This window comes from Pseudomonas sp. MF6755 (assembly GCF_016405635.1).
Lineage (GTDB): Bacteria > Pseudomonadota > Gammaproteobacteria > Pseudomonadales > Pseudomonadaceae > Aquipseudomonas > Aquipseudomonas haemolytica.
Genome location: NZ_JAEKDA010000005.1, coordinates 228135 through 284175, shown reverse-complemented (window position 1 = coordinate 284175; position 56041 = coordinate 228135). Strand labels below are relative to the sequence as shown.

53 protein-coding genes (2 of these 53 only partly in view) are annotated in these 56041 nt (G+C 61.3%); 31 read left to right on the top strand and 22 right to left on the bottom strand.

The genetic code is table 11. From position 1 onward, the window contains the following. Together ilvA and JFT66_RS08480 are read left to right on the top strand one after the other, a co-directional pair. Positions 1-158: the 3' end of a threonine ammonia-lyase, biosynthetic gene (gene ilvA, locus JFT66_RS08485; RefSeq protein ID WP_034116286.1), read on the top strand. It extends 1357 nt beyond the left edge of the window; only the last 158 of its 1515 coding nucleotides appear in the window; its start codon lies off the left edge, out of view; the stop codon is at positions 156-158. Between the two features lie 41 nt (positions 159-199). Then, positions 200-613: a DUF2269 family protein gene (locus JFT66_RS08480; protein ID WP_153837422.1), complete on the top strand. Its 414-nt coding sequence runs from the start codon at positions 200-202 to the stop codon at positions 611-613. 113 nt (positions 614-726) lie between these two features. Here the strand turns inward: JFT66_RS08480 and JFT66_RS08475 are convergent, their stop codons facing one another. Next, positions 727-1383, bottom strand: coding sequence for an HAD family hydrolase (locus JFT66_RS08475; protein WP_034116284.1), 657 nt, complete (start codon positions 1381-1383; stop codon positions 727-729). Between the two features lie 143 nt (positions 1384-1526). Here JFT66_RS08475 and JFT66_RS08470 point away from each other — a divergent pair, with 143 nt between their 5' ends. Both JFT66_RS08470 and ptsP read left to right on the top strand, forming a co-directional pair. Then, complete coding sequence (locus JFT66_RS08470; protein WP_003176750.1) at positions 1527-2006, top strand: RNA pyrophosphohydrolase; 480 nt, start codon at positions 1527-1529, stop codon at positions 2004-2006. Between the two features lie 22 nt (positions 2007-2028). Continuing rightward, complete coding sequence (gene ptsP, locus JFT66_RS08465; protein ID WP_034116283.1) at positions 2029-4308, top strand: phosphoenolpyruvate--protein phosphotransferase; 2280 nt, start codon at positions 2029-2031, stop codon at positions 4306-4308. Between the two features lie 140 nt (positions 4309-4448). Here the strand turns inward: ptsP and JFT66_RS08460 are convergent, their stop codons facing one another. Next, entirely contained in the window at positions 4449-5195 is a 747-nt protein-coding gene (locus tag JFT66_RS08460; RefSeq protein ID WP_153837425.1) for an NRDE family protein, read from the bottom strand. Between the two features lie 217 nt (positions 5196-5412). Between JFT66_RS08460 and lgt the strand changes: the two genes are divergently transcribed. Together lgt and JFT66_RS08450 are read left to right on the top strand one after the other, a co-directional pair. After that, complete coding sequence (lgt, locus tag JFT66_RS08455; protein ID WP_034116281.1) at positions 5413-6225, top strand: prolipoprotein diacylglyceryl transferase; 813 nt, start codon at positions 5413-5415, stop codon at positions 6223-6225. A 58-nt stretch (positions 6226-6283) separates the two neighbouring features. Beyond that, complete coding sequence (locus JFT66_RS08450) at positions 6284-7117, top strand: thymidylate synthase (protein WP_034116689.1); 834 nt, start codon at positions 6284-6286, stop codon at positions 7115-7117. A gap of 63 nt (positions 7118-7180) precedes the next feature. Here JFT66_RS08450 and cadR read toward each other — a convergent pair whose 3' ends face one another. Then, entirely contained in the window at positions 7181-7621 is a 441-nt protein-coding gene (gene cadR, locus JFT66_RS08445; protein ID WP_034116280.1) for a Cd(II)/Pb(II)-responsive transcriptional regulator, read from the bottom strand. An 85-nt stretch (positions 7622-7706) separates the two neighbouring features. On the opposite strand from cadR, the gene JFT66_RS08440 reads away from it, so the two are divergent. The 7 genes from JFT66_RS08440 to JFT66_RS08410 all read left to right on the top strand — a co-directional run bounded on the left by JFT66_RS08440 (position 7707) and on the right by JFT66_RS08410 (position 16795). Beyond that, positions 7707-10031: a heavy metal translocating P-type ATPase gene (locus JFT66_RS08440; RefSeq protein WP_198859100.1), complete on the top strand. Its 2325-nt coding sequence runs from the start codon at positions 7707-7709 to the stop codon at positions 10029-10031. Positions 10032-10047: 16 nt separating this feature from the next. Next, entirely contained in the window at positions 10048-10911 is an 864-nt protein-coding gene (locus tag JFT66_RS08435; RefSeq protein WP_198859099.1) for a LysR family transcriptional regulator, read from the top strand. A 247-nt stretch (positions 10912-11158) separates the two neighbouring features. Then, positions 11159-12223 carry a putative 2-aminoethylphosphonate ABC transporter ATP-binding protein gene (locus tag JFT66_RS08430; RefSeq protein WP_153837428.1) on the top strand — a complete coding sequence of 355 codons (1065 nt, stop codon included), beginning with the start codon at positions 11159-11161 and terminating at the stop codon, positions 12221-12223. A 1-nt stretch (position 12224) separates the two neighbouring features. Then, positions 12225-13937, top strand: a complete 1713-nt coding sequence (locus tag JFT66_RS08425; RefSeq protein WP_198859098.1) for a putative 2-aminoethylphosphonate ABC transporter permease subunit — start codon at positions 12225-12227, stop codon at positions 13935-13937. Between the two features lie 21 nt (positions 13938-13958). Beyond that, the gene (locus JFT66_RS08420; RefSeq protein WP_034116275.1) at positions 13959-14981 is read left to right on the top strand and encodes a putative 2-aminoethylphosphonate ABC transporter substrate-binding protein; all 1023 of its coding nucleotides are present in this window, start codon (positions 13959-13961) and stop codon (positions 14979-14981) included. A gap of 126 nt (positions 14982-15107) precedes the next feature. Further along, positions 15108-16241, top strand: coding sequence for a TIGR03364 family FAD-dependent oxidoreductase (locus tag JFT66_RS08415; RefSeq protein ID WP_034116274.1), 1134 nt, complete (start codon positions 15108-15110; stop codon positions 16239-16241). Next, positions 16241-16795, top strand: a complete 555-nt coding sequence (locus JFT66_RS08410) for a phosphonate degradation HD-domain oxygenase (protein ID WP_198859097.1) — start codon at positions 16241-16243, stop codon at positions 16793-16795. Before JFT66_RS08415 ends, JFT66_RS08410 begins: the two co-directional genes overlap by 1 nt. On the opposite strand, the gene JFT66_RS08405 is transcribed toward JFT66_RS08410, so the two are convergent. Both JFT66_RS08405 and JFT66_RS08400 read right to left on the bottom strand, forming a co-directional pair. Continuing rightward, positions 16792-18159, bottom strand: a complete 1368-nt coding sequence (locus JFT66_RS08405; protein WP_034116272.1) for a DUF3482 domain-containing protein — start codon at positions 18157-18159, stop codon at positions 16792-16794. The genes JFT66_RS08410 and JFT66_RS08405 overlap by 4 nt on opposite strands. Further along, positions 18152-19531, bottom strand: coding sequence for a DUF2868 domain-containing protein (locus JFT66_RS08400; RefSeq protein WP_162524797.1), 1380 nt, complete (start codon positions 19529-19531; stop codon positions 18152-18154). Before JFT66_RS08400 ends, JFT66_RS08405 begins: the two co-directional genes overlap by 8 nt. Before the next feature lie 69 nt (positions 19532-19600). Here JFT66_RS08400 and JFT66_RS08395 point away from each other — a divergent pair, with 69 nt between their 5' ends. Beyond that, the gene (locus tag JFT66_RS08395; RefSeq protein WP_153837433.1) at positions 19601-20113 is read left to right on the top strand and encodes a dihydrofolate reductase; all 513 of its coding nucleotides are present in this window, start codon (positions 19601-19603) and stop codon (positions 20111-20113) included. A gap of 79 nt (positions 20114-20192) precedes the next feature. Here JFT66_RS08395 and JFT66_RS08390 read toward each other — a convergent pair whose 3' ends face one another. Next, positions 20193-21584, bottom strand: a complete 1392-nt coding sequence (locus JFT66_RS08390) for an L-cystine transporter (protein ID WP_034116269.1) — start codon at positions 21582-21584, stop codon at positions 20193-20195. A gap of 241 nt (positions 21585-21825) precedes the next feature. On the opposite strand from JFT66_RS08390, the gene JFT66_RS08385 reads away from it, so the two are divergent. From JFT66_RS08385 to JFT66_RS08370, 4 genes are all read left to right on the top strand, one after another. Beyond that, positions 21826-22887, top strand: a complete 1062-nt coding sequence (locus JFT66_RS08385; RefSeq protein ID WP_034116268.1) for a hypothetical protein — start codon at positions 21826-21828, stop codon at positions 22885-22887. A gap of 215 nt (positions 22888-23102) precedes the next feature. Beyond that, a complete protein-coding gene (locus JFT66_RS08380) occupies positions 23103-23636 on the top strand; it encodes an RNA polymerase sigma factor (RefSeq protein ID WP_034116267.1) in 534 nt (177 codons plus the stop codon). Beyond that, positions 23633-24589, top strand: coding sequence for a FecR family protein (locus JFT66_RS08375; protein WP_153837434.1), 957 nt, complete (start codon positions 23633-23635; stop codon positions 24587-24589). The genes JFT66_RS08380 and JFT66_RS08375 overlap by 4 nt, the downstream gene beginning before the upstream one ends. Before the next feature lie 131 nt (positions 24590-24720). Next, positions 24721-27168 carry a TonB-dependent siderophore receptor gene (locus JFT66_RS08370; protein ID WP_198859096.1) on the top strand — a complete coding sequence of 816 codons (2448 nt, stop codon included), beginning with the start codon at positions 24721-24723 and terminating at the stop codon, positions 27166-27168. Positions 27169-27251: 83 nt separating this feature from the next. On the opposite strand, the gene ilvD is transcribed toward JFT66_RS08370, so the two are convergent. Next, complete coding sequence (gene ilvD, locus JFT66_RS08365; protein ID WP_010167756.1) at positions 27252-29093, bottom strand: dihydroxy-acid dehydratase; 1842 nt, start codon at positions 29091-29093, stop codon at positions 27252-27254. 290 nt (positions 29094-29383) lie between these two features. Between ilvD and JFT66_RS08360 the strand changes: the two genes are divergently transcribed. Continuing rightward, entirely contained in the window at positions 29384-31117 is a 1734-nt protein-coding gene (locus tag JFT66_RS08360) for a DUF4153 domain-containing protein (protein ID WP_198859095.1), read from the top strand. Here JFT66_RS08360 and JFT66_RS08355 read toward each other — a convergent pair. Both JFT66_RS08355 and JFT66_RS08350 read right to left on the bottom strand, forming a co-directional pair. After that, positions 31114-32277: an MFS transporter gene (locus JFT66_RS08355; protein ID WP_198859094.1), complete on the bottom strand. Its 1164-nt coding sequence runs from the start codon at positions 32275-32277 to the stop codon at positions 31114-31116. The two genes, JFT66_RS08360 and JFT66_RS08355, sit on opposite strands and share 4 nt — an antisense overlap. A 125-nt stretch (positions 32278-32402) precedes the next feature. Continuing rightward, positions 32403-33599 (bottom strand): class I SAM-dependent rRNA methyltransferase, encoded by a 1197-nt coding sequence (locus tag JFT66_RS08350; RefSeq protein ID WP_034116262.1) that lies wholly within the window; start codon positions 33597-33599, stop codon positions 32403-32405. Positions 33600-33908: 309 nt separating this feature from the next. Between JFT66_RS08350 and JFT66_RS08345 the strand changes: the two genes are divergently transcribed. Together JFT66_RS08345 and mutM are read left to right on the top strand one after the other, a co-directional pair. Further along, entirely contained in the window at positions 33909-34721 is an 813-nt protein-coding gene (locus JFT66_RS08345) for an HDOD domain-containing protein (protein ID WP_198809682.1), read from the top strand. Positions 34722-34742: 21 nt separating this feature from the next. Then, complete coding sequence (mutM, locus tag JFT66_RS08340) at positions 34743-35555, top strand: bifunctional DNA-formamidopyrimidine glycosylase/DNA-(apurinic or apyrimidinic site) lyase (protein WP_153837438.1); 813 nt, start codon at positions 34743-34745, stop codon at positions 35553-35555. A 63-nt stretch (positions 35556-35618) separates the two neighbouring features. Here the strand turns inward: mutM and JFT66_RS08335 are convergent, their stop codons facing one another. The 5 genes from JFT66_RS08335 to JFT66_RS08315 form a co-directional block, all read right to left on the bottom strand. Next, the gene (locus JFT66_RS08335) at positions 35619-35870 is read right to left on the bottom strand and encodes a YfhL family 4Fe-4S dicluster ferredoxin (RefSeq protein ID WP_003195146.1); all 252 of its coding nucleotides are present in this window, start codon (positions 35868-35870) and stop codon (positions 35619-35621) included. Positions 35871-35972: 102 nt separating this feature from the next. Further along, positions 35973-36452 (bottom strand): pantetheine-phosphate adenylyltransferase, encoded by a 480-nt coding sequence (gene coaD, locus JFT66_RS08330; RefSeq protein ID WP_003176711.1) that lies wholly within the window; start codon positions 36450-36452, stop codon positions 35973-35975. 114 nt (positions 36453-36566) lie between these two features. Then, positions 36567-38162, bottom strand: coding sequence for a GMC family oxidoreductase (locus JFT66_RS08325; RefSeq protein WP_153837439.1), 1596 nt, complete (start codon positions 38160-38162; stop codon positions 36567-36569). A 37-nt stretch (positions 38163-38199) separates the two neighbouring features. Then, the gene (locus JFT66_RS08320; protein WP_034116258.1) at positions 38200-38745 is read right to left on the bottom strand and encodes a hypothetical protein; all 546 of its coding nucleotides are present in this window, start codon (positions 38743-38745) and stop codon (positions 38200-38202) included. 28 nt (positions 38746-38773) lie between these two features. Then, positions 38774-40216, bottom strand: coding sequence for a coniferyl aldehyde dehydrogenase (locus tag JFT66_RS08315; RefSeq protein WP_332875114.1), 1443 nt, complete (start codon positions 40214-40216; stop codon positions 38774-38776). Between the two features lie 131 nt (positions 40217-40347). Here JFT66_RS08315 and JFT66_RS08310 point away from each other — a divergent pair, with 131 nt between their 5' ends. After that, positions 40348-41019 carry a TetR/AcrR family transcriptional regulator gene (locus JFT66_RS08310; protein WP_034116256.1) on the top strand — a complete coding sequence of 224 codons (672 nt, stop codon included), beginning with the start codon at positions 40348-40350 and terminating at the stop codon, positions 41017-41019. Positions 41020-41052: 33 nt separating this feature from the next. Beyond that, a complete protein-coding gene (locus tag JFT66_RS08305; protein ID WP_198859092.1) occupies positions 41053-41907 on the top strand; it encodes a sulfurtransferase in 855 nt (284 codons plus the stop codon). 120 nt (positions 41908-42027) lie between these two features. On the opposite strand, the gene JFT66_RS08300 is transcribed toward JFT66_RS08305, so the two are convergent. From JFT66_RS08300 to JFT66_RS08285, 4 genes are read right to left on the bottom strand one after another with little or no spacing between them, the layout of a single operon-like run. After that, a complete protein-coding gene (locus JFT66_RS08300) occupies positions 42028-43023 on the bottom strand; it encodes a hydrolase (RefSeq protein ID WP_034116254.1) in 996 nt (331 codons plus the stop codon). Between the two features lie 51 nt (positions 43024-43074). Further along, positions 43075-43692 carry a 16S rRNA (guanine(966)-N(2))-methyltransferase RsmD gene (rsmD, locus tag JFT66_RS08295; RefSeq protein WP_034116253.1) on the bottom strand — a complete coding sequence of 206 codons (618 nt, stop codon included), beginning with the start codon at positions 43690-43692 and terminating at the stop codon, positions 43075-43077. After that, positions 43692-45182, bottom strand: coding sequence for a M16 family metallopeptidase (locus JFT66_RS08290; protein WP_198859091.1), 1491 nt, complete (start codon positions 45180-45182; stop codon positions 43692-43694). Before JFT66_RS08290 ends, rsmD begins: the two co-directional genes overlap by 1 nt. Beyond that, positions 45175-46530 carry a M16 family metallopeptidase gene (locus tag JFT66_RS08285; protein WP_153837444.1) on the bottom strand — a complete coding sequence of 452 codons (1356 nt, stop codon included), beginning with the start codon at positions 46528-46530 and terminating at the stop codon, positions 45175-45177. Before JFT66_RS08285 ends, JFT66_RS08290 begins: the two co-directional genes overlap by 8 nt. A 338-nt stretch (positions 46531-46868) precedes the next feature. Between JFT66_RS08285 and ftsY the strand changes: the two genes are divergently transcribed. The 4 genes from ftsY (at position 46869) to rpoH (ending at position 50943) form a co-directional block, all read left to right on the top strand. After that, positions 46869-48272, top strand: a complete 1404-nt coding sequence (gene ftsY, locus JFT66_RS08280; protein ID WP_153837445.1) for a signal recognition particle-docking protein FtsY — start codon at positions 46869-46871, stop codon at positions 48270-48272. Next, the gene (gene ftsE, locus JFT66_RS08275) at positions 48269-48940 is read left to right on the top strand and encodes a cell division ATP-binding protein FtsE (RefSeq protein ID WP_003234627.1); all 672 of its coding nucleotides are present in this window, start codon (positions 48269-48271) and stop codon (positions 48938-48940) included. Before ftsY ends, ftsE begins: the two co-directional genes overlap by 4 nt. After that, the gene (gene ftsX / locus JFT66_RS08270; protein ID WP_034116249.1) at positions 48937-49959 is read left to right on the top strand and encodes a permease-like cell division protein FtsX; all 1023 of its coding nucleotides are present in this window, start codon (positions 48937-48939) and stop codon (positions 49957-49959) included. The genes ftsE and ftsX overlap by 4 nt, the downstream gene beginning before the upstream one ends. Before the next feature lie 129 nt (positions 49960-50088). Beyond that, complete coding sequence (rpoH, locus tag JFT66_RS08265) at positions 50089-50943, top strand: RNA polymerase sigma factor RpoH (RefSeq protein WP_003176698.1); 855 nt, start codon at positions 50089-50091, stop codon at positions 50941-50943. 131 nt (positions 50944-51074) lie between these two features. Here rpoH and mtgA read toward each other — a convergent pair whose 3' ends face one another. Beyond that, positions 51075-51797 (bottom strand): monofunctional biosynthetic peptidoglycan transglycosylase, encoded by a 723-nt coding sequence (gene mtgA, locus JFT66_RS08260; RefSeq protein WP_198859090.1) that lies wholly within the window; start codon positions 51795-51797, stop codon positions 51075-51077. Between the two features lie 74 nt (positions 51798-51871). Here mtgA and JFT66_RS08255 point away from each other — a divergent pair, with 74 nt between their 5' ends. From JFT66_RS08255 to trmB, 4 genes are all read left to right on the top strand, one after another. Next, on the top strand, positions 51872-52246 hold the full coding sequence (locus tag JFT66_RS08255) for a DUF423 domain-containing protein (RefSeq protein WP_034116247.1): 375 nt from the start codon (positions 51872-51874) through the stop codon (positions 52244-52246). Between the two features lie 78 nt (positions 52247-52324). Further along, entirely contained in the window at positions 52325-52525 is a 201-nt protein-coding gene (thiS, locus tag JFT66_RS08250; RefSeq protein ID WP_032865944.1) for a sulfur carrier protein ThiS, read from the top strand. Between the two features lie 52 nt (positions 52526-52577). Further along, positions 52578-53372 carry a thiazole synthase gene (locus JFT66_RS08245; RefSeq protein WP_198859089.1) on the top strand — a complete coding sequence of 265 codons (795 nt, stop codon included), beginning with the start codon at positions 52578-52580 and terminating at the stop codon, positions 53370-53372. Positions 53373-53381: 9 nt separating this feature from the next. Then, on the top strand, positions 53382-54107 hold the full coding sequence (gene trmB, locus JFT66_RS08240) for a tRNA (guanosine(46)-N7)-methyltransferase TrmB (RefSeq protein ID WP_153837447.1): 726 nt from the start codon (positions 53382-53384) through the stop codon (positions 54105-54107). 81 nt (positions 54108-54188) lie between these two features. Here the strand turns inward: trmB and JFT66_RS08235 are convergent, their stop codons facing one another. The 3 genes in view from JFT66_RS08235 to rdgB are tightly spaced (at most 19 nt apart) and all read right to left on the bottom strand, a layout consistent with a single transcriptional unit that may run on beyond the window. Next, positions 54189-54512, bottom strand: a complete 324-nt coding sequence (locus JFT66_RS08235) for a DUF3392 domain-containing protein (RefSeq protein WP_034116244.1) — start codon at positions 54510-54512, stop codon at positions 54189-54191. A 19-nt stretch (positions 54513-54531) separates the two neighbouring features. After that, positions 54532-55734 carry a radical SAM family heme chaperone HemW gene (gene hemW, locus JFT66_RS08230; RefSeq protein ID WP_034116243.1) on the bottom strand — a complete coding sequence of 401 codons (1203 nt, stop codon included), beginning with the start codon at positions 55732-55734 and terminating at the stop codon, positions 54532-54534. Beyond that, positions 55731-56041: the 3' portion of an RdgB/HAM1 family non-canonical purine NTP pyrophosphatase gene (gene rdgB / locus JFT66_RS08225; protein ID WP_034116242.1), read on the bottom strand. Its footprint extends 286 nt past the window's final position; only the last 311 of its 597 coding nucleotides appear in the window; its start codon lies off the right edge, out of view — the gene reads right to left on this strand; the stop codon is at positions 55731-55733. Before rdgB ends, hemW begins: the two co-directional genes overlap by 4 nt.

Sequence of the window (56041 nt, the reverse complement as noted above, 5' to 3'; positions counted from 1 at the left end):
TCCACTATCGCAACCACGGCGCGGCCGACGGGCGCGTAGTGGCAGGCCTGCAAGTGCCGGCGGATGAACGCCACCTGGTACCGGCGGCCCTGGCGCAAATCGGCTACCCGTACTGGGATGAAAGCGAAAACCCGGCTTACCAGTTGTTCCTCGGTTGAGCGACTACGCTGACTGAGCGGCCTTTTAAGGAATCGAGACCATGGAAACGCTGACCACCCTCAAGGTTATCCACATCACCGCCACTGTGTTGCTGCTGCTCAGCGGCCTCGGCCTGGCCATATTGGCCTGGCGTAAGCGCAGCGCCGGCCCGGCGGTTACGGTGCAACGTCCGTGGGCATTTGTCTGGCTGCTGATGGGCGTTTGCCTGGTCAGCATGCCGTTCACCGGTTGGTGGCTGGTGCACCTGCTCGGCTGGCCATTGGGGCAGACCTGGATCCTGGGTTCCAGCATCCTCTACACCGTGGCGGCGCTGGCGTGGTTCTGGCTGGTGGCGCGGCTTAATCGCCTGCGTAAGGGCGAGGGCGGTAGCCTGAATTTCACCTTGGTGTTGGCGGTGGTCAGTCTGGTGGGGTTTGTGGCGATTGCCGGGCTCATGGGTGCCAAGCCGGTATAAGGCTTGAGACCGAGTTGCCTTCATTCGCGAGCAAGCCCGCTCCCACATTTTGACCCTGCTTTCATGCTGGAACTCGGTCAAGTGTGGGAGCGGGCTTGCTCGCGAAGGCATTCTCAGCCGCGCAGAGTAATCACCGGCCAACCGCGCTTCTGGGCCTCAGCCCGCAAATTCGGATCCGGATCCACCGCCACCGGATGCGCCACCTGCTCCAGCAACGGCAAATCATTCATCGAATCGCTATAGAAGTAGCTGTCTTCCAGGCTGTACCCAGTCTCTTCCAGCCAACGGTTCAAGCGCGTCACCTTGCCTTCGCGAAAGCACGGCACATCGGTGCTGCGCCCGGTATAGCGGCCGTCCAGCATTTCGCATTCGGTGGCGATCAGGGTCTCCACGCCCAACCGTGCGGCAATCGGCGCGGTGACGAAGCGGTTGGTCGCGGTGATGATCACCAGCGTGTCGCCGGCGGCGCGGTGCCTGGCCAGCAGTTCCACTGCTTGCGGCAGCATCAGCGGTTCGATGCAGTCGCGCATGAAGTCTCGGTGCCATTCGTCCAACTGGGCCATCTCGGTGCGGCCGAGGATTTCCAGGCTGAAGTTCAAGTAGGCGGCGTTGTCGAGCTTACCGGCCAGGTAATCCTGGTAGAACTCGTCGTTGCGGGCCTTGTAGGCTACCGGGTCGAGAATCCCGCGTTCACACAGGTAATCGCCCCAGGCGTGATCGCTGTCACCGCCCAGGAGCGTGTTGTCCAAGTCGAATAAAGCCAGGCGCATTGCAGTTACTCGCTGAAAAGTCTGTAAAAAGGCGTCCAGAATACGGTCTTTTCACAAGAGTGCACATAAGGTAAGAAGCCTCGTTGCCGCTGGAACAACCTTTGTGGAACAATGCGGTGACATGCGTTTGCGAGGTTGTTGCCGTGATCGACCCCGATGGTTTCCGTCCTAATGTCGGGATTATTCTTACGAATGATGCCGGACAGGTGCTATGGGCTCGCCGAATCAACCAAGATGCTTGGCAGTTTCCTCAAGGTGGAATCAACCCCGACGAAACCCCTGAAGACGCCTTGTACCGTGAGTTGAACGAAGAAGTCGGCCTTGAGCGTGAAGATGTGCAAATTCTGGCCTGTACCCGTGGCTGGTTGCGCTATCGTTTGCCGCAACGTTTGGTGCGTACCCACAGCCAACCGCTGTGCATCGGCCAGAAGCAGAAATGGTTTCTTTTGCGCCTGATCTCCAATGAGCAGCGGGTGCGGATGGATTTGACCGGTAAACCGGAGTTCGATGGCTGGCGCTGGGTCAGCTATTGGTACCCGTTGGGCCAGGTGGTGACATTCAAGCGCGAGGTTTATCGTCGCGCTCTCAAAGAGCTTGCCCCGCGCCTTTTAGCGCGCGACTGACGACGGAGTTCGACCCCGAGCCATGCTCAATACGCTGCGCAAGATCGTCCAGGAAGTTAACTCCGCCAAGGATCTCAAGGCGGCGTTGGGGATTATTGTGTTGCGCGTCAAGGAAGCCATGGGCAGCCAGGTCTGCTCGGTTTACCTGCTGGACCCCGAGACCAACCGTTTTGTGCTGATGGCCACGGAGGGCTTGAACAAGCGCTCCATCGGCAAGGTCAGCATGGCGCCCAATGAAGGTCTGGTGGGCCTGGTGGGGACGCGTGAAGAACCCCTGAACCTCGAACATGCGGCCGACCACCCGCGTTATCGCTACTTTGCTGAAACCGGTGAAGAGCGCTACGCCTCGTTCCTTGGCGCGCCGATCATTCACCACCGCCGCGTTGTCGGCGTGTTGGTCATCCAGCAAAAAGAACGCCGCCAGTTCGACGAAGGTGAAGAAGCCTTCCTCGTGACCATGAGCGCGCAGCTTGCCGGGGTTATCGCCCACGCCGAAGCGACGGGCTCGATTCGCGGCCTGGGGCGCCAGGGCAAGGGCATCCAGGAAGCCAAGTTTGTCGGCGTTCCGGGTTCTCCGGGCGCGGCGGTCGGTACCGCGGTGGTCATGCTGCCCCCGGCTGATCTGGACGTGGTGCCGGACAAGTCCGTCGACGACATCGACGCTGAAATCAAACTGTTCAAGACCGCCCTTGAAGGCGTGCGCGCCGACATGCGCAACCTGTCGACCAAGCTGGCCACCCAGTTGCGCCCCGAAGAACGGGCGCTGTTCGACGTGTACCAGATGATGCTCGACGACGCGTCCCTGGGCAACGAAGTCAAGACCGTGATCAAGACCGGTCAGTGGGCCCAGGGCGCGTTGCGCCAGGTGGTCACCGATCACGTCAACCGCTTCGAAATGATGGATGACGCCTACCTTCGTGAGCGGGCCTCTGATGTGCGCGACCTCGGTCGCCGTCTGCTGGCGTACCTGCAGGAAGACCGCAGCACCAACATGGTCTTCCCCGCTAACACCATCCTGGTCAGTGAAGAATTGACGGCCACCCAGCTCGGCGAAGTGCCTGAGGGCAAGCTGGTGGGCCTGGTCTCGGTATTGGGCTCGGGTAACTCCCACGTCGCGATCCTGGCCCGGGCCATGGGTATCCCGACGGTGATGGGCCTGGTGGACCTGCCGTACTCGAAGGTCGATGGCATCGACATGATCGTCGATGGGCATCGCGGCGAGGTTTTCACCAACCCCAGCGACGTGCTGCGCAAGCAATATGCCGAAGTGGTGGAAGAAGAGAAGCAACTGGCACAGGGCCTCGATTCGTTGCGCGAGCTGCCCTGCATAACGCTCGACGGCCACCGTGTTCCGTTGCTGGTCAACACTGGCCTGCTGGCGGATGTAGCGCGTGCGCAGCAACGTGGCGCTGAAGGGGTGGGGCTGTATCGCACCGAAGTGCCGTTCATGATCAACCAGCGTTTTCCGAGTGAGAAGGAGCAGCTGGCGATTTATCGCGAGCAATTGCAGGCCTTCCACCCGTTACCGGTGACGATGCGCAGCCTGGATATTGGCGGCGACAAGTCACTGTCGTATTTCCCGATCAAGGAAGACAACCCCTTCCTTGGCTGGCGTGGCATTCGCGTTACCCTCGACCATCCTGAAATTTTCCTTGTCCAGACCCGCGCCATGCTCAAGGCCAGCGAGGGTTTGAACAACCTGCGTATCCTGCTGCCGATGATCTCCGGCACCCATGAGCTTGAAGAAGCCCTGCACCTGATCCACCGCGCCTGGGGCGAAGTCCGCGACGAGGGCGCCGACGTGCCGATGCCGCCGATTGGCGTGATGATCGAAATCCCGGCTGCGGTGTACCAGGCCAAGGAACTGGCGCGTCAAGTGGACTTCCTGTCGGTGGGCTCCAACGACCTGACCCAGTACCTGCTGGCCGTGGACCGCAACAACCCACGGGTGGCCGACCTCTACGACTACCTGCACCCGGCGGTGCTGCAAGCCCTGCAACACGTGGTGCGCGACGCCCATGCCGAAGGCAAGCCGGTGAGCATCTGCGGTGAAATGGCCGGCGACCCGGCGGCGGCGGTGCTGTTGATGGCGATGGGTTTTGACAGCCTGTCGATGAACGCCACTAACTTGCCGAAGGTGAAATGGATGCTGCGCCAGGTTGAATTGAGCATGGCCAAGGATTTGCTGGCCGAGCTGATGACCATCGACAACCCGCAAGTTATCCACAGCTCGCTGCAACTGGCCCTGAAGAACCTGGGGTTGACCCGGATGATCAACCCGGCTTCTGCCAAAACCCTCTAGCGCCTGGCGCCGATCAAAATGTGGGAGGGGGCTTGCTCCCGATAGCGGTGTATCAATCAGACTTCTGGTGACTGATGCCCTGCAATCGGGAGCAAGTCGAATCGTCGCACCGCCCCTCCCACATTGGTTTTGTGGTGGGGTTAAAAATTGAGTTCGACTTCGCCCAACTGGCCGCCATAAGGCCCAAAGCTGCGCTCCACCATCCGCCGCGTGCCATCGGCATTCACAATCAGCGCCGTACTCGCCCGTGTCCCATAGCTGGGGCTGGAAATGAACACGCTCGACAGCAGGCTTTCGGTCGCCAAGCCCACGCCGGTGTCCGGCAGCTCGGCAAACGGCGCCGTGTGCGGATCGCTCAAAACCCCCAGCAAGGCTTCCGGCTGTGGGTCTTCCAATAACTCGCTGAACGCAGCTTTGGCTTTGAGCAACTTCGGCCACGGCGTATCCAGCCCGGCATTGGACAGCCCATAGACTCCCGCTGCCAGCAGTGTCGGCTCGGTGTCATTGGCGTTGTAGTGCCACAGCTCATCCTGCGTGCCTAGCAGCAGGTTAAACCCGGCATATTCAATCGATCGTCCATTAACGTCGGCTAAATAATCGTCAATGGGTAGCGAACCACTGAGAAAGCGCGCCACCAGTTCGCCACGTGACTTGCGTGCCGGTGGCTGGTGCGGGTCGCGAATATTGGTGAGGGCGGCGAAACGCCCCTCGGCACTGACCCCCAGCCAGGTTCCGCCGGCTTCCTGATCGCGGCCGGCGTAGACCTGGGGCGCATCCGCCCACTGGGCCAGCGGCAGGCTGGGGCGGGCGTAGAACTCATCGCGGTTGGCCGCGACGATCAGCGGCTGGGCATGGCCCGGTCGCCAGGCGAAAACAATCAGGCACATCGGGAGACCCCTTGTGTGTTTTTCTCAACTCTACCCACAGAACGGCAGGCGTTCCATCGCAACGAAGTTGGGCCGTGCGCCTTCCATCCGTTAACATGCCGGGCTGTTTGGTGTGTATGTGAACTTCTTAATTTGATATCGGCGCTGTAACGCAGGCTTAATCGCACATCGGCATGGTCCGGTGCGTCATGACTAAATGTTTTAACGAGGAGTCGCAATGCTGCCTTACCCGCAGATCGACCCGGTGGCCCTGGCCATCGGTCCGCTGAAAATCCATTGGTACGGGTTGATGTACCTGATCGGCATCGGCGGTGCCTGGCTGCTGGCTTCCCGGCGCCTGAACCGTTTCGATCCGACCTGGACCAAGGAGAAGCTCTCCGACATGGTGTTCTGGATGTCGATGGGGGTGATCGTCGGTGGGCGCCTGGGGTATGTGCTGTTCTACGATTTGCACGCGTATATCGCCAACCCGACGCTGATTTTCGAGGTATGGAAAGGCGGCATGGCCTTCCATGGCGGGTTTGTCGGCGTGATGATCGCCGCGTGGTGGTTTGGCCGCCGCAATGGCAAGTCGTTCTTCCAACTGATGGACTTCGTCGCACCGTTCGTGCCGATCGGCCTGGGCGCCGGGCGCATCGGTAACTTCATCAACGCCGAATTGTGGGGCAAGCCGACCGACGTGCCGTGGGCCATGGTGTTCCCGCCGTTCAGCGACCCGGCGCAATTGCCGCGCCACCCGTCGCAGCTGTATCAGTTCGCGTTGGAAGGCGTGGCACTGTTCCTTATCCTCTACATCTTCTCGCGCAAGCCACGCCCAACCATGGCCGTGTCGGGCATGTTCGCGCTGTTCTACGGGATTTTCCGCTTTATCGTCGAGTTTGTACGGGTGCCGGATGCGCAGTTGGGCTACCTGGCGTGGGGCTGGCTGACCATGGGTCAAGTCCTCAGCCTGCCGATGATCCTGGCGGGCCTGGGCATGCTGTGGTGGGCGTACAATCGCCCGCAACCGCTGAAGAACGCCGCGCTTTAAATTCGAATGCCGCGGCCCGGGTTTGAAGGGCCGCAGCTTCAACGATACGGGTAACTACATGAAGCAATATCTCGAACTGCTGCACGACGTCGTGACCAATGGCCTGACCAAGGGCGACCGCACCGGCACCGGCACCAAGGCCGTGTTCGCCCGTCAGTATCGGCATAACCTGGCCGACGGCTTCCCGCTGCTGACCACCAAGAAGCTGCACTTCAAAAGCATCGCCAACGAGCTGATCTGGATGTTGAGTGGTAACACCAACATCAAGTGGCTCAATGAAAACGGTGTGAAAATCTGGGACGAATGGGCCACCGAAGACGGTGACCTCGGCCCGGTGTACGGCGAGCAGTGGACAGCCTGGCCCACCAAGGACGGCGGCACGATCAACCAGATCGACTACATGGTGCACACGCTCAAGACCAACCCCAACAGCCGTCGCATCCTGTTCCACGGCTGGAACGTCGAATACTTGCCGGACGAAACCAAGAGCCCACAGGAAAACGCGCGCAACGGCAAGCAAGCCCTGCCGCCGTGCCACCTGTTGTACCAGGCGTTCGTGCATGACGGTCATCTGTCGATGCAGCTGTATATCCGCAGCTCCGACGTGTTCCTGGGCCTGCCGTACAACACCGCCGCGCTGGCGTTGCTGACCCATATGCTGGCCCAGCAATGTGACCTGATCCCCCACGAGATCATCGTCACCACGGGCGATACTCACGCCTACAGCAACCACATGGAACAGATCCAGACCCAGCTGGCGCGCACGCCGAAAAAACTGCCGGAACTGGTGATCAAGCGCAAGCCTGCGTCGATCTACGACTACAAGTTCGAAGACTTTGAGATCGTAGGCTATGAGGCCGACCCAAGTATCAAGGCCGATGTCGCTATCTAAAATCTGACGCTATCCAATGTGGGAGCAAGCCCCCTCCCACATTGGTTCAGTGTTCACTTGAGTTCAATGGCCGTGGCTTCTGCCCACATGTGAAGGCTCAGCCTCACTGGCCGCAATCCCACCGCTGACTTCCAACTGCTGCAAGATCCCGCACAGCTCCCCACCGCCGCAGCGTTGACGCAGGTCCAGCAACTGCTCCTGCAAGGCCAACAACCCATCGATCCGCGCTTTCACATGGTGGATATGTTCGTCGATCAACGCATTCACGCTTTCGCACTGGTCCTGGGGGCTATCGCGCAGCCCCAGCAGGCTGCGGATTTCCTCGAGGGTCATGTCCAGGCTGCGGCAATTGCGGATGAAGGTCAGCCGTTCGGTGTGGGCCTGGGTGTACACCCGGTAGTTGCCGTCGGTGCGCGCAGGTGGCGGCAGCAGGCTTTCCTTCTCGTAATAACGGATGGTTTCCACCGGGCAGTCGGTGAGTTTGGCCAGTTCGCCGATCTTCATCGCAGCAATCTCCAAATGGGTGCTTGACCCTATAGTGGCTACAGGGTCTTTACTTGGCAACAGGCACCTTTACGGACGCGACCTGATGAGCCACTCCATTCACACCCCGCACAAGCACGACCACAAGCACGATCATGATCATGATCACGACCATGCTCATGACCACGGCCATAAGCACGACCATGATCACGATCACAAGCATGATCATGCCCCGGCAAAACTCACTCCTGTGGATAGCCACGCCCACGCGGGCTCCTGCTGCGCCGGCGCTGCCGGGCCTGCGATAGTGACCCTGAGCGAGGCGCCCACCGCTGGCTCGCGCTTGAGCACCTTCCGCATCGAAGCCATGGACTGCCCCACCGAGCAGACGCTGATCCAGAACAAACTGGGCAAGCTCGCCGGCGTGCAGCAACTGGAATTCAACCTGATCAACCGCGTCCTCGGCGTCACTCACGACCTGCCGAGCACGGCGCCGATCATCGAGGCGATCAAGTCCATCGGCATGCAGGCCGACCCTATCGAGGAAGGCAGCCCCGCCGCCGCACCGCCCGCGAAGAAGCATTGGTGGCCGTTGGCACTTTCGGGCGTGGGCGCCTTGGGTGCCGAAGTGCTGCACTTCACCGGCGTGGCACCGACCTGGGTGATCGCGCTGGTGGCGCTGGTGTCGATCCTCAGCGGCGGCCTCACCACCTACAAAAAGGGCTGGATTGCCCTGAAAAACTTCAACCTGAACATCAATGCGCTGATGAGCATCGCGGTGACCGGTGCCATCCTGATCGGCCAGTGGCCGGAAGCGGCGATGGTGATGTTCCTGTTCACCGTGGCCGAGTTGATCGAAGCCAAGTCCCTGGACCGGGCGCGCAATGCGATCAGCGGCTTGATGCAGATGACCCCGGAACAGGCCACGGTGAAACAGGCCGACGGATCCTGGATGGAACAAGAGGTCAAAAGCATTGATCTTGGCGCGATCGTTCGGGTAAAGCCCGGCGAGCGCATCGGCCTGGACGGTGAAGTGACTTCTGGTCAATCCAGCATCGATCAGGCGCCCATCACCGGGGAAAGCCTGCCGATTGAAAAGACCGTTGGCGATAAAGTCTTCGCCGGCACTATCAACCAGGCGGGTTCCCTGGAGTACAAGGTCACTGCGGCGGCCAACAATTCGACCCTGGCGCGGATCATCCACGCCGTGGAGCAGGCTCAAGGGGCACGGGCGCCGACCCAGCGGTTTGTTGACAGTTTCTCGAAGGTCTATACCCCGGCAGTCTTCCTGTTTGCCTTGGGCGTGGCCGTGATTCCGCCGCTGTTCATGGCGGGTGTTTGGTTCGACTGGATCTATCGTGCCCTCGTGCTGCTGGTAGTGGCCTGCCCCTGCGCCTTGGTGATCTCTACGCCGGTGACCATCGTCAGCGGTCTGGCGGCGGCGGCGCGTAAAGGCATCCTGATCAAGGGCGGCGTGTACCTGGAGGGTGGTTACAAACTCGACTACCTGGCCCTCGACAAGACCGGCACCATCACCCACGGCAAGCCGGTGCAAACCGATTACCTGCCACTGTTCCCCAATATCGAAGACAGCGCCCCGGCGTTGGCCGCCAGTTTGGCCGGTCGTTCGGACCACCCGGTATCTCTGGCGATCGCCAGCGCGGCTGTGGATAAAAACCTGCCGATTCACGCTGTGGATAACTTCGAAGCCCTGGCCGGGCGCGGTGTGCGTGGTGATATCAACGGCCAGACCTATCACCTGGGTAACCACCGCCTGGTGGAAGACCTCGGCCTGTGCTCGCCAGCCCTGGAAGAAAAACTCTTCGCCCTGGAAAAACAAGGCAAATCCGTGGTGCTGCTACTGGACAAATCCGGCCCGCTGGCGCTGTTTGCCGTGGCCGACACCGTCAAGGACAGCAGCCGCGAAGCCATTCAGCAACTGCATGACCTGGGCATCAAGACCCTGATGCTCACCGGCGACAACACCCACACCGCCCAGGCGATTGCCAGCCAGGTCGGCATCGACCAGGCCCAGGGCGACTTGTTGCCCACCGACAAACTGCAAGCCATCGAAACCCTCTACGGCCAAGGCCATCGGGTGGGCATGGTCGGCGATGGCATCAACGATGCTCCAGCCCTGGCGCGGGCCGAGATCGGCTTTGCCATGGCGGCGGCGGGTACTGACACGGCTATCGAGACCGCCGACGTAGCGCTGATGGACGATGATTTGCGCAAGATTCCGGCTTTCATTCGGCTGTCGCGGCAAACGTCGAGTATCCTCAAGCAGAACATCGCCCTGGCGCTGGTGATCAAGGCGATCTTCCTGGCGGTCACGTTCATGGGCATGGCCACGATGTGGATGGCGGTCTTTGCCGACATGGGCGTGAGCCTGCTGGTGGTGTTCAATGGCCTGCGTCTGTTGCGCAAATAGAGGATGAGAGGGTGGTGTGCTGAGTGCTGAGTTAAAGGCGTTTTTCATGGTCGCCCGCCTGGGCAGCATTACCCAGGCGGCGAAAAAACTCGGCCTCAGCCAGCCCACCGTGACTACCCAGATCCGTAACCTGGAAAGCCAGTACGGCGTTGAGTTGTTCTATCGGGGCGGCCGCCGCCTCACCGTCAGCGATGAAGGTGCGCGGCTGCTGCCGATGGTCAAGGCGCTGTTGCAGCAGGAAGCGGATATCGAGTTTTTCCTGCGCAACAACGGCCAGGTCCAGGGGGCGCTGCGGATTGCCGCGACGGCGCCGTATTACATCCTCGACCTGGTCAAAGCCTTTCGTGAGCGCCTGCCACAAGTGGAAGTCTCGGTGGAAATCGGTAACTCCCAGCAGGTGCTCGAGGCGCTGGATGACTACCGCGTCGATGTCGCCGCCTCTTCGCAATTACTGGAAGACTCCCGCCTGATCCGCCGCGTGCTGGGTACCGACCCGTTGGTGCTGGCGGTGCATCGCAATCACCCGTTGGCCAAGCTCGATCATGTGCCGTTGAGCGCGCTGGCCGGGCATACGCTGCTGATGCGCGAGGCGGGCTCCACCACCCGAAGGCTGACTGAAGAGATGTTGCGGGGCGCCGGCGTGGGTTATGGGCCGTTGCTGGAGATCGGTAGCCGTGAGTCGATTCGTGAGGCGGTGCTGCGCAATATCGGCATCAGCATCATCGCGCGCCAGGAAGTGCCCCATGACCCGCAGTTGCGGGTACTGACTATCGAAAATGCGCCGCAGATTCCGGAGTATCTGTATTGCCTCAAGGAGCGAAAAGGTGCGCGGTTGCCGGCGGCGTTTTTAGGGTTGGCGCAGGAAATGTCACCAATCTAAGTTCTGTGGCTGGCTTGAGGGCCAATCGGGAGCAAGCCCCCTCCCACATTTTGACCGCATTCTCATGTTGGAACCCGGCCAACTGTGGGAGGGGGCTTGCTCCCGATAGCGATAGGCCTGGCGACTCATCTCCATGAGTCCTACACAAATCTACCAATACCACTATCACCCCATTTTGCCTTTCTGCCACAACACCTACGCATTGCCTGCCTAGCATGGCCTTCATCAGTTAGATGAGGTGCCTTGCATGAACACAGTCCTGACCCAACCCGGCGCGCCCATGAAGGTGCGCGGGGTCCAGAAACGCTTTGGCGCCTTCACCGCGCTGGATAACGTGTCCCTGGACGTCGCCGCCGGCGAACTGGTGTGTCTGCTCGGCCCCTCCGGCTGCGGAAAGACCACGCTGCTGCGCTGCATCGCCGGGCTGGAACGCCAGGACAGCGGTGAGCTTTACCTGGGCGAGCGTGATGTTTCCCTGCTGCCACCCCAGGCTCGGGACTACGGCATCCTGTTCCAGTCCTACGCGCTATTCCCCAATCTCACCGTGGAAGCGAATATCGGCTATGGCCTCACCGGCAGCGGCCGCGATGAAGTACGCAAGCGTGTTGGGCAGATGCTTGAACTGGTCGGCCTGGTCGGCAGCGAAAAGAAATACCCCGGCCAACTCTCCGGCGGCCAACAACAACGGGTCGCCCTGGCCCGTGCACTGGCGCCAGCGCCTTCGTTGTTGCTGCTGGATGAACCGATGTCGGCCCTCGATGCCCGGGTGCGTGAGCATTTGTGCACCGAGCTGCGCCAGCTGCAACGGCGCCTGGGTATCACCACCTTGATGGTGACCCACAACCAGGACGAAGCCATGTTGATGGCGGACCGCATTGCCGTGATGAACAACGGCAAGGTCGAGCAGTACGCTACGCCCCAGGAAATCTACGACCGCCCGGCCACGCCGTTCGTGGCGGAGTTTGTCGGCCAGGGCAATTGGCTGCCGTTCAGCCGCAACAGTGCCAGCCATGCCCAGGTCGGCGGGATGAATATGCGCCTGGCCGACGATGCGGGCGTGGCCAAGTCCGGCCGCCTGTTCTGCCGCCCGGAAGCCATCAGCGTCAACCCGCCGGTGCATGAAGAAAACCTGTTCCCGGCCAAGGTTCGCGAGATCACCTTTCTCGGTAACCGCTGCCGCATGAGCTTTGAACTGGAACAATTGCCGGGCCATCCGTTACTGGCCGAGCTGGCTCCCGAAGCCATGCCGCGCCTGGGCGCCCAGGATATCTGGGTAGCGTTACCGCCGCGCAGCCTGCAGGTGTTTGCCTGAGATGGCCGCTGTCATGACACTGCCGGTAGCGCGTCAGGTGTCCCGCGCCGAATTGGGCGACCGTATCTTCGTAGTCGGCGGCAAATGGCTCTGGCTGGGCCTGTTGGTGGTGGCGGTCTTGCTGCCGCTGCTGGCGATCTTCTGGCGCGGCTTCAGCAGCGAAGCCGGGCAGGGTGGTGGCCTGGTGGCTGCGCGAGAATTGGTCACCAGCGCCAACTTTCACTGGTTGCTGGGCAATAGCCTGAAAGTTTCCCTCAGCGTGGCGGCCATCGTCGTACCGCTGGCCTATCTGTTTGCCTACGCGCTGCAACGCACGCTGATTCCCGGCAAAGCTGTCTGGCGTGGCCTGTCGTTGCTGCCGTTGATGGCGCCGTCGATGCTGCCGGGCATTGCGCTGGTCTACCTGTTCGGCAACCAGGGCATGCTGCGCGGCTTGCTCTCGGACAATATCTACGGCTTCTGGGGCATTGTGCTCGGCGAAGTGATCTACACCTTTCCCCATGCGTTGATGATCCTGCTGTCGGCGTTGTCCCTGGCGGATGCACGCTTGTTCGACGCCGCTTCGAGCATGGGCGCCAGCCCGGCCCGGGCGTTTCGCAGCATTACCTGGCCGGCCACGCGCCAGGCGGTGTTCGCCGCGTTCTGCCTGGTGTTCACCCTGACCATCACCGACTTTGGTGTGCCGGTGGTGGTGGGCGGCGATTACCAGGTGCTGGCGCTGGAAGCCTACAAGGCGGTGGTCGGCCAGCAACAGTTCGGGCGCGGTGCGTTGATCGGCATGGTGTTGCTGCTGCCGGCGCTGTTCAGCTTCGGTGTGGATGCCTGGTTGCGTCGTCGGCAGGGTGATGCCATGAGCGGTCGCGCCCAAGTGTTCCAGCCGGTGCCGTCGCGGCTGCGCGATGGCTGCTACCTGGCCATCGTGCTGCTGGTCTGTGCGGTGTTGCTGCTGGTGTTCGGCATGGCGGTGTACTCCTCGCTGGTGAAATTCTGGCCGTACAACCTGTCGCTGTCGCTCAACCACTACCAGTTTGAAGACACCGCCGGCGGCGGCTGGCTGGCCTATCGCAACAGCCTGACCATGGCGCTGTGCACGGCGTTGATCGGCAGCGTGCTGATCTTCACCGGCGCCTACCTGATGGAAAAGACCAGGGGTCAGAAAGGCCTGAACCTGGCGTTGCGCATGCTCAGCTTCGTGCCGATGGCGGTGCCGGGTCTGGTGCTGGGTCTGGGCTACGTGTTCTTTTTCAATCTCAACGGCAACCCGTTGCATGTGTTCTACGGGAGCATGGCGTTGCTGGTGGTGTGCACCATTGCGCACTACCTGACCACCGCACAGATGACCGCCACCACCGCCCTGCGCCAGCTGGACGCCGAGTTCGAAGCCGCCGCGTTGTCGCTCAAGGCGCCGCTGTACCGCCACTATCTGCGCGTTACGGTGCCGATCTGCCTGCCGGCGCTGCTGGATATCCTGCGCTATCTGTTTGTGTCGGCGATGACCACCGTGTCAGCCGCGATCTTCCTCTACAGCCCCGACACCATCCTCGCCGCCGTCGCCGTGTTGAACATGGACGACGCCGGCAATGTGGGCGGCGCCGCGGCCATGTCGACCTTGATCCTGTTCACTTCGGCCGGCGTCTCGCTGTTGCTGGCGTGGGCTTCACGTGGCGCGCTGCGTCGCTCCCAAGCCTGGCGCCAGACCGCGCCCGGCCAATAAACATCCTGAAGGAGGTGCTCCATGTTCAAGCCCCTGGCGCTGGTCGCTGCGGTACTCACTGCATTCAGCCTGAATGCCTTCGCCAAGACCGAGTTGACCGTGTACACGGCCCTCGAAGCCGAGCAATTGAAGACCTACAAAAAAGCCTTCGAGCAGGCCAACCCCGACGTCGAGATCAAGTGGGTACGCGATTCCACCGGCATCATCACCGCTAAGCTTCTGGCCGAGAAAGACCGCCCGCAGGCTGACGTGGTGTGGGGCCTGGCTGCCTCCAGCCTGGCGATCCTCGACCAGCAAGGCATGCTGGACAACTACGCACCCAAAGACCTGGACAAAATCGGCAAAAACTACCGCGACGCCGCCAACCCGCCGGCCTGGGTCGGCATGGACGTGTGGGCCGCGACCATCTGCTTCAACACCATCGAAGCCGAAAAGCAGGGCCTGACCAAGCCAGTGAGCTGGCAGGACCTGACCAAGCCTGAGTACAAGGGCAAGATCGTGATGCCTAACCCGGCGTCGTCCGGCACCGGCTTCCTGGATGTCAGCGCCTGGTTGCAGACCTTCGGCGAGAAGCAAGGCTGGCAATACATGGACGACCTGCACCAGAACATCGGCCAGTACGTTCACTCCGGCTCCAAGCCGTGCAAGCTGGCAGCTTCGGGTGAATTCCCGATTGGTATTTCGTTTGAATACCCGGCCGTACAGCTCAAACGCCAGGGTGCGCCGCTGGATATCATCCTGCCCAAGGAAGGCCTGGGCTGGGATATCGAAGCGACGGCGGTGATCAAGGGCACTGCCCATGCCGACGCGGCTAAAAAGCTCGCTGACTTCTCCGCCAGCGCTGCGGCGATGGACCTGTACAAAGACAACTTCGCCGTCCTCGCCCAGCCGGGTATCGCCAAGCCGCAGACCGAATTGCCGGCCGACTACGAGCAGCGCCTGATCAAGAACGACTTCGCCTGGGCCTCGAAAAACCGCGACAGCATCCTGACTGAATGGCGCAAGCGTTATGACGGTAAGTCGGAAAAGGTGGCGGGTCAGTAATTTCTCGGTTTGGCTTGATGGCCTCATCGGGGGCAAGCCCCCTCCCACATTTTGATGTGTGAACACATTTCAAATGTGGGAGCGGGCTTGCTCGCGAAGGCGGCTTCGAATTCAGGACATCATGTAATGACACACCACAGCGACCTGTTGATCATCGGCGCCGGCATCCTCGGCCTGTCCCACGCTTATGCCGCGGCCAAGCGCGGCCTCAAGGTCAAGGTGTTCGAGCGCAGCGCCACGCCATTGGGCGCCTCGGTGCGCAACTTCGGCCAAGCGCTGGTCACCGGCCAGCCGCCGGGGCCGATGTTGGACCTGGCCCGCCAGAGCCGCGAGATCTGGGGCCAATGGGCGCAAGCGGCGGGCCTTGCGCTCAAGCGCAATGGCTCTTACCTGTTTGCCCGCACGGAAGCTGAGGAACATCTGCTCGAAGCCTTCTGCGCCGGGCGTGCCCGCGAACACGGCTACAACGTCGAGCTGCTGCAAGGCGCCGCGATGAAGGACCTGTATGCCGGCCAGTTCCGCCACCACCGCGCGGCGCTGCACGGAAAGGACGATCAGCAACTGTATTCCCGCGAGGCGATCCCGGCGCTGATCCAGTACCTGAGCCAGGCGTTGAAGGTGGAGTTTCACTTTTCCACCCTGGTGCGCGACGTTGAGCCTGGCCAGTTGCACAGCACGGCTGGCAGCTTTCGCGGCGAGCAGATCATCGTCTGCTCCGGCCATGACTATCAGACCCTGTTAGCCGAACCCATCGCCCAGCTCAACCCGCAGACCTGCCGCCTGCAAATGCTGCGTGCCCGACCGACGCTCAACCTGAACCTGCAACACGCCCTGCTCACTGGCCTGAGTTGCGTGCACTACGGCGCTTTTGCCGATCTACCAGAAGCGGCCGCCGTGCAGGCGCAGATCCTGCGCGAAACACCCTACCTGCATGAGCACGGTATCCATCTGCTGATCAGTCCTACGCCCCATGGCGAACTGATCATCGGTGACTCCCACCATTACGACAGCGATCCGTCGCCCTTCAACGCCGAGCAGGTCGATGACTGGATGATCGAGTTGGCCGAACAAACCCTGGGGTGCAAGATCCAGGTGGTCGAACGCTGGCAAGGCGTCTACGGTGCTCGCGGGCCGGGGCCGTTTTCATTTGTGCAGGCAGCACCCGGTGTCAGCGCCGCATTGATGCACACCGGCGTAGGCATGAGCGTGGGGCCGGCGATGGCGGAACGAAATATCAGCACCTTGTGGGGAGAGGCGTGATGAACCCGGAACAGGCGATTGCCCAGGTGTTTGGCTTGTACGAACAACATGGCATGGCCGACTACATCGGGGAGCCGGTGTCGCAGATCGAGCACATGTCCCAGGCCGCGCAGTTGGCCATGGCCGAAGGCTTTGATGATGAGGTGGTGTTGGCGGCGTTCTTCCACGACATCGGCCATCTCTGCGGCCAAGGCGCCGCGGACATGGGCGGTTACGGCGTGGTCAGCCATGAGCGGCTGGGCGCCGACTATTTGCGTCGCGCAGGCTTCAGCGAGCGCCTGGCCAAGCTGGTGGAATATCACGTACAGGCCAAGCGCTACCTGACCTTCAGCCAGCCCGACTACTACGCACGCTTGAGCGAGGCCAGCCGGCGTACCCTGGGCTACCAGGGCGGTGCGATGAGCGCCGAAGAGGCCCGGGCCTTCGAGCAGGACCCGCTATGTGCCATAAGTTTGCGCATGCGCGACTGGGACGAACAAGCCAAAGAAACACAAGTACCGGTGCTCGACCTTGACGTACTCAAGGCCAAGGCACGGCAGCTGCTGGCGGCTTAGGCTTCGTCGAGACGCTGGGCCAGGGCTTCGACCTGTTCCTGGCGCTCGGCCTGGCTCAGCTTGGCGTGGGGGTTGAGGGACGACCATTGCGGATAGGCGCGGGCCCTGTTCAGCGCGTCGGGCAACTTGCCTTCACGCCAGGTTTTGTCCTGAGGCGTATCGACCTTGATGCTGTGCATCGCCGCATGGCCGCGCAGGTTCAGGGCCTTGAGCAACTGGCGTTGGCGCAGGGCAAGCAGGCGCAGCACGCTGTCGTCGACGGTCAGCTCGCGCTGGCCCTTGATCTTGCCGAGCAGGCGGCTGCCGTAGCTGCGTGCGGTTTGCAGGGCGCCACCGGCGATAGCACCGGCCAGGGCCGCGGCGCCAAGGGTCAGGCCGCCGACCAATAGATCCACGCCAGCACCGGCAGCGGCGCCGGCGGCGATTCCACCGCCGACGCGCACGCCGAGCTGCTTTAGGGTTTGCGGGTTGAACAAGTCATCGCCCCAGCGACCGTCGAGCAACGGCAGGTCACTGGCGGCGGCATCCTGTGGGCGGAAGCCGAACAGTTTGAGCAGGGCTTCGACGCATTTCTGTTCGCGCTGGCGCACGGCTTTGCGCAGATCGCCGATGGCTTGCTGTTCATCTTCGGTAACCACGCTGCGACGGCAGGCGGCGCAGTCGATCAGCAGCTCGGCGATCAAACGTGCGGCGCTTTGCTGACGGGCCAGGCGCTGGGCTTCCTGGTCGAGGATCAGGCGCTCCAACTGCGGCCGTGAGGTTTCCAACAGCAGGGCCAGGCTTTCATACAGGCGGCGCTCGCCGTCTTCCGGCGGTGCCACGCTGTCGAAACGCACCAACGCATGCAGGCCTAGGCGGGCCAGGGCTTCGCGCCATTGCGGTTCGCGGTGGTCGCTGCTGCTGACAAAGTTGAGCACCGGCAGCAACGGCTTGCCGCAGCTGGCCAGCACTTGCAGCTCATCGCGGTATTTGGCCAGCACTGGCTCGCGGGCGTCGATCACATACAGGCCGGCGTCCGAGGCGAGCAGTTGGCGCAACACCTTGGCTTCCTGTTCGAAACGCTGGCGGGCTTCGCTGCCGTCAAGGAAGCGCGCCAGGCGGGCCGGGCCATCCAGGCGTTCGCCTGGGCGGTCCAGGCGTTCGAGGTAATCGAGCAGGGCGATGGCGTCTTCCAGGCCGGGCGTGTCGTACAGTTCCAACAAGGCTTCGCCATCCACCGACAAGCGTGCGCCTTCGACATGCCGCGTAGTGCTGGGGCGATGGGAAACTTCACCGAAGCCCACGTCACGGGTGAGAGTGCGCAGCAGTGAAGTCTTGCCTACGTTGGTGTGGCCGACCACGGCGAGTTTCAGTGGTTTAGTCATGACCGGTCTCCAGCCAGTTCAGCGGCGCGCAGTCGGCAAACGCTAGATCTAGCTGTTGCAGTGCGGTGTGCCAATCACCCAGGCGCTCGGCGTCCAGGGCCTGGCCCGAGGGTGCTTGCAGCAGCCATACGCGGGTGGCGGTGGCGCTGCGTGCCAGCTCGGCGATCAGCGCCAGGCTGCCACGGTCGGGCGAGCGGCGCGGGTCGCAGGCGATGGCCAGGCGCGCGGGTGGGAAACGGCTGAGTTGTTCCAGCAGTTTGTTGCGCGATTCGCGGCTGTCGAGGATACCGGCGTTTTTTACGCTGGCGGGCAGCTTGGGCGGCCAAGGGTGTTGATCGTCGAGTTCGATGGCGACCAGCAAGGCGCCGTCGCTTTGCAGATCGCTGACGCCGCCGCTGACGTGGTGCAGCTGATCGGGCGCGGCATCGTTGACCCCAAGGCGTTCGCTGCTGGGCATCAGGCGCTCGCGCAACTGGCTGTAGCCGGGCAGATTGAGGTCCAGGCGCAATGCGGCACGCCCGATTTTCCAGCGCCACAGGCACAACAGGGCGAGGATCAGCCGGGGCAGCAGGCCGTAGACCAGCAACACGCCTACCAACCAGGCAGCCCAGGCCTGGCGGGCGCTCTCGATATTCAGCGCGGAATCGCCGCTGGCGCGGATCATGTCGACGCTCGGCACATTGAAGCCCAGCAACGCGGGGAGGGTGCCGAGGGCTTGGGTCACGGCGACAAAGGTGTCGGCGCCGAGGATGGTGGTTTCCCACACAAAGCCGTAGCGACGGGTAGCGAGTAGCGTCAGCAGGATCACCATGGCGCTGAGCAATGCCAACAGCCACAGGCTGTTGACCAGCACACCCACTGCCCAACGATTGAGTTTTTGCCGTTGCAGCAACAGCAGCAACGCCGGGGCCAACTGCGCGGCCTTGGCATCACGCGCCAGTTTCTCGCTGAGCCACAACCACAGTCGCCCAAGGCTGGCGCTGTGTTCGCCAGCAAACAGCAGGCCCAGGGCCCAACTGACCAACAAGATCAGGTTCAAACCGAGCAGGCTGCCCAGAGCCCAGAACACATTCACTGGGGTCAAACCGTTGCCCAGCGCCGCAAACGCCAAGCCGGCGCCGCTGATCACGGCCACCACCCCCAGCAACACCAGCGCCAGGCGTGCGCCTTGCAGCCAGCGCGTGAGAGCGGCGGTCAGGCCATCGCGCTCGGCCAGGTGCAAGGCACGCTGTTGTATCCGCGTCGGCAGGTCGCCCCCGGCCGTGCGGGCCAGGCGGTTGGCTTCCAGGTCTTCCAGGGGGCCGGCGTGCTCTTCACGCAGGCGCACGGTTTCCGTCAGCCAGAGGGTGTGCAGGGGGTTCAGTGCAGTCACGCGCTATCCTGTTGTTTCAGTGAGGTTGGAGCATAACCGCTGACTCGCAGCTCTGGTATTCTCGTCGCCATGAAAAAAACTCTCCCTTTAAGCCTGATCGCAGCCCTCGGTGAAAACCGTGTGATCGGCGTCGACAACAGCATGCCCTGGCATTTGCCGGGGGATTTCAAATATTTCAAAGCCACCACGCTCGGCAAGCCGATCATCATGGGGCGCAAGACCTGGGATTCCCTGGGCCGACCGCTGCCGGGGCGGTTGAACCTAGTGGTTAGCCGTCAGACCGATCTGGCGCTTGAAGGTGCCGAGGTTTTTCCATCACTGGAAGCGGCGGTACAGCGCGCCGAGGAATGGGCCAAGGCTCAAGGCGTGGACGAGCTGATGCTGATCGGCGGCGCGCAGTTGTATGCGCAGGGGCTGGAGCAGGCGGATCGCCTGTATCTGACGCGGGTGGCGTTGAGCCCGGAAGGGGATGCGTGGTTTCCAGAGTTTGATACGAACCAGTGGAAGCTGGTGTCGAATCTGACGAACCCCGCCGAAGGTGATAAGCCGGCTTATAGCTTCGAAGTCTGGGAAAAAGCCTAAAAAGCATCGGGGGCAAGCCCCCTCCCACATTGGAATGCATTCCAAATGTGGGAGGGGGCTTGCCCCCGATAGCGGTCTATCAGGCCTGCGCTAGTTCGGCATGCTCGTCGGTATTCAACAGCTTTTTATCCGTCTGCCCCATGATCTGGCTGGTAATCGCCCCCGCCGTCATCGAACCATTCACGTTCAACGCCGTACGGCCCATGTCGATCAACGGCTCAACGGAAATCAGCAGCGCCACCAATGACACTGGCAAGCCCATGGCCGGCAGTACGATCAGCGCCGCGAAGGTCGCACCGCCGCCCACGCCGGCAACGCCCGCCGAACTCAAGGTCACAATCGCCACCAGGGTTGCGATCCACAACGGGTCCAGCGGGTTGATGCCCACGGTCGGCGCGACCATCACCGCCAACATCGCCGGATAAAGACCGGCGCAACCGTTCTGGCCGATAGTCGCGCCAAACGAGGCGGCGAAACCGGCGATGGATTGCGGGATACCCAGGCGACGGGTCTGCGCTTCGATGCTCAGCGGGATGCTCGCTGCGCTGGAGCGACTGGTGAAGGCAAAGGTCAGTACCGGCCAGACCTTGCGGAAGAAGCGCAGCGGGTTGATCCCGGCCAGGGACAGCAGCAGGCCGTGCACCACGAACATCAAGCCCAGGGCCAGGTACGACACCACCACGAAACTGCCCAGCTTGATGATGTCTTGCAGGTTGGAACCGGCGACCACCTTGGTCATCAGCGCCAGTACGCCGTATGGAGTCAGCTTCATCACCAGGCGCACCAGGCGCATCACCCAGGCTTGCAGAGTGTCGATGGCGTTGATGACCTTCTGGCCTTTTTCCACGTCATCCTTGAGCAGTTGCAATGCGGCCACCCCGAGGAAGGCGGCGAAAATCACCACACTGATGATCGACGTCGGCTTGGCGCGGGCCAGGTCGGCGAACGGGTTGGCCGGCACGAACGACAACAGCAGCTGTGGGATATTCAGGTCGGCGACCTTGCCGGCGTAATCACTCTGGATCACTTGCAGGCGCGCCATTTCCTGGGTGCCGGCTACCAAGCCTTCGGCGGTGAGGCCGAACAGATTGGTCAGGCCGATGCCGATCAACGCCGCGATGGCGGTGGTGAACAGCAACGTGCCGATGGTCAGGAAGCTGATCTTGCCCAGGGACGACGCGTTATGCAGGCGCGCCACGGCACTGAGGATCGAGGCGAACACCAGTGGGATCACGATCATTTGCAGCAGTTGCACATAGCCGTTGCCGACCAGGTCAAACCAGCCGATGGAGGCTTTGAGCACCGGGTTGCCGTCGCCGTAGATCGTGTGCAATGCCGCACCGAACAGGACGCCGAGAACCAGGGCAAACAGGACCTTCTTGGCCAGGCTCCAGTTAGTACGACGGGTTTGTGCCAGGCCCAGCAAGAGGGCCACGAACACCAATAAATTGAGAATCAGGGGCAGATTCATTGAAGCTCCGTTGAGAAGGCAGCCAATCGCGTGAGCCTGCGATTGCGAACCGGGAAGCCTAACAGCTTGAAATATATTGATTTAATACCGATATGGAATGGTGACTGTCGTTTTTGGAATAAGCATTTGACGCTCAGGTGTATGCCCTTGGCGCTATCACGACGCCCGCGGTCGCGCCCGGGCGATAACTGTCATACGGATTTGTTAGCGTCGATGTCTTTCACTCAGGGAGACAACGCCTATGAAGCTTGCGCCGAAACTACTGATATCCGCCGCCTTCTGCCTCGGGCTCGCCAGCCAGGCGTTTGCCGCCACCGAGTTGAAACACTGGCCGGCGCCTGCCGCTAAACAATTGAACGAAATGATCGCCGCCAACGCTAACAAAGGTAACTACGCGGTGTTCGACATGGACAACACCAGCTACCGCTACGACCTCGAAGAGTCCCTGCTGCCGTACATGGAAAACAAGGGCCTGATCACCCGCGACAGCCTCGACCCTTCGCTCAAGCTGATGCCGTTCAAAGACACCGCCGAGCATAAGGAAAGCCTGTTCAGTTACTACTATCGCCTTTGCGAAGTCGACGACATGGTCTGCTACCCGTGGGTAGCCCAGGTGTTTTCCGGCTTCACCCTCAAGGAACTCAAGGTCCAGGTGGATGAGCTGATGGCGTCCGGCAAGCCGGTGCCGGTCAGTTATTTCGACGGCGATGCGGTGAAGCAGTCCGAGGTGCAGCCGCCGAAAGTCTTCACCGGCCAGGCCGAGCTTTATAACAAACTGATGGAAAACGGCATCGAGGTGTATGTGATGACTGCCGCTTCCGAAGAGCTTGTGCGCATGGTCGCGGCTGATCCGAAGTATGGCTACAACGTCAAACCCGAAAACGTCATCGGTGTGACCACCCTGCTCAAGGACCGCAAGACCGGCGAGCTCACCACTGCCCGCAAGCAGATCGCCGCTGGCAAATATGACCAGAAGGCCAACCTTGGCCTGGAACTGACCCCGTACCTGTGGACCCCGGCGACCTGGATGGCCGGCAAGCATGCGGCGATCCTCACCTACATCGACGAATGGAAAAAGCCGGTGATCGTCGGCGGTGATACACCGACCAGCGACGGTTACATGCTGTTCCACGATGTGGACGTGGCCAAGGGCGGCATTCACCTGTGGATCAACCGCAAAGACAAATACATGACCCAGCTCAACGGCATGATCGCCAAGCACGCGGCGGCGCAGGCCAAGGAAGGGTTGCCGGTGACGGCGGACAAGAACTGGGTGATCGTCAAGCCTGACGAGATTCAGTAGGACCGAGTCGCCTGCCTTCGCGAGCAAGCCCGCTCCCACATTCGACCGAGTTTCAACATGAGAATGCGGTCAAAATGTGGGAGCGGGCTTGCTCGCGAAGGCGGCCTCAAGAACACAGCAGTATCTGTGCAAAAATAGATATCAATTGCGAACCAATCTCATCCTCTGCTAGCGTGCACACCTCCTGAACCCCACGTTCTTCTCAAGGTAGTGCCGTGCTCTCCTGGAATTCGCAGATCGCGCGCCTGTTCGCGGAGCAGAAGAAAGCCCTCGAAGCCTTCGTCACCCGCCGCACCGGCAGTGCCCAAGTGGCCGCCGACCTGACCCAAGAGTCTTTCCTGCGCCTGGCACGCATGGATTGCGGCGAGAAAATCGATAACCTGCCTGCCTTCCTCTTCACCATCGCCAGCAACCTGGTGCGTGATCACCAACGCCAGACCATTCGCCGTGAACGCTTGGACGCCGGTGAACCCAGCGAAGAGCTGCCATGCAGTAATCCTGGTGCCGACGAGCAATTAGCCGCCTATCAACAGGAACAGTTGATGCAGGACGCTATCCTGGCCTTGCCTGAAGCGACTCGACAGATCTTCCTGCTCTATCATGTCGACGAACTTTCCTATCGCGAGATCGGCGAGCGCCTGTCGATCAGCCCGCGCAGTGTGGAATACCAATTGCGTCGCGCCTTGATTGAGTGCCGGGCGTATATCAAGACGCGGCTTGCCTGCGATGAACAAGGACGTCGGTCATGACTGCCACACCCGCTGCCGAGGCGCTGTTTGACGAAGCGTCCGGCTGGTATTTCCGCCTGCAGGCCGAGGATGTAACGGCCGCCGAGATGGACGCTTTCGCCGCCTGGCTGGGGCAGGGTAATGCCCAGGACGCGGCCTGGCAGGAAGTGCAGGCGATGCTCGGTGGCCTGCGTGAACCCGCGCGGGTGATCCGTCGCGCCGAACAGGCCGCCTGGCGCAAACCTGCACGGCGCTGGCCGCGTTGGGCCTGCGCCGCCGCGGTGTTGCTGGCGGTGGGCCTCACCGTGCAAAACACGCCATGGCTCGACCGCCTGCGCGCGGACTACGCAACCAGCACCGGCGAATCACGCAGCATTGAACTGGCCGACGGCTCCCACCTGCAACTCAATACCGACAGTGCAGTGCAGGTGCGCATGAGTGCGGGCGAGCGCCAGGTGCGTTTGTTGCGGGGCGAAGGGTTCTTCGACGTGACCAAGGACCCGTCGCGACCGTTTGTAGTGCAGTCCGGCGATGGCTGGGTAAAGGTGGTCGGCACACAGTTCAGCGTGGCGCGGCGCGATGCCCAGACCCGCGTGCAGGTCGCGCAAGGCAAGGTACAAGTCAGTGCTGGCAGCGACGCGCTGGTGTACCTGGAGCCGGGTCGGGCGGTGGAGTATCAGGGTCAACGCCTGGCCGATGTGCATGGCTTCGACCCGGCCAGCGGGTTTGCCTGGCGCCAGCGGCAACTGGTGTTTCGTCAGCAACCGCTGTCGGACGTGGTCAGTGAGTTGAACCGTTACTGGCCGGGCAAGACCCTGGTGCTTGGGGATGCGCTGCGCAATCGAGTGGTGTCGGGGGTGTTTGAAATCGACAAACCCGACGCGGTGATCAAGGCATTGGAATACACCCTCAACCTGCGCGCTGAGCACTACACCCCGTATTTACTGGTGTTGCGCGAAGGCAAGGCGTCGTAATCACAACTTTTTGAAAAAACTTTCAGGGTTTCCCGGCAGGCGGTCGTCCTTGATCACTGAGGCGTAAATAGTAAGCACTCTCAAGTAGTGCGGCGCCGATCACAGACTTTTTGCACCGGGGAGCACCATCCATGGCACACCGATTCGCCGCACGGCCCTTGCTGGCACTGGCCATTTCCATGGCCTGTGGCACGGCACCTCTGTATTTGCAGGCCGCCGAGACTACGCAAGCCCAGACGTACCGTTTTGATATTCCGGGGCAAAGCCTGGACGGTGCGTTGGCGGCGTTTTCGGCGGTGACTCGGGTTCAGGTGCTGGTGTCGGGTGAGTTGACCCAACAGGTGATATCGCCGGGTGTAAAAGGCAGTCTCGGTCAGCGCGAAGCGCTCGGGCAACTGCTTGGCGGCACGGGGTTGAGCGCGGCGTTTATCAATGCCGATACGGTCACCCTGGAAAGGCGCGTGGCCAGCGGTTCGGCCATCGAAGTCGGCGCCACCACCATCAGCGCCGAACGCCTGGGCGCCACCACCGAGGGCAGCGGCTCCTACACCACGGGCGCCGTGACCCTTGGCAAAGGCGAACAGAAGCTCAAGGACATCCCGCAATCGGTCAGCGTCATGACACGCAAGCAGATGGATGACCAGAACACCACCAAGCTCTCCGAAGTGGTCAAGCGCACCCCTGGCCTGACAGCGACCAAATCCCCTGGCCCCGGTATGTTCATCTTCTCCCGTGGTTTTGAGGTCGGCACCCTGCAATACGATGGCGTGGGCATCCCGCGTAACACCTATGCATTGGGCAGCTACCTCACTGAAAACATGGCGATCTATGACCGCGTAGAAACCCTGCGCGGCCCGGCCGCCTTGCTGCAAGGCGCGAACAGCCCCGGCGGCACCATGAACCTGGTGCGCAAGCGCGGCCAGCAGGCGTCGACCGTGACGATCACCGCAAAAGCCGGCTCCTGGGACCACTACGGCACCCAGGTCGATGCCGGTGGCCCGCTCAATGCCGAAGGCACCCTGCGCGGCCGGTTTGTGGCGGATTACGACACGACAGACTCGTTCGTTGACTATGCCGGTGGCTGGAATCAGACGGTGTATGCGGCCGTGGACTACGACTTCACGCCAGACACCACCGTCGGCGTGGGCGTCAGCAACCAGAAAGGCCACTCGCGCCCCAACTTCATGTCACTGCCCCGTTACGCCAATGGCAGCGATATCGGCCTGCCGCGCTCGACGTTTGTCGGCGCCAGCTGGAACCGCAACGTCAATAACCAGACCCAGGTGTTTGCCGATATCGAGCACCGCTTCAACGATGACTGGAAGGTAAAGGCCGCCCTCGTAGCCATGGATGAACACAACGACGCGACCTACCAGGCGACCTGGGATGAGATTCCCAACCCCGGCACCGCCGGCAATGTGCGTTATGTGGATTGGGTCACCGACTTCAATACCAAGAGCCGCGGCGTTGATGTGTATGTGAACGGCAAGTTTGAAGGTTTGGGCTTGCAACAGGAGATGGTGCTGGGCGCCAACTATTCCAAACTCACCACCAACGACCAGTGGGCGCGAGCAGCGACGGCCGGCGCGGATATTTTCAACATCGATCACAACCGTCCACAGCGTGACAAAAACCAGCTGTTCCAGGCGGGCAATGCTACGAAAAGCTGGTATGACATTCGCCAGAAAGGGGTTTATGGCACCTGGCGCGTCAAGGTTGTGGATCCGCTGACCTTGATTCTCGGTGCACGTACCAGTTGGTATGACTATGGCTACACCGACGAGAGCGGTTCCCGGGGTGTCTATGGCGACCCAACCCGCAGCACCACGCAGAGCAATGGTCACGTTACCCCGTACGCCGGGCTGGTCTACGCCCTCAATGACCAGTGGTCGGCCTACGCCAGTTACGCTGACGCGTTCGAACCGCAAACCAACCTGACCACGTCGTTGACCGTACTCAAGCCCATCGAAGGCCAGAACTACGAACTGGGCCTGAAGGGTGAACTGGCGGACGGTCGTCTGAATACCTCGTTCGCCATCTTCCGTTATGACCAGGAAAACCGTGCGGCTCAAGACCTGCAAGGCGGCAAAGTCTGCGGCGGCTGGTACTGCTCGCTCGCCTCGGGCAAGGTTCGCAGCCAAGGCTTCGAAGCCACTTTGAGCGGCGAAGTGCTACCAGGTTTGCAACTGGTCTCCAGCTACACCTACAACACCACCAAATTCCTCAAGGACGACACTTACGAAGGCAAGGTCTTCAGCACCTGGACCCCCAAGCACCTGCTCAAGGTCTGGGGTGATTACCAGTTGCCGGGCGACTGGCAGAAAGTCAGCATCGGCGCCGGTGTGACCGCGCAAAGCAGCACCGAAGCCTACGACCGCAACTTCAGCGTACCCGGCAATGCACTGTGGGATTCGCGGGTGGCCTATAAGATCAACCAGGAATTCACCGTGGCAGCCAACTTGAACAATATGTTCGACAAGAAGTACTACATCCCTGCGTATAACGCGACGTGGGGCAGTAACTACTATGGCGATCCGCGCAATGTGATGTTCAGCATGACCTACACCCCACAGTTTTAAGGAACGCCATATACCCAATGTGGGGGAGGTGTTTCAGGCAAAAAAATGCCCCGCACTTGGCGGGGCATTTTTATGCGCGAGTCTTACAGGCCGTCGAGCATTGCTTTGTTACGCACAGCACCTTTGTCGGCACTGGTGGCCAGCAGGGCATAGGCCTTCAACGCGGTGGTGACTTTGCGTGGACGCTTCTCCACCGGCTTCCAGCCCTTCTTGTCCTGCTCGACCCGGCGTGCAGCCAGTTCTTCGTCGCTGATCAACAGGTTGATCGAGCGGTTCGGAATGTCGATCAGCACTTTGTCGCCATCCTGCACCAGACCAATCGCGCCCCCGGCAGCGGCTTCCGGCGAAGCGTGGCCGATGGACAGGCCCGAGGTGCCCCCGGAGAAACGGCCGTCGGTCAGCAGCGCGCAAGCTTTGCCCAGGCCCTTGGATTTCAGGTAGGACGTGGGGTAGAGCATCTCCTGCATACCCGGGCCGCCTTTCGGGCCTTCGTAGCGGATGATCACGATGTCGCCTTCCTTGACCTCGTCAGCGAGGATGCCGCGTACCGAGCTGTCCTGGCTTTCGTAGATCTTGGCGCGGCCTTCGAAGACGTGGATGGATTCATCCACACCGGCGGTTTTCACCACGCAGCCATCGAGGGCGATGTTGCCGTACAGCACGGCCAGGCCGCCTTCCTGGGAGTAGGCGTGCTCGACACTGCGGATGCAGCCGTTTTCACGGTCGTCATCCAGCGTATCCCAACGGGTCGACTGGCTGAATGCGGTCTGGGTCGGGATGCCCGCCGGGCCGGCCTTGAAGAAGGTGTGCACGGCTTCGTCGTCAGTTTGGGTGATGTCCCACTTGGCGATGCCTTCGGCGATGGACTTGCTGTGCACGGTCGGCAGGTCGGTGTGCAGCAAGCCGCCACGGGCCAGGGAGCCGAGGATCGAGAAGATTCCGCCGGCGCGGTGCACGTCTTCCATGTGGTACTTCTGGATGTTCGGCGCGACCTTGCACAGCTGTGGCACGTGACGGGACAGACGGTCGATGTCGCGCAGGTCGAAATCGATCTCGGCTTCCTGGGCCGCGGCCAGCAAGTGCAGGATGGTGTTGGTGGAACCGCCCATGGCGATGTCCAGGGTCATGGCGTTCTCGAACGCCTTGAAGTTGGCGATATTGCGCGGCAGTACCGACTCGTCGTTCTCGGTGTAGTAACGCTTGCACAGCTCGACGATGGTACGGCCAGCCTGCAGGAACAGTTGCTCGCGGTCGCTGTGGGTAGCGAGGGTGGAACCGTTACCCGGCAAGGCCAGGCCCAGGGCTTCCACCAGGCAGTTCATCGAGTTGGCGGTGAACATGCCGGAGCACGAACCGCAGGTCGGGCAGGCGCTGCGCTCGTATTCCGCGACCTTCTCGTCAGAAGCGCTGGAATCGGCGGCGATGACCATGGCGTCGACCAGGTCGAGGCCGTGGGAGGCGAGCTTGGTCTTGCCGGCTTCCATCGGCCCGCCGGAGACGAAGATCACCGGGATGTTCAGGCGCAAGGCAGCCATCAACATGCCGGGGGTGATCTTGTCGCAGTTGGAGATGCACACGATGGCGTCGGCGCAGTGGGCGTTGACCATGTACTCCACGGAGTCGGCGATGATCTCGCGGCTCGGCAGGGAATACAGCATGCCGTCATGGCCCATGGCGATGCCGTCGTCCACGGCGATGGTGTTGAATTCTTTCGCTACACCGCCTGCGCGTTCGATCTCGCGGGCGACCAGTTGGCCCAGGTCCTTGAGGTGGACGTGGCCGGGTACGAACTGGGTGAAGGAGTTGGCAATCGCGATGATCGGCTTCTTGAAGTCGTCATCTTTCATCCCCGTGGCACGCCACAGTGCGCGCGCGCCGGCCATGTTGCGGCCGTGGGTGGATGTTTTCGAGCGGTAATCTGGCATGGAGCACTCCGGGCGGCTAATCAGGTATCAAAGGGGAGTGAGCTTCTATTGACGTCTGGAACACTCAGAAAATGGCCGTGTGTCCGGAAGTTGCCACTCGCGTCGCGGGATCGCCGCTTGCTTGGGCCTCGAGCTCATAAACCCGCCGGGGGATGACTGGCGATGAATAGCATCGATTCTACACCGCTGACGGCGGGAGGGAACGGGGATGTGCAGGCGTATTACCCAAGGGCACAGGCTTTGTTTAGACTTGCGGCCCTTTGCCTTCCCCCCACTCCAAAGGAATTGGAATGCCTGGTCTCAATCGCTTTCTTGGGTTTTACCTGCTGATCGGCCTGCTTCAGGGCATCGTGTTCTATTACGCCGACCGGCTCTTCACGTCTAGCCAAGTGCTGCTTACCGGCGCCTTGGCCGTGGCCTTGGTGGGTGGGACTCTGTTGCAGTTGCTGGGGGAAAAAGCTCGGCAATGGCGCGCTTTGCTGCCTACGTTGGCGTTCACTTTGCTGGTGAGCGGCATGACGATGTGGGTCTTTTACAGAGCCGAGCACTTGCTGATTAGCCGACGGGAGGTGGACGCCTGGTGCATCAGCCTGGTGCTGCTGAGCTACATCTGCGCCAGCTTTCTGGTTGCCTGGCCCGTCGCGAAGGGGCAGCGCTGGCGGTATGAAGACCTGTTTCAGCAAGCCTGGAACAGTGTGTTCAGGGTGCTGTATGCCCTGATCATCGTCGGTATTTTCCTATTGTTGCTCAAGCTGTGGAGCCGACTGTTCCTGATGCTGGGCATCGAATTTTTTGAGCTCCACTTCTGGAGCCAAACATTTATGTGTTTCAGCGTGCCGCTGGTGTTCGCGCTGGGCATGTACATGGGAGGGCGCAGTGAGAAAGTCATCGGCCAGATGCGCGGCATGCTGTTTGGTGCCTGTGGATTGTTGTTGCCGTTGATTGCACTGATCAGTGTGCTGTTTACCCTGACCTTGCCATTCACCGGGCTCGACCGTATTTGGGCAACGGGCTACTCCACGCCGATTTTGCTGGTGTTGGCCGGAGCCCAGCTGTTTTTGCTCAATGGCGTCTTTCAAGAGGGCGGGCAACCTCGGCCATATCCCAAGTGGCTGATGCGCTTTGTCGAGTTCAGCCTGTTGTGCCTGCCGATTCTCGCAGCGCTGGCGTTTTACTCCAGCTGGCTGCGCGTCGAGCAATATGCTTTGTCGCCGCAACGTTTCATTGCACTGGCGCTGGCACTCCTGTGCAGCTTGTATGGTCTGGCAGCGGTGTGGGCGGTGGTCTTGCGTTCGCCGGCTTGGCTCAGCAACCTGCGCATTACCAACCCGGCACTGGCGTTGCTGTTTTGTGTGTTGTTGGTGTTGATCAATACGCCGGTACTCAACCCGATACGGCTCAGCGTTGACGACCAGGTGCAACGCTTGCTCGATGGGCGCACCAACGCGCACGCGTTTGATGCCCATTACCTGCGCTTCGGCTTGGGGAAGGCCGGCGAGGAGGCGTATGCCCAGTTGCAGATGGACTTGGACCAGGAGCGCATTCTTGACCCGGAGTCTCGCCGGGCCCTGCGCGAGAGAATGGAAGATACGTCGCTCAGTTATGAGGAACAGTTGGCCAAGGAGCGGGCGCGAGCGCCCAAGCCCGAGTTGGAATGGATCGGCCCCAAACCCAAAGGCAGCGAGCAGTTTGTTGCTATCAGCGAGATCGCGGACTCACCTTGCGATTCCGGCTGTGTGCTGTGGGCGGTCGACCTCGACGAGGACGGCCAAAGCGAGGTACTGGTGGTGCCTGGCGCCGGTTTTCGATACGAGTACAAGTCACCGCGCATTTATGTCTTGGATGAGAAAGGTGAGTGGGACGATCGCGGCCCTCTGCTCTGGACACAACTGCCCGACGGTCACGTCGACACCGAGACACTGATCCGCGACATTCGCGAAGGCAACATCTCGTTGGTCAAGCCGCGATACAGGCAGTTGCAGTCCAGCGATATGCTGCTGACGCCGGTGATTCGCCAGCCTTAGCGGCGCCCGATCCTGCTGTTGGTCAGCAACCCCCACAGGCTCAGCCCGATGAAACTGATGGCGATGGTCATGAGCAGGTGATCGCCTGTCTGGGCCAGCGCCGCACTGCTGACGGCGGCAGTGAGGAACATGATGCTGTTGCCGGCCGAGGCGGCAGTGCCGGCGCTGCTCGAAAACAGCAACATTGCGGCGGAAATGGCGGCAGGCCTCACCAGCGTGACAGCCAGGGCGCTGATCAGCATGGGAATGAGCAAGGTGAGGGTGGTGATGGCCTCATAGTGGATGATCAGCGCCAACAGCACGCCGGAAACACTGAGCAAGCCGAGGCCGATATTGATCTGTCGGGGCAGCGAGATACGTTTTTGTAGATACGACGCTACCACGCCGCCGAGCAAATAGGCCACGCCGTACACCATCAGCACCAAGGCGTACTGGTACTCGGACAACTTCAATGAATCCATGAAGATCAGCGGTGTCACGCTGATCAAGGCGAAATAGCAGGCGAACACCAGTGCGGCGATCCACCAGTAGCGCAGGAAGTCGCGGTTGCGGGCGACAGCCTTGAGCGTGCCGAGGATGGACACCGGCGCACGGTGCGGGCTGGAGGACTTGGAAGGCAGGATGCAGAACGCATGAATCAGCATGCCCGCTGCCATCAGTGCAAAGCCGTAGAAGCTGCCTTGCCAGTCGAACGTGGTTTGCAGCCAGGAGCCGATCAGCGGTGACAGCGCGACAAACGAGCCGCTCAAGGTCATGTAATAGAGGCGCACGCGGGCGCGGTCCTGTTCCTCGAACAGGTCTTCCACCAGTGCATGGCCCAACACGAAGAACCCGCAGCCCATGGCCTGTACCGTGCGAAACAGCAGGAAGGTCAGGTAGTCCGACGCCAGCGCGCAGCCTATTGCGCCAAGGATCGACAGCGTGATGCAGCCGAGCAGCACTTCCTTGCGCCCCCATTTATCCGACAGCGGGCCGGCGACCAGTTGCGAGATCGAAAACACCAGGGTGAACAGGCTGATGGACAGCGCGATGTCTGCGCTGGGCATGTCGAACTGGGCGGACAGGGCGGGGAACGAGGGAAGCAGGATATTGATCGGGAAAAAGCTGATCAGCGAAATGCAGGTGATGAGGATGAAGCGGGAGAGGGTGGACCCAGACATTGTTTTTGTTTTCCGGAGTAAAACCAGAAACCGATACTAGTCTGCGAAAAATGGAATTCAATCAAAACCACACAAAAAATGTGTGAGGGGGCTTGCCCCTCACACATTTTTATCCGCGTTTGACTTTAGCTATTGGGCAGCAACCGGCAAGTAATGCTCTTGATATACCGCGTCTCTGCAATCGCCGGGTGCACCGGGTGATCCGGGCCCTGGCCGCCGCGCTCGAGCATCTGGATATTGCGGTCCAGGTGGCGGGCGCTGGTCAGCAGGATGTTTTGCAGATCATCTTCCGGCAGGTGCATGGAGCACGACGCGCTGACCAGGATGCCGTCCTTGCTGAGCAGGCGCATGGCTTGCTCGTTGAGGCGGCGGTAGGCGCCTTCGCCGTTTTTCATGTCTTTCTTGCGTTTGATGAAGGCCGGTGGGTCGGCGACGATCACGTCGAAGCGCTCTTCGCTGGCTTTCAGTTCCTTGAGGGCTTCGAACACGTCGCCTTCGATGCAGGTCATTTTCTCGGCAAAACCGTTCAGCGCAGCGTTGCGCTCCACGCCGTCGAGGGCAAAGGCCGACGCATCGACGCAGAACACTTCACTGGCGCCAAAGGCGGCTGCTTGCACGCCCCAGCCGCCGATGTAGCTGTACAGGTCCAGTACGCGCTTGCCCTTGGCATACGGGGCCAGGCGTGCGCGGTTCATGCGGTGGTCGTAGAACCAACCGGTTTTCTGGCCCTGGATCACCGGGGCTTCGAATTTCACGCCGTTCTCTTCCAGGGCGACCCACTCCGGCACCAGGCCGAACACGGTTTCGACGTAGCGGTTGAGGCCTTCGGCATCGCGCGCGGCGGAGTCGTTCTTGAACAGGATGCCGGTGGGCTTGAGTACTTGGGTCAGGGCGGCGATCACGTCTTCTTTATGAGCTTCCATGGTCGCCGAAGCGATCTGCACCACCAGGATGTCGCCGAAACGATCGACTACCAGGCCCGGCAGCAGGTCGGAATCACCGTAGACCAGGCGGTAGAACGGCTTGTCGAACAGGCGATCACGCAGGGACAACGCCACGTTCAGGCGGTGCACCAGCAGCGACTTGTCCAGAGGCAACTTGATGTCGCGCGACAGCAGGCGGGCGCAGATCAGGTTGTTCGGGCTCATGGCCACGATGCCCAAAGTCTTGCCGCCGGCCGCTTCCAGGATAGCCTGGTCGCCTGCCTGGAAGCCGTGAAGAGGTGTGGCGGCCACGTCGATTTCGTTGCTGTAGACCCACAGGTGGCCGTTGCGCAAACGACGATCGGCGTTGGCTTTGAGACGCAGGCTTGGCAGGGACATGACGTCGCTCCGGAAAAAAGAGCGGGAGTATACCGTGTTGTGCATTAGTTGGCGGCGCCGCCGGACATGTGGAGGGGCGGTGCGACGATTCGACTTGCTTCCGATAGCGGTATGTCAGTGAAAGATGAGCTGACTGATCCCCCGCTATCGGGAGCAAGCCCCCTCCCACATTTAGTCCGGTTTCAATCGGGCATTTGGGTGTCGGCCGGGTCTTCATAAGGGTTAGAATTCGCGCCTAGCCCAGAGTGTGTATTTATGTCCCAAGAGCTTTCCGCCGAGCAGATCCAGCAGGTCCTGCAAGGCATCAGCGTGCCGCCCCAACCGCAAATCATGGTGGATTTGCAGATGGAGCAGTACATGCCAGACCCAGACCTGGAAGTGATCGCCAGGTTGATCGCCCAGGACCCGGGCCTGTCCGGTGCGCTGCTGAAGATCGTCAATTCGTCGTATTACGGTCTCAGCAACAAGATTGCTTCTATCCAGCGAGCGGTGAACCTGTTGGGCAGCCGTTCGATCATCAACCTGATCAACGCCCTGTCGATCAAGGGCGAGATGAGCGATGACACCATCGTGACCCTCAACCGGTTCTGGGACACTGCCCAGGATGTAGCCATGACCTGCCTCTCCCTGGCCAAGCGCACCGGTTCCCAGGCAGTCGATGAGGCGTATGCATTGGGCCTGTTCCACGATTGTGGCGTGCCGCTGATGCTCAAGCGTTTTCCCAACTACATGGCGGTGCTGGAACAGGCGTACGCCAACGCCGGCCCGGATTGCCGCGTGGTCGATACCGAGAACAACGCGTTCAACACCAACCATGCGGTGGTCGGTTACTACACGGCCAAGTCCTGGCGCCTGCCGGAGCATGTGACCGACGCTATCGCCAACCACCACAACGCGCTGGCGATTTTCAGCGATGAGTCGTCGCGCAACCCGCAGCTCAAGAACCTGCTGGCAATTTTGAAGATGGCCGAGCATATCTGTTCGTCCTACCGCGTACTGGGCAACCAGCCGGTGGACCATGAGTGGAATGCCATCGGCCACCTGGTGTTGGATTACGTGGGCCTGTCGGACTACGACTTCGAGAGCCTGAAGTTGTCGATCCGCGAATTGGGCGCGCACTGACCCATTATTCAAGAGGTACACATGCCCGAATTACCAGAAGTCGAAACCACCCGGCGCGGGATTGCCCCGCATCTTGAAGGCCAGCGCGTCAGCCGCGTGGTGGTGCGTGAGCGGCGCCTGCGCTGGCCGATCCCGGAAGACCTGGATGTGCGCCTGTCGGGGCAGCGCATCGTGCTGGTGGAACGGCGGGCCAAGTACCTGTTGATCAATGCCGAGGTGGGCACCTTGATCAGCCACTTGGGCATGTCGGGCAACCTGCGCCTGGTGGAGGTTGGCCTGCCGGCGGCCAAGCATGAGCATGTGGATATCGAACTGGAGTCGGGCCTGGCCCTGCGTTACACCGACCCTCGGCGCTTTGGGGCGATGCTCTGGAGCCAGGACCCGCATAATCACGAGCTGCTGCTGCGCCTGGGGCCGGAGCCGTTGACCGATCTGTTTGATGGTGAGCGTTTGTTCCAGCTGTCGCGTGGCAAGTCGATGGCGGTGAAGCCGTTCATCATGGACAACGCGGTGGTGGTGGGCGTGGGCAATATCTATGCGACGGAAGCATTGTTTGCGGCGGGTATTGATCCGCGTCGCGCCGCCGGTGGCATCTCACGCGGGCGTTATTTGAAGTTGGCCATTGAGATCAAGCGGGTGCTGGCAGCCGCTATCGAGCGGGGCGGCACCACGTTGCGCGACTTTATCGGCGGCGATGGGCAGCCGGGGTACTTCCAGCAGGAACTGTACGTCTATGGCCGGGGCGGCGAGGCGTGCAAGGTCTGTGGGAGCGAGTTGCGCAATGTGGTGCTGGGGCAGCGGGCGAGTGTGTTTTGCCCTAAGTGCCAGAGCTGATTGCTGTGTGATGGCGGGCCCCCTGTGGGAGGGGGCTTGCCCCCGATGAGGCCCCAAATAAGCTTAAGCCTTACCGGTAATCTTGCGGTACTTCTCCATCAGCTGCTCTTCAGTCTCAGGGTGTGCCTCATCCAGCGGAATGCAATCCACCGGGCAAACCTGCTGGCACTGCGGTTCGTCGTAGTGGCCGACGCACTGAGTGCACAGGTTGGGGTCGATCACGTAGATCTCTTCGCCTTGGGAGATTGCGGCGTTCGGGCACTCGGGTTCGCAGACGTCGCAGTTGATGCAATCGTCGGTGATGATCAGGGACATGGAAACTCCTGCCAGGGCGCTCTGCCAAGGCATCTGAAAACTAATGCGCGCAATTGTGCCGCATTGGCGCCCGCAGTGCGAGCAGGCGCCGATTGAGCGGTCTTACTTCTTGAAGCGCAACGTCAACGCATCCGCCACGGCAGGATGGACGAACTTGGTGATATCTCCGCCCAAAGCGGCGATTTCACGGACCAACGTCGAGGAAATGAACGAATAACGTTCAGACGGTGTAAGGAACAGGCTTTCCACGTCTGGCGCCAGTTGGCGGTTCATGTTGGCCAATTGGAATTCGTATTCGAAGTCCGACACCGCGCGCAAGCCACGCAGGAACACATTGGCGTTCTGCTCCTTGGCGAAATGCGCCAGCAGTGTCGAAAAGCCCACTACTTCCACATTAGGCAGGTGCTTGGTGACCTCACGCGCCAGCTCCACGCGCTGTTCCAGGGGAAACAGCGGGTTTTTCTTGGGGCTGGCCGCGACCGCGATGATGACATGGTCGAACAGGCGAGAGGCGCGTTCGACCAGATCGCCATGGCCTTTGGTAATCGGGTCGAAGGTACCTGGGTACAACACTCGGTTCATCGCGTCGTCCTGGCGGAGTCCGTTGGGGAACCGGATGGTATCGCAGCCATCCCGGTCGGCCAAGTCAACTTATGCAGAAGAAAGCACTATAGACACCGCGAATAACGGCTTTTTTTACGCTGTTTTCAGACGTTCGGCCAATGCTGTCGCCAGTTGCGCGGTCAATCCGTACACCGACAATTGCGGGTTGGCGCCAATGCTGGTTGGGAACAATGAGCCATCGTGGATCGACAGGTTGCGTAACTGATGATGGCGACCGAGGCTGTCGGCCACAGCGTTTTTCGGGTCTTCGCCCATGGCGCAACCGCCCATCACATGGGCGCTGCCCAGGGTTGTGCGGTGCAATTCCAGGTTCAAGCCGTCAATCACGTTGCGCGCTTCGGCCAAGCTGTTTACGAACCGTGCGTCGTGGTGCAGGGGCTTGACCGATTTGGCGCCTGCGGCGAACTGAATCTCGGCCATGCTGTGGAAGGCCCGGCGCAGGCCATCCCAGGCATAGGGTGAGACCTGGTAGTCGAGTACTGGCGTGCCGTCACCGCGTAACTCCACGGTGCCGCCCGGGCTGTCGGGGTGAAAGCCGTCGCGCAGCAGGGCGAGCATGGCGTGGGTGTGTGGCAATTGGCTCATGTCCAATGCGTTCTGCGTGCCATAGCCGCCGAACAGAGTGCTGACTAACCCTGGATGTAAGGGCGGTGCTTCGAGCTTGTAGGACATTTTGCCGGTGGTGCCGTCCTGCCACTGGAAATGGTCGGAATAGATCGACTGCGGCGCCCCGTAGAACGGGTTGATCACCTCGTCGAACAGGCCGGCGGAGAAGTTGACCAGATGCAAGAAGGTCCGTTTGCCCAGCCGCGAATGTGGGTCGGGTGCGTCCGAGCGCATCAGCAGGGCCGGGCTGTTGATACCGCCGCCCGATAGCACGTAGTGCTTGGCCTTCACGGTGATCTTGCGTCCGGTCGGCGCCACGCAGCGCTCGTCCATGGCCACGCATTCGAGGCTGCTGATGGTGTCGCCGCTGTATTTGAGCTGCTCGGCGCGGGCCAGGTACAGCAGCTCGCCGCCTTTTTCCAGGGTGGAGGGGATGGTCGTCACCAGCATCGATTGCTTGGCGTTGACCGGGCAACCCATGCCGCAATAACCCAGGTTGAAGCAACCGCGCACGTTGCGCGGAATCACGTGCCAGCTGTAGCCGAGTTTTTCGCAGCCTTTGCGGATCACATCGTTGTTGGCATTCGGCGGGAGCGCCCAAGGCGCGATGCCGAGGCGCTGTTCCATTTTTTCGAACCAGGGCGCCATCTCGGCAGTGCTGTGGCCTTTCACTGCGTATTCGCTGGCCCAGTGAGCGAGGGTCGCGTCGGGTGTGCGAAAGCTGGACGTCCAGTTGATCAAGGTGGTGCCGCCCACCGCCCGGCCCTGCAGGATGGTGATGGCGCCGTCCTTGCTCATGCGCCCGATGCCTTCCTGGTAAAGGCTGGCATAGGCTTCGTCCTCCAGCAGTTTGAAGTCACTGCTGGTCTTGAGCGGGCCTTCTTCGATCAGCAGCACCTTGTAGCCGGCTGCGCTGAGGATTTCAGCGGTGGTGCCGCCTCCGGCACCGCTGCCGATGATGGCCACATCGGCTTCCAGGGTCAGGTCGTTGTCGAGGGCGGCGCCATTATGGGTTTTCCAGCCTCGGGCCAGGCCGTCGCGGAACAGGTCGGGTACAGGCATCAGGGTCGTCTCTGGTTTTTATTGTGAGGGATGCGAATCAGATCTTCGGTGGGCCGGGGTAGCCGCAATGGGCCCAGGACGCAGGTCGGAAGTACCAGGCCATGATCACCAGCTTGAGCAGCGAGCCCTGGCCCATGCGCAGGAGGTTCAAGTAACTGTTTTCCCAGCGATGCAGGAAGTTGCGGATTTGCTCGCTGCTGGCGTTTTCCCAACTGCCCCAGATACCGGTCAGCGGGCCGCGGGTGATGCCCATGCCGAGCACGTCGAACAACTGCTGGGTGAGCTTGAACATCTCCGGCGACAGGTGTTGCAGGCTGTAGTCGAGTTTTTTCAGGGTGTCGTCAATGCCGGCGGCCACTGCCTCGGCGCTGGCCGCACCTTCCAGCAGCACCGGGATCACCGCACGCAAGAACGGCAAGTCACTGGCGCGCAACATGGCGAAGCCGCTGGCCGGTGTACTGCTGGAGCAGCCGCTGAGGCTGGCGCCGAGCCCGGCGGTGGCGAGGAAGGCGCTGGCACACAGGCCGATTTTCAAGACACCGCGCCGCGACAGCGCGGGTGTATCAGTCAGGCTGGGGTTCATTGTTTTTAGAGTCCCGAAGGTGGCGTTATCAGCGGATAAACAGCTTCTGGATCAGCTTCTGAATCGACTTGCCATAGGGCGGGTAGATCAACTTCGCCGCGTTCAGGCGCTGTTTGACCAGTACACCCTTGGCCTTGCTGAACGTCAGGAAGCCTTCGTGGCCGTGGTAATGGCCCATGCCCGACGGGCCGATGCCACCGAACGGCATGTCGTCCTGGGCGACGTGCAGCAAGGTGTCGTTCAGGCACACGCCACCGGAATGGGTTTCGTGGAGTACGCGCTCCTGTTCACCCTTGTTGTAGCCGAAGTAATACAGGGCCAGTGGGCGTGGGCGCTGGTTGATGTAGGCGAAGGCTTGGTCAAGGCCGCGATAAGGCACGATGGGTAAGAGCGGGCCGAAGATTTCGTCCTGCATCACGGTCATGTCGTCGCTGACATTCAGCAGCAGGCTGTGGGCCATACGCCGCGCCTGGCCTTGCTCGTAAAGCGCAATCAGCGTGGCGCCCTTGTCGGTGGCGTCCTTGGCATAGGCATTGAGCCGGGCCAGTTGGCGCTCGTTGATGATGGCGGTGTAGTCCGGGTTGTCGGCCAGGGTCGGATAAAACCCACGGACAGCCTTGGAATAGGCCTCGACAAAACCCTCCACGCGATCTTCCGGCACCAGCACGTAGTCTGGCGCCACGCAGGTTTGCCCGGCGTTCAAGGCTTTGCCGAAGGCGATACGCTCGGCGGCGTCCTTGAGGGGCACATCGGCCGAGACAATGGCCGGCGACTTGCCGCCCAGCTCCAGGGTCACCGGTGTGAGGTGTTCAGCCGCTGCACGCATCACGTGCTTGCCAATGCTGGTGGCGCCGGTGAACAGCAGGTGATCGAAGCGCAACTTGGAAAACGCCATGCCCACTTCGGCTTCGCCCAGCACTACGCATACCAGGTCCTCGGGGAAGATCCGGGCCAGCAGCGCCTTGAGCAGTTCGCCGGTGGCCGGCGTGGATTCGCTGAGCTTGAGCATCACCCGGTTACCGGCGGCCAAAGCGCCCACCAACGGGCCGATGGCCAGGTACAGTGGGTAGTTCCACGGCACGATGACGCCGACCACGCCCAGGGGTTGGTAAATGACCTTGGCCGAGGCGGGCTGGAAGGCAATACCTACAGCGCGGCGGGACGGTTTCATCCAGCCCTTGAGGTGTTTGCTGGCATAGTGAATGCCATGCAGGCTGGGCATCAGTTCGGCGAACAGGGTTTCGTCTGCGCTGCGATGGCTGAAGTCCTGGCTGATCGCAGTGATCAGTGCCTGGCGTTCGTCGCTGAGCACATCCCGCAGGGCCTTGAGCCATTGCTGGCGTTGCGCGGCGGGCGGCATCGGGTTGGCGGCGTAGGCGCGACGCTGGGCTTCGAACAGGTTTTGGAGCTGATCCAGCGCCTGGGAATCTTGCAGGTAGGCAACGGTGGCAGACATGGCGCAGTTCCAGATTGTTATAGGTCTGCCTGGATTTTTAGAGTCATTGCTCTAAATTGTCAAATAACATTGCAGCAACATCCAGATTTAACCTGGCCGGGATAGGCCGTAAGATGCCCCATCCCGTGTATAGAAGCTGATCCCCTATGGCACCACGAGTAAAGACCAGCGAGCGCATTGTGCAAACCAGCCTGGAGCTTTTTAACCAGCAGGGCGAGCGCAGTGTCAGCACCAACCATATCGCCGCCCACATGGAAATTTCCCCGGGCAACCTGTACTACCACTTCCCCAACAAGCAGGCGATCATCGCCGTGCTGTTTCGTGAATACGAAGCCTTGGTGGACAGCTTCCTGCGCCCGCCCCAGGGCCGTGCCGTTACCGTCGAAGACAAGCGTTTCTATCTGCAGGCCGTATTGGCAGGCATGTGGCGTTACCGCTTCCTGCACCGCGATCTCGAACACTTGCTGGAGAGCGACCCGGAACTGGCTACCGGTTACCGGCGGTTTTCCCAGCGTTGCCTGATCCAGGGCGGTGCTATCTATCAAGGGTTTGTCGATGCCGGCATTCTCAATATGGACCCGGTGCAAACCGAGGCCCTGACCCTGAATGCCTGGATCATCCTGACCTCGTGGGTGCGTTTTCTGTGCACCACCAATGAAAAATCCACCCATCTGAGCGCCGAGGCGATCAAGCGCGGGGTGTACCAGGTGCTGGTGCTGGAGGCTGGGTTTGTCACGCCCCAGGCCAGAGAGGCGGTGGATGCCTTGTTCAAAGAATTTTACGTGCCGTTGAATCAGGCACTGGAAGAAGTGAAGTAGGACCTTTCCCGAATCTGTCTGCAGGAGACCGTCATGCCGCTTGCCCAACTGATCAGCCCCCCACAATTGGCTGCACGCCAGCAGACTGCCGGGCTGGTGATCCTCGATTGCCGCTTTGCCCTGGAAGACCCGGACTACGGGTTGTGCAGTTACGCCGAAGGGCATATCGAAGGCGCGCAATATGCCGACCTGGAGCGGCATCTGAGCGGCCCGGTGACCAAGGGCGTGACCGGTCGTCATCCTTTACCTGTGGCGGACACGTTCGCCAAGCAGCTGCGGGCCTGGGGCATCAGCGCCGACACCGATGTGGTGCTGTATGACGATGGCCCTGGCGCCTATGCTGCTCGGGCCTGGTGGCTGCTGGCCTGGTTGGGCAAGCGTGATGGGGTGTTTATCCTCGATGGTGGCCTCAAGGCCTGGCATGCCGCCGGCTTCCCGTTGAGCCTGGATGCGCCGGTGACTGAGCCGGGCACCTTTGCCGGTACGCCGGATAATCGGTTGCTGCTGGATGCTGAACACCTGCACAAACGCCTGGGCCGACCTGGCCTGACCCTGATCGACGCCCGCGCCCAGGCGCGCTTTCGTGGCGAAGTAGAGCCCATCGACCCGATCGCCGGGCACATTCCCGGTGCGCAGTGCGCGGCGTTCACTGAGAACCTGGGCAGTGATGGGCGCTTCCTGCCGGCCGAGCAGCTCAAGCAACGTTTTGCCGCGCAGTTGCAGGGGCGCCCGGCTGAAGAATTGGTGGCGTATTGCGGTTCAGGGGTGACGGCGTGCCATAACCTGTTTGCGCTGGCGTTGGCGGGGTATCCCTTGGGCAAGCTGTATGCGGGGTCGTGGAGTGAGTGGATTACCGATCCCAAGCGGGAAGTGGCAACAGGTGACTGAGCGATCGGCCCTGTAAACCCAATCAAAATGTGGGAGGGGGCTTGCTCCCGATTGCAGTGGGTCAGCTAAGGATAAGCTGACTGTTCCACCGCTATCGGGAGCAAGCCCCCTCCCACATTTTTATCCATGTTGTGCCAGTAGCCATTGTGGGATGCGGCGTTCCAAGTAATAGCCGGGACGCTTCAGCGAACCCTCCACAAACCCCACATGCCCACCCTTTGCCAGCAGCTCAAACTCGGTGCATTCCGAGAGTTCACTGGCCTCCGGCAAGCTGTGGGCAAACACAAACGGGTCATCGGCCGCCTGGATGATCAGCGTCGGCGTGCGAATGTCGCCAAGGTAATAACGGCTCGACGCACGGCGATAATAGTCTTCGGCATTGAGGAAGCCATGCAGCGGCGCAGTCACTCGCCCGTCGAAGTCCCAGAACGTGCGCATCTTCTCCAGCGAGCCAAGGGCTTCCAGGGTTTTGAGCCCGTCGTCACGGCCATCGAGCAGGAACCGGCGCTGCTTGACGCGGATATACGCCAGCATCTCGCGCATGAAATGTTTCTGATAAACCCGCGAAAACCCCAGGCCGATGCGGTCGGCGCACTGGTCAAGGCGAAACGGCACCGACACCGCCGCCGCGCCTTGCAGCTGCGACGCCGCGCCGGTTTCCCCCAAATGCTTGAGCAATACATTCCCGCCCAGTGAATACCCCACGGCATACAGCGGTGCCAGTGGCCGTTTGGCGCGCAAGTGAGCAATCGCCGCGGCCAGGTCTTCGCTGGCGCCGGAGTGATAACTGCGGGCCAGAAGGTTTGGCTCGCCCGAGCAGCCGCGCCAGTTCAATGCAGCACTGGCCCAGCCCTGGGCGGCGAGGGCCTTTTGCAGGCCGGCCACGTAGGGCGAATTGGACGAGCCGGTCAGCCCGTGCAGCACCAGTACCAGCGGTGCTTGCAGGTCATGGGGGCCATGCCAGTCGAGGTCTAGGAAGTCGCCGTCTTCCAGCCACAGGCGTTCGCGCTGGCGTTCGATATGGGTCGTTGGGCGCAACAGCGGCCCCCACAGTGTTTGCAGGTGGGGGTTACCGAGGCCGAAGGCGGGTTTGAACAAGTCGGAAGAGGGGGTCATGAAACTCTCGGTAGCCAGTGAGCATGCCGTGGCAAGCTCACTGGCCACAGGTTAAGCGGCGCTTTCGACCAAGCGGTGCCACAACGCGTAATACACCCGCCCGGACTTCTGCTCCCGGTGCAGGCGCCAGCTGCCCGGCAGGCCGAGCGTGGACGGTGCGGTCTCGCTTTCAGTGTAGATCCAGGCATCCGGCGCCAACCACTGGCGCTCTTCCAGCAATGCGCACACGGTTGGCAGCAGGTTCTGGTTGAACGGCGGATCGAGGAACACCACGTCGTATTCAGTCGCCGCCTGGGTTTCCAGGTAGCGCAGCGCATCGGCGGTCTGCACCTGGCCGGTGGTGCAACGCAGCGTGCCCAGGTGCTCCTTGAGGCTGGACACCGCCACATTGCTGGCATCCAGCGCCTGGCCCTGGGCCGCGCCACGGGACAGCGCCTCCAGGAACAGCGCGCCACTGCCGGCAAACGGGTCCAGCACCTTGGCCCCGCCGATGTACGGCGCGAGCCAGTTGAACAGGGTTTCACGTACACGATCGGGTGTGGGGCGCAGGCCCACGACGTCGGGGAAGCTCAGCTTGCGGCTGCCCCATTCACCGCCAATGATGCGCAGTTGGCCCACACCGTTATGCACGTTGTGGACAGGTTTTTTCGGGCGAGATGAACTGGCCATTAATGCTCCGGAACCCCGAGCGGCTGCTCGGCAGGTTTATCAGTGGGGGGCGGTAGTGGCTTTTGCGCAATCGTCGGGCCGGCGGTCACGATGACCATCTTGTCGGCGCTCAAGTGTTTGTTCATGGCAGCCTTGACCTGCTCTACGGTCAGGGCCTGGGATTGTTTCATGAAATCTTCCAGATAGTTCAGCGGCAGGTTGTAGAAACCCATGGCGCCCAACTGCCCGACGATATCGGCATTGCTCGCGGTGGACAGCGGGAAGCTACCGGCCAGCTCACGCTTGGCGTCATCCAGTTCTTTTTGCGTCGGGCCGGTCTTGAGGTAGTCAGCCAGCACATCTTCAACCAGGCGCAGCGTGCCGCCGCTCATTTCGGCGCGGGTCTGCAGGTTGATCATGAACGGGCCGCGCACCTGCATTGGCGAGAAACCGGAGTACACGCCGTAGGTCAGGCCGCGCTTTTCACGCACTTCACTCATCAAGCGGGTGCCGAAGCCACCGCCGCCGAGGATCTGGTTACCCAGGGACAGGGCTGCGTAGTCCGGGTCGGCGCGGTCGATGCCCAACTGCGCAAACAGCAGGTGGGTTTGCTTGGATGGGAACTCGATACGGCTCAGGCCGGCTTTTGGCTCGGTCGGCTGGGCGATCTTCGCCATGGCCGGGCCTTTGGGCAGCGACGCAGAGACCTTGGCCGTCATAGCCTCGGCTTCGGCGCGGGTCAGGTCGCCCACCACCGCAATCACCGCATTGCCCGCCGCATAGGCTTTGGCGTGGAACGCCTGCAACTGCGCCAGGGTAATCTTCGGCACGCTCTCGGGGGTGCCTTCGCTCGGGTGAGCGTAAGGGTGGTCGCCGTACAGGCGCTTGAACAGTTCGATGCTCGCCAGTTTGGCGGGGTTCTGCTTCTGGTACTCGAAACCGGCCAGGATCTGGTTCTTGATCCGTGCCAGCGAATCAGCCGGGAACGTCGGCTGGCCGATCACTTGGTCAAACAATGCCAGGGCGGCGGTGCGTTTATCGCTGTCGCTCAGGCTGCGCAGGGAGACCAGCGCCATGTCACGGTAGGCACCATTGCCGAAGTCGGCACCCAAACCTTCAAAACCGCTGGCGATCTGGCTGACATTCTTGCCCGGCACGCCTTCGTTGAGCATGGCGTTGGTCATCAGCGCCAGGCCCGGCGTGTCGCCGTCCTGGCTGCTGCCGGCAGCAAACAGGATGCGCATATCGAACATCGGCAGTTCATGGGCTTCGACGAACAGCACCTTGGCGCCCTCGGCGGTGGTCCAGGTTTGTACGTCGAGCTTGCGGTTGGTCGGTGCCTTGCCGTCCAGTTCCGCCAGGGATTGCAGGGTGTTGGCCGATTGAGCCTTGTCCAGGGCCTGGCTGGCGACCGACTCGCTCGGGCGCAGGAAGTACACGGCACTGGCCGCGATCAGGGTGACGGCGATCAGGCCGGGCAGGATCAGGCGGCTGTTTTTACGATCACTCATGAGCGGTCTCCTCAGGCAAAACATGGGCGACGCTCAGACGTTCGCGGGTGAAATAGGTGCGCGCAGCTTTCTGGATATCTTCCGGCGTGACGCTTTGCAGGTCGGCCAACTCGCTGTCCATCAGCTTCCAGGACAGGCCGACGGTTTCCAGGGAGCCGATGGCCGTGGCCTGGCTGGTGATCGAGTCGCGCTGGTACACCAGGCCGGCGATGACCTGGGCGCGGATCCGCTCCAGTTCTTCGGCAGTCGGCGGCTTGGCTTTCAACTCATCCAGCAGGCGCCACAGGCCGGCTTCGGCTTGGGCGACGGTCTTTTTCTTCTGCTGGTTGGGCGTTGCCGACAGCATGAACAGCGTATCGCCACGGGTATAGGCGTCGTAATTGGTGGAGGCGGCGGACACCAGCTCTTCACCACGTTCCAGCTGTTCGGAGATACGTGCGCTGTAGCCGCCGTCCAGCAGGGCCGAGATCAGGCGCAGGGCCTGCACCGAGCGCTTGTCTTCGGCGGTGGCCAGGCCCGGTACGTTGAAACCGAGGAACACGCTCGGCAACTGGGTCTGTACGTGCAGGGTCAACAGGCGCTCGCCAGGTTCGGCCAACTCCAGTGGGATCTTCGCTGGCGGAACGTCACGCTTGGGGATCGGGCCGAAGTAACGCTGGGCCAGGTTTTTCACCTCGTCCGGGGTCACGTCGCCGACCACCACCAGGGTGGCGTTATTGGGCACATACCAGGACTGGTACCAGTGGCGCAGTTCCTCAACCTTCATGCGCTCCAGGTCGGCCATCCAGCCGATCGTCGGGGTGTGGTAGCCGCTGGCGGGGAAGGCCATGGCCTTGAAGCGCTCGTAGGCCTTGGACATCGGGTTGTCGTCGGTGCGCAGGCGGCGTTCTTCCTTGATAACCTCGATTTCGCGGCTGAACTCGTCGGCTGGCAGGCGCAGGCTGGCCATCCGGTCGGCTTCCAGTTCAAAGGCAACGCCCAGGCGGTCTCGGGCCAGCACCTGGTAATAAGCGGTGTAGTCATCGCTGGTGAACGCGTTTTCTTCGGCGCCCAGGTCCCGCAGGATCAGCGAGGCCTCGCCGGGGCCAACCTTGGCACTGCCCTTGAACATCATGTGTTCCAGGGCGTGGGACAAACCGGTCTGGCCCGGGGTTTCGTAGCTTGAGCCAACCTTGTACCAGACCTGGGAAACCACCACGGGCGCGCGATGATCTTCGCGCACGACCACTTTAAGGCCGTTATCCAGAGTGAATTCATGGGTGGGTTGTGGGTCGGCAGCCAAAGCTGAGAGGGGCAGACAAACTGTGCTGAGCAGCAGGCCTGCGGCGCGGCGGGCTAGAGCATTCATTCGTTTTTAAACCTGTTGGGCTGCCCGCTTGGTCTTAGCGTCGGCGGGCGAGGAGGTGCTAGGATACTGATCCGATTTAGGGACGGCCACTGTGGTCGTCATCTTATCCTGGGTCCAGTCGTAGGAATGTTGGAATAGATGGTGGGTTTCCCCGACGATCTTCCACTTTTCGCCGATTTTATCGCTTCAGTCCTATATTGAAACGATTTGCCAAGGCCTTTATTTACGCCTTACAAAATGTTGCGCATGAACAAGCGGGCGTTAAAGCAGTCTGTTCTGCATCGAATTTATTTACCGAAGCGCCCTGGCGCATCGCTACTTTGAGATAGCCGTCCTCCATGTTTGGTTCCAACGACGACAAGAAGAGCCCAGCTGCGGCTGGCGAGAAAAAAGGCCTGTTCGGATGGCTGCGCAAAAAGCCGCAGGAAACCGTCGTCGAACAGCCGCAGGTTCAACCTGAGCCTATTCCTGAGCCTTTACCTGAGCCTCCAGTAGAAGCCGAGCCGGTTGCCGAAACCCCGGCGCCAGTGGTGTTGCCAATGGCTGAGCCGGTCTTGCAGCCGGTGGTCGAGGCAGAACCCGAGCCTGAGCCCGAGCACAAGCCGTGGCTGGAGCTGCCGGTGGCCGAAGAGCCTGTGGCACTGGTTGAAGATGTCCAGGCTGAGCATGTAGTGCCGCCGATTCCGGCGGTGGTTGAACCCGTGGACGTTGCGGTGCAGGCGCCAACTGTCGTTGAAGTCGCTGCTCCGGTGGTTGCCGCCGCGCCCGAGGTGATCGAGCCGCAAGTTGCGGCCGTCCCTGCCGAAACCAGCAAAACCGGCTTCTTCGCCCGTCTCAAGCAGGGCCTGAGCAAGACCAGCGCCAGTATCGGCGAAGGCATGGCCAGCCTGTTCCTGGGCAAGAAGGTCATTGATGACGAACTTCTGGAAGACATCGAAACCCGTCTGCTCACCGCTGACGTGGGTGTCGAAGCCACTGCCGTGATCATCCAGAGCCTGACCCAGAAGGTTGCGCGTAAACAGCTGACCGACGCCGATGCCCTGTACAAATCCTTGCAGGCCGAACTGGCTGCGATGCTTAAGCCAGTGGAAGCGCCGCTGGTAATCACGCCGAACAAGCCGTTCGTGATCCTTGTAGTCGGCGTCAACGGCGCTGGCAAGACCACCACCATCGGCAAGCTGGCGAAGAAGCTGCAGGGCGAGGGCAAGAAAGTCATGCTTGCCGCGGGTGACACCTTCCGTGCCGCAGCCGTCGAGCAGTTGCAGGTGTGGGGCGAGCGCAACAAGATCCCGGTGATTGCCCAGCACACCGGCGCCGATTCCGCTTCGGTGATCTTCGATGCCGTGCAAGCCGCCAAGGCCCGTAATATCGACGTGTTGATCGCCGATACCGCCGGTCGCCTGCACACCAAAGACAATCTGATGGAAGAGCTGAAGAAAGTCCGCCGTGTCATCAGCAAGCTCGACGCCGACGCGCCGCACGAAGTCTTGCTGGTGCTCGACGCCGGCACTGGCCAGAACGCCATCAGCCAGGCCAAGCAATTTAACCAGACGGTGCAACTGACCGGCCTGGCATTGACTAAGCTCGACGGCACGGCCAAGGGCGGTGTGATTTTCGCCTTGGCTAAACAGTTCGGGTTGCCGATTCGTTATATCGGTGTCGGTGAAGGCATCGACGACCTGCGCACCTTTGAGGCCGAACCCTTTGTACAGGCACTGTTTGCCGAGCGGGAGCGTTCATGATTCGATTCGAACAGGTCGGTAAACGCTATGCCAATGGGCATGTGGGCTTGCATGAGCTGAGCTTTCGAGTGCGTCGCGGTGAGTTTTTGTTTGTCACCGGGCATTCCGGCGCTGGCAAAAGTACCCTGTTGCGACTGTTGCTGGCCATGGAGCGCCCGACTACCGGTAAGTTGCTGCTGGCGGGCCAGGATTTGGCCACCATCAGCAATGCACAAATTCCGTTCCTGCGCCGCCAGATCGGCGTGGTGTTCCAGAACCACCAGTTGCTGTTCGACCGCACAGTGTTCAATAACGTGGCGTTGCCGTTGCAGATCCTCGGGCTGTCCAAGGCCGAGATCGTCAAGCGTGTGGATTCGGCCTTGGAGCGCGTGGCGTTGTCGGACAAGACCGACCTCTACCCAGGCGACTTGTCCACCGGCCAGCAACAACGCGTCGGTATCGCCCGCGCCATCGTCCACCGCCCGGCCTTGCTGCTGGCGGACGAACCCACCGGTAACCTCGACCCGCGCCTGGCGGCCGAGATCATGGGGGTATTCGAAGACATCAACCGCCTGGGCACCAGCGTACTGATCGCCAGTCACGACCTGGCCCTGATTGCCCGCATGCGCCATCGCATGCTGACGTTGCAACGCGGTCGCCTGATTGGCGATGGGGAGGCCGGCGTATGAGTGCCACTCGCAGCCCTAAAGTTTCCGAGCGCGTGGCGCCGAAGCCGGCCGATCCGCAACCGCCGAAGAAAAAACGCGACGAAGACGACGGTCCCGACTTCGGCACCTTGCTGCATGCCTGGATCGAAAGCCACCGCGCCAGCTTGGTCGACAGCCTGCGCCGCCTGGGCAAGCAGCCGATCGGCAGCTTTTTCACCTGCCTGGTGATGGCAGTGGCCTTGAGCCTGCCGATGGGCTTGTCGCTGCTGCTCAATAATGTGGAGCGCCTGGGCGGTTCCTGGCAGCGTGCGGCGCAGATTTCGCTGTACCTGAACCTGGACACCAGTAGCAAGGAAGGCGAAGCGCTGCGTGACGACATCAAGAACATCCCGGGCGTTGCCGAGGCCGAGTACATCAGCCGCGACCAGGCCCTTGAGGAATTCCAGCAGCAGTCCGGCCTGGGCGAGGCGCTCAAGGAGCTGCCACAAAACCCGCTGCCGGGCGTGGTGCTGGTGACGCCAAACGAAGTCGATAAGCCGGCGCTGGAGGCCCTGCGACAAAAACTCGCAGAGATGCCGAAGGTGCAACAGGCACAACTTGATCTAGTCTGGGTAGAGCGCCTGGCCGCGATCCTCAAGCTGGGCGACCGCTTTGTGTTCGGCCTGACGGTGTTGTTGGTGTCTGCATTACTTTTGGTGATAGGTAATACCATTCGTCTTCATATTGAAAACCGTCGCACCGAGATAGAAGTGATTAAACTGGTCGGCGGCACGGACAGCTATGTGCGTCGTCCTTTTCTATACATGGGCGCGCTTTATGGCTTGGGTGCCGGGATATTGTCCTGGGGCGTGCTGGCATTTGGCTTGGACTGGCTGAACGACGCGGTTGTCGGGCTTGCCGGGCTCTACGGCAGTGATTTCGCCTTGGCGGGAGTGCCGGTTGCCGATGGTCTGAGTCTCTTGCTTGGCGCGGTCTTGTTGGGGTATATCGGTGCCTGGATTGCGGTGGCACGGCATTTACGTGAGCTGGCACCGAAGTAGTTAATGCCAGGGTAATGTGGTTTCGTTTGTATTGACCGTATCAGTGGTTTAGGGAACTTGTCCTACGGTTCCCGGTCAATTTTCGCAGTGCTGAACTGCACGAGTTATGTGAGTCGGAGGTTTTTTCGTATGACCACTTCTTTGCAACCTGCTTATGCCTTGGTCCCGGGTGCGAACCTGGAAGCCTATGTGCACACGGTCAACAGCATTCCATTGCTGACGCCCGAGCAGGAGCGTGAACTGGCCGAGAGTCTCTACTATGAGCAGGATTTGGGGGCGGCTCGGCAGATGGTGCTCGCCCACCTGCGTTTTGTCGTACATATCGCCCGTAGCTATAGCGGCTACGGCCTGGCCCAGGCTGACCTGATCCAGGAAGGCAACGTTGGCCTGATGAAGGCTGTAAAGCGCTTCAACCCTGAGATGGGTGTGCGCCTTGTATCGTTTGCTGTGCACTGGATCAAGGCGGAAATCCACGAGTTCATCCTGCGCAACTGGCGCATTGTGAAAGTCGCGACCACCAAGGCCCAGCGCAAGCTGTTCTTCAACCTGCGCAGCCAGAAGAAACGCCTGGCGTGGCTGAACAACGAGGAAGTCCACCGTGTGGCAGAAAGCCTCGGCGTGGAGCCCCGTGAAGTGCGCGAGATGGAAAGCCGCCTAACCGGCCATGACATGGCCTTCGACCCAGCCGCGGAAGCGGATGACGACAGCGCCTTCCAATCGCCGGCCAACTACCTGGAAGACCACCGGTACGACCCGGCGCGGCAACTGGAAGACGCCGACTGGAGCGACAACTCCAACCACAACCTGCACGAAGCGCTTGAAGTGCTGGACGACCGCAGCCGTGACATCCTCTACCAGCGCTGGCTGGCGGAAGAGAAAGCCACGCTGCACGACCTAGCGCAAAAGTACAACGTGTCGGCCGAGCGAATTCGTCAGCTTGAGAAAAGCGCGATGAACAAGCTGAAGCTGTCGATCGCCGCTTGATCCAGCTGGCAAAGCTGGGTCAAAAATGTGGGAGGGGGCTTGCTCCCGATAGCAGAGTGTCAGTCGACATATGAGTGACTGATCCACCGCTATCGGGAGCAAGCCCCCTCCCACAGTTGTTTTGTATTGTGTCAGTCGGACCAGGGGGCTTTGCGTGAGTTGTTCAACTCCGCCAGGTAGCCACTGCCACCTAATTGACTCATCTGCTGGCGAATCCAGGCCGCTCTGCGCGCCACATACGCCGTCGGATGGCTGGCACTCCACACCCTTGGATTAGGCAACACCGCCGCAAGGTAACTGGCCTGTTGCCGCGAAAGCCCCTTGGCACTCACGCCAAAGTGGTGCCGCGCGGCCGCCTCTGCGCCAAACACGCCTTCATCCCACTCAACGCTGTTGAGATACACCTCAAGAATCCGCTCCTTGGGCCACAACACCTCGATCAACCCGGTAAACCACGCCTCCAGGCCCTTGCGCAAATAACTGCGGCCGGTCCACAGGAACAGGTTTTTCGACACCTGCTGGCTCAAGGTACTGGCACCGCGAATCGAACCGCCGCGCTCGTTGTGCAGGATCGCCGCCTGGATCGCGCCAAAATCAAAGCCCCAATGTTGCGGGAAGCGCTGGTCTTCACCGGCCATCACCGCTACTTTCAGGTCGTCGGAGATCTCATCCCACGGCACCCAGCTGCGCTGCAGGTCAATAGGTTCGCCGTCCACCCAGGATTCGATCTTGCGTTCCACCATCAGCGCAGTGAGCGGCGGCGGCACGACACGAAACAGCAGCACCAGCAACACACTGCCGATGGCAAACCATTTCACGACGTTGAGAAAGCGTTTGAAGAGGACACGCAGCATAGAGATGGCTTGGCCGAACCCGTTGAGCGGGCCATTATACAGACCCTGCCCGATGAGTCTGACTGGAGTTCCCCATGCTGCGTAGCTTTCTGATGCTGGCTGCCTTTTTCGGCTTTACCGGCGTTGCCCTCGGTGCGTTCGCCGCCCACGGCCTGAAAAACCGCCTGAGCGCCGAGTACCTGGCGATCTTTCATACCGGTGTGACCTACCAGTTGGTGCACGCCCTGGCACTGTTCGGCGTGGCGTTGCTGGCGGCGCATATTCCGGGTCGGCTGGTGACCTGGGCGGGTATCTCGTTTGCGGTCGGTATCCTGCTGTTCTCCGGCAGCCTGTACGTGCTGACGATGACCGGTATCAGCAAGCTCGGCATCATTACGCCGTTCGGTGGGCTGGCATTCCTGCTGGGCTGGTTCTTTCTGGGCCTGACGGCGTGGCGCTTGCAGCTTTGACCGCTTGACGCTTGCAGCTGACCTCAGGTCCCAATCGCGCTAGAATGCGGGCCCCTAAAAACGATGGCGGCCCGTGGCATGCGCATTCAGTTGAACGGCGAATCCTTTGAACTGCCCGACGGCGAAACCGTCGCGGCCCTGCTGACCCGTCTGGACTTGACCGGGCGTCGCGTCGCAGTGGAGCTCAATCTGGATATCGTCCCGCGTAGCCAGCACGCCGAGACTGCGCTCACCGAAGGTGACCAGGTCGAAGTGGTCCACGCCATCGGCGGCGGCTGATCGCGCAGTTTCCTGAATTCTGCAGAACCTCACCCCATTTCGAGGATTTCCCATGAGCATCGTTCGTCACGACAAGCCTTTCGTCCTGGCCGGTCGTACCTACCAGTCCCGTTTGCTGGTCGGCACCGGCAAGTACCGCGACATGGAAGAAACCCGCCTGGCCATCGAAGCCTCGGGCGCCGAGATCGTCACCTTCGCCGTGCGCCGCACCAACCTCGGCCAGATCGAAGGCGAGCCGAACCTGCTCCAAGTGCTGTCGCCGGATCGCTACACCTTCTTGCCGAACACCGCCGGTTGCTACGATGCCATCGAAGCCGTACGCACCTGCCGCCTTGCCCGTGAGCTGCTCGACGGCCACAACCTGGTGAAGCTGGAAGTGCTGGCTGACCAGAAAACCCTGTTCCCCAACGTGATCGAAACCCTCAAGGCCGCTGAAACCCTGGTCAAGGAAGGTTTCGACGTGATGGTCTACACCAGCGATGACCCGATCATTGCGCGCCAACTGGCAGAAATCGGCTGCATCGCCGTGATGCCGCTGGCGGGCCTGATCGGTTCCGGCCTGGGTATCTGCAATCCGTACAATCTGCAGATCATCCTCGAAGAAGCCAAGATCCCCGTGCTGGTGGATGCAGGTGTGGGCACTGCCTCCGATGCCACCATCGCCATGGAACTGGGCTGTGACGCGGTACTGATGAACTCGGCCATCGCCCATGCCCAGCAGCCGATCATGATGGCCGAAGCCATGAAACACGCCATCGTTGCAGGCCGCCTGGCCTACCTCGCCGGGCGCATGCCGAAAAAACTCTACGCCAGCGCCTCTTCGCCGCTGGATGGTCTGATCAAGTAAGAGCCATTGATGACTGAATCAAACGAAACGCCGAACACCGTGGAAGAGGGCGACGAGTCCAAGCACCGTCGCATCAAGAGTTTTGTGATGCGTGCCGGCCGCATGACCGAAGGCCAGCAAAAGGGCTTGGAACAAGGTACACCGCTGTTCGTGTTGCCGTTGGCCGACGCGCCGGTGGACTACGACCAGGTGTTCGGCCGGTCGGCGCCGCGTTCCCTGGAAATCGGTTTCGGCATGGGCCATTCCCTGCTGGAGATGGCGGCGGCCGCGCCGGAGCAGGACTTCATCGGTGTGGAAGTGCACCGTCCAGGTGTCGGTGCGCTGCTTAACGGCGTGCTGACCCAGGGCTTGACCAACCTGCGGGTCTACGACTGCGACGCGATTGAAGTGCTCAACCGCTGCATCGCCGACAACAGCCTCGACCGCCTGATGCTGTTCTTCCCCGACCCGTGGCACAAAGCCCGTCACCACAAGCGCCGTATCGTCCAGGCTTCCTTCGCGGAGCTGGTGCGCAGCAAGCTCAAGGTAGGCGGCATCCTGCACATGGCCACCGACTGGGAACCGTACGCGGAATACATGCTGGAAGTGATGAACGTCGCCCCTGGCTACCGCAACCTGGCCGAAGACGGCAAATGCGTGCCACGCCCGGCCGAGCGGCCGATCACCAAGTTCGAACGTCGTGGTGAGCGGTTGGGGCATGGGGTGTGGGATTTGAAGTTCGAGAAGCTGGCATAACTCGTCCCCTGACTTGAAATGCAACCAAATGTGGGAGGGAGCAAGCCCCCTCCCACATTTGTATCTGTGTTGGGTTTGAGGTTAGCGGCGGTCTGCCACTACCCCAATCAACACCAGCACCACCAACAACACCGGCGCCAGGCTGTAGTTATTGAACTGGCTCAACCCCCGCACAATCCACGGCGTGGCATAGATCAACGCCGCACCGCTGCCGATCATGCACAGCAGGGCCATTAACGGTACGCGCAAGGCGCCAGCGATGCTGCCCAGGCGCGCTTCGACCCAGCCCTTGATATCGGCGCCAAACAGCACCAGCAAACAGCCCACGAGGGCCAGGGAGATTTCCGACAGGTTGCTACGGCTCCAGCGGGATACGGTGGCGAGCAGGTCGAGTACCAGATCCATTCGATTTCCTTAAGAGCTATCAGCTCAAAAACTTCTGCAACAGGTCATTGAGAAAGAGTTGCCCGCGCTCGGTTGCCGCCAGGCGTGACGGTTCGACCTGCATCAAGCCACTTTGTTCTGCCTCGTGGCGGCCTTCGTCGAGGCTGGCCAGGTCTAGGCCGGTGCGTTCGGCGTAGAGCTTGGCGTCGACGCCTTCGGTCAGGCGCAGGGCGTTCATCAGGAACTCGAATGGCAGCTCTTCGTTGGTCAGTTCTTTCGCCCCAGCCTGGAAGCTTTTGGCCGGGTTGAGGTAGTCCTTGGGTGCACGGGTTTTCCAGGTGCGTACGATGCGCCCGTCCGGGTGGCTGAGCTTGCCATGGGCGCCGGCGCCGATACCGATAAAGTCGCCAAAGCTCCAGTAATTCAGGTTGTGCCGCGCCGGGCGGCCGGGCTGGGCGTAGGCCGACACTTCGTATTGCGCGTAACCGTGTTCGGCGAGCAGCGCCTGGCCGGCTTCCTGGATATCCCACAACGTGTCGTCTTCCGGCAGCGCGGGCGGCTGGTTCCAGAATACGGTGTTGGGTTCCAGGGTCAGTTGGTACCAGGACAGATGCGTCGGCTTGAGCGCGATGGCCTGGCGCAGGTCGCCCAGGGCATCGTCCAGTGACTGGTTGGGCAAACCGTGCATCAAGTCCAGGTTGAAGTTATCGAACCCGGCCTGGCGCGCCATGCCGGCAGCGCGCACGGCTTCATCGCCATTGTGGATACGGCCCAGGGCTTCAAGCTTCTCTTGCTGGAAGCTCTGGATGCCGATGGACAGGCGATTGATCCCCAGTTTGCGGTACGCCACGAACTTCTCTTGCTCGAAGGTCCCGGGGTTGGCTTCCAGGGTGATCTCGATATCAGCGGCGAACGCAATACGAGCTTCTACGCCCTTGAGCAAACGGCCCAGGGCGGCGGCGCTGAACAGGCTGGGCGTGCCGCCACCGAAGAAAATCGAGCTCAGTTCCCGGCCGTAAACGGCGTGCAGGTCTTGATCCAGATCCGCCAGCAGCGCGTCTACGTACTCTTCCTCCGGCAGCACCTTGCTGGCGGTGTGGGAGTTGAAGTCGCAATACGGGCATTTGCGCACACACCACGGGATATGGATGTACAGCGCCAAGGGCGGCAGGTGGGGCAGGGCCGCCCGGGGTGTTTGCGCGCCACCGTGGATCAGTGGCTGCGCAGAGGTGTTCTGGGTCATTTCAAGCCCAGGCGCTGGCGCAGCAACGCCATGGCGCGGGCGCGGTGGCTGATCTGGTTCTTGTCGGCCGGGCTCAGTTCGGCGCTGGAGACATTGCGCTCCGGCACCCAGAACAACGGATCGTAGCCAAACCCATGCTCACCGCTGGCCGCGTGCAGGATGCGCCCCTGCCACAACCCTTCGCAAAGAATCGGCAACGGGTCATCGGCATGCCGCACCAGGGCCAGTACGCAGACGAACTGTGCGCCACGCATCGCGTCCGGCACGTCCTTGAGGGCGTCGAGCAGTTTGGCGTTGTTGGCCGCAT

What these genes read in the sequence shown, in the direction of transcription:
- JFT66_RS08335 (WP_003195146.1), bottom strand. Translation starts at nt 35,870, where the DNA reads ATGTCCCTGATCATCACCGACGATTGCATCAACTGCGACGTCTGCGAA.
- cadR (WP_034116280.1), bottom strand. Translation starts at nt 7,621, where the DNA reads ATGAAGATCGGCGAACTGGCCAAACTCACCGACTGCCCGGTGGAAACC.
- ftsY (WP_153837445.1), top strand. Translation starts at nt 46,869, where the DNA reads ATGTTTGGTTCCAACGACGACAAGAAGAGCCCAGCTGCGGCTGGCGAG.
- ptsP (WP_034116283.1), top strand. Translation starts at nt 2,029, where the DNA reads ATGCTCAATACGCTGCGCAAGATCGTCCAGGAAGTTAACTCCGCCAAG.
- JFT66_RS08350 (WP_034116262.1), bottom strand. Translation starts at nt 33,599, where the DNA reads ATGTCCCTGCCAAGCCTGCGTCTCAAAGCCAACGCCGATCGTCGTTTG.
- ilvD (WP_010167756.1), bottom strand. Translation starts at nt 29,093, where the DNA reads ATGCCAGATTACCGCTCGAAAACATCCACCCACGGCCGCAACATGGCC.
- JFT66_RS08415 (WP_034116274.1), top strand. Translation starts at nt 15,108, where the DNA reads ATGACACACCACAGCGACCTGTTGATCATCGGCGCCGGCATCCTCGGC.
- JFT66_RS08405 (WP_034116272.1), bottom strand. Translation starts at nt 18,159, where the DNA reads ATGACTAAACCACTGAAACTCGCCGTGGTCGGCCACACCAACGTAGGC.
- JFT66_RS08355 (WP_198859094.1), bottom strand. Translation starts at nt 32,277, where the DNA reads ATGTCTGGGTCCACCCTCTCCCGCTTCATCCTCATCACCTGCATTTCG.
- JFT66_RS08245 (WP_198859089.1), top strand. Translation starts at nt 52,578, where the DNA reads ATGAGCATCGTTCGTCACGACAAGCCTTTCGTCCTGGCCGGTCGTACC.
- JFT66_RS08460 (WP_153837425.1), bottom strand. Translation starts at nt 5,195, where the DNA reads ATGTGCCTGATTGTTTTCGCCTGGCGACCGGGCCATGCCCAGCCGCTG.
- JFT66_RS08475 (WP_034116284.1), bottom strand. Translation starts at nt 1,383, where the DNA reads ATGCGCCTGGCTTTATTCGACTTGGACAACACGCTCCTGGGCGGTGAC.
- JFT66_RS08235 (WP_034116244.1), bottom strand. Translation starts at nt 54,512, where the DNA reads ATGGATCTGGTACTCGACCTGCTCGCCACCGTATCCCGCTGGAGCCGT.
- lgt (WP_034116281.1), top strand. Translation starts at nt 5,413, where the DNA reads ATGCTGCCTTACCCGCAGATCGACCCGGTGGCCCTGGCCATCGGTCCG.
- JFT66_RS08325 (WP_153837439.1), bottom strand. Translation starts at nt 38,162, where the DNA reads ATGCCTGTACCCGACCTGTTCCGCGACGGCCTGGCCCGAGGCTGGAAA.
- ftsX (WP_034116249.1), top strand. Translation starts at nt 48,937, where the DNA reads ATGAGTGCCACTCGCAGCCCTAAAGTTTCCGAGCGCGTGGCGCCGAAG.
- JFT66_RS08385 (WP_034116268.1), top strand. Translation starts at nt 21,826, where the DNA reads ATGAAGCTTGCGCCGAAACTACTGATATCCGCCGCCTTCTGCCTCGGG.
- coaD (WP_003176711.1), bottom strand. Translation starts at nt 36,452, where the DNA reads ATGAACCGAGTGTTGTACCCAGGTACCTTCGACCCGATTACCAAAGGC.
- JFT66_RS08320 (WP_034116258.1), bottom strand. Translation starts at nt 38,745, where the DNA reads ATGAACCCCAGCCTGACTGATACACCCGCGCTGTCGCGGCGCGGTGTC.
- rpoH (WP_003176698.1), top strand. Translation starts at nt 50,089, where the DNA reads ATGACCACTTCTTTGCAACCTGCTTATGCCTTGGTCCCGGGTGCGAAC.
- JFT66_RS08255 (WP_034116247.1), top strand. Translation starts at nt 51,872, where the DNA reads ATGCTGCGTAGCTTTCTGATGCTGGCTGCCTTTTTCGGCTTTACCGGC.
- JFT66_RS08290 (WP_198859091.1), bottom strand. Translation starts at nt 45,182, where the DNA reads ATGAGTGATCGTAAAAACAGCCGCCTGATCCTGCCCGGCCTGATCGCC.
- ftsE (WP_003234627.1), top strand. Translation starts at nt 48,269, where the DNA reads ATGATTCGATTCGAACAGGTCGGTAAACGCTATGCCAATGGGCATGTG.
- JFT66_RS08430 (WP_153837428.1), top strand. Translation starts at nt 11,159, where the DNA reads ATGAACACAGTCCTGACCCAACCCGGCGCGCCCATGAAGGTGCGCGGG.
- hemW (WP_034116243.1), bottom strand. Translation starts at nt 55,734, where the DNA reads ATGACCCAGAACACCTCTGCGCAGCCACTGATCCACGGTGGCGCGCAA.
- JFT66_RS08360 (WP_198859095.1), top strand. Translation starts at nt 29,384, where the DNA reads ATGCCTGGTCTCAATCGCTTTCTTGGGTTTTACCTGCTGATCGGCCTG.
- JFT66_RS08425 (WP_198859098.1), top strand. Translation starts at nt 12,225, where the DNA reads ATGGCCGCTGTCATGACACTGCCGGTAGCGCGTCAGGTGTCCCGCGCC.
- mtgA (WP_198859090.1), bottom strand. Translation starts at nt 51,797, where the DNA reads ATGCTGCGTGTCCTCTTCAAACGCTTTCTCAACGTCGTGAAATGGTTT.
- JFT66_RS08305 (WP_198859092.1), top strand. Translation starts at nt 41,053, where the DNA reads ATGCCGCTTGCCCAACTGATCAGCCCCCCACAATTGGCTGCACGCCAG.
- JFT66_RS08410 (WP_198859097.1), top strand. Translation starts at nt 16,241, where the DNA reads ATGAACCCGGAACAGGCGATTGCCCAGGTGTTTGGCTTGTACGAACAA.
- JFT66_RS08420 (WP_034116275.1), top strand. Translation starts at nt 13,959, where the DNA reads ATGTTCAAGCCCCTGGCGCTGGTCGCTGCGGTACTCACTGCATTCAGC.
- JFT66_RS08375 (WP_153837434.1), top strand. Translation starts at nt 23,633, where the DNA reads ATGACTGCCACACCCGCTGCCGAGGCGCTGTTTGACGAAGCGTCCGGC.
- JFT66_RS08395 (WP_153837433.1), top strand. Translation starts at nt 19,601, where the DNA reads ATGAAAAAAACTCTCCCTTTAAGCCTGATCGCAGCCCTCGGTGAAAAC.
- rsmD (WP_034116253.1), bottom strand. Translation starts at nt 43,692, where the DNA reads ATGGCCAGTTCATCTCGCCCGAAAAAACCTGTCCACAACGTGCATAAC.
- JFT66_RS08480 (WP_153837422.1), top strand. Translation starts at nt 200, where the DNA reads ATGGAAACGCTGACCACCCTCAAGGTTATCCACATCACCGCCACTGTG.
- JFT66_RS08310 (WP_034116256.1), top strand. Translation starts at nt 40,348, where the DNA reads ATGGCACCACGAGTAAAGACCAGCGAGCGCATTGTGCAAACCAGCCTG.
- JFT66_RS08450 (WP_034116689.1), top strand. Translation starts at nt 6,284, where the DNA reads ATGAAGCAATATCTCGAACTGCTGCACGACGTCGTGACCAATGGCCTG.
- JFT66_RS08285 (WP_153837444.1), bottom strand. Translation starts at nt 46,530, where the DNA reads ATGAATGCTCTAGCCCGCCGCGCCGCAGGCCTGCTGCTCAGCACAGTT.
- JFT66_RS08440 (WP_198859100.1), top strand. Translation starts at nt 7,707, where the DNA reads ATGAGCCACTCCATTCACACCCCGCACAAGCACGACCACAAGCACGAT.
- JFT66_RS08300 (WP_034116254.1), bottom strand. Translation starts at nt 43,023, where the DNA reads ATGACCCCCTCTTCCGACTTGTTCAAACCCGCCTTCGGCCTCGGTAAC.
- mutM (WP_153837438.1), top strand. Translation starts at nt 34,743, where the DNA reads ATGCCCGAATTACCAGAAGTCGAAACCACCCGGCGCGGGATTGCCCCG.
- JFT66_RS08390 (WP_034116269.1), bottom strand. Translation starts at nt 21,584, where the DNA reads ATGAATCTGCCCCTGATTCTCAATTTATTGGTGTTCGTGGCCCTCTTG.
- trmB (WP_153837447.1), top strand. Translation starts at nt 53,382, where the DNA reads ATGACTGAATCAAACGAAACGCCGAACACCGTGGAAGAGGGCGACGAG.
- JFT66_RS08370 (WP_198859096.1), top strand. Translation starts at nt 24,721, where the DNA reads ATGGCACACCGATTCGCCGCACGGCCCTTGCTGGCACTGGCCATTTCC.
- thiS (WP_032865944.1), top strand. Translation starts at nt 52,325, where the DNA reads ATGCGCATTCAGTTGAACGGCGAATCCTTTGAACTGCCCGACGGCGAA.